Annotated in this window: 56 protein-coding genes, 1 tRNA gene and 1 pseudogene (2 of these 58 running past the window's edge); 20 read left to right on the top strand and 38 right to left on the bottom strand. The window is 70.2% G+C overall.

The genetic code is table 11. From position 1 onward, the window contains the following. Positions 1-218 carry the 3' portion of an MmcQ/YjbR family DNA-binding protein gene (locus ACYQ1L_RS07570; RefSeq protein ID WP_460003605.1) on the top strand. Its footprint begins 154 nt before the window's first position, so 218 of the gene's 372 nt are visible here — the last part of the coding sequence; the start codon falls outside the window, past its left edge; its stop codon occupies positions 216-218. Positions 219-319: 101 nt separating this feature from the next. Here the strand turns inward: ACYQ1L_RS07570 and ACYQ1L_RS07565 are convergent. Continuing rightward, positions 320-445: pseudogene (locus tag ACYQ1L_RS07565) on the bottom strand (short-chain dehydrogenase); the annotation flags it as partial. 106 nt (positions 446-551) lie between these two features. On the opposite strand from ACYQ1L_RS07565, the gene ACYQ1L_RS07560 reads away from it, so the two are divergent. Further along, on the top strand, positions 552-1397 hold the full coding sequence (locus ACYQ1L_RS07560; RefSeq protein WP_460003604.1) for a helix-turn-helix domain-containing protein: 846 nt from the start codon (positions 552-554) through the stop codon (positions 1395-1397). On the opposite strand, the gene ACYQ1L_RS07555 is transcribed toward ACYQ1L_RS07560, so the two are convergent. Further along, positions 1375-2088, bottom strand: a complete 714-nt coding sequence (locus ACYQ1L_RS07555; RefSeq protein WP_460003603.1) for a DUF4386 domain-containing protein — start codon at positions 2086-2088, stop codon at positions 1375-1377. The two genes, ACYQ1L_RS07560 and ACYQ1L_RS07555, sit on opposite strands and share 23 nt — an antisense overlap. A gap of 88 nt (positions 2089-2176) precedes the next feature. Here ACYQ1L_RS07555 and ACYQ1L_RS07550 point away from each other — a divergent pair, with 88 nt between their 5' ends. Then, a complete protein-coding gene (locus ACYQ1L_RS07550; protein ID WP_460003602.1) occupies positions 2177-2836 on the top strand; it encodes a TetR/AcrR family transcriptional regulator in 660 nt (219 codons plus the stop codon). Between the two features lie 741 nt (positions 2837-3577). Here the strand turns inward: ACYQ1L_RS07550 and ACYQ1L_RS07545 are convergent. The 9 genes from ACYQ1L_RS07545 to ACYQ1L_RS07505 form a co-directional block, all read right to left on the bottom strand. Then, the gene (locus ACYQ1L_RS07545; protein WP_460003601.1) at positions 3578-4498 is read right to left on the bottom strand and encodes a hypothetical protein; all 921 of its coding nucleotides are present in this window, start codon (positions 4496-4498) and stop codon (positions 3578-3580) included. After that, on the bottom strand, positions 4495-5331 hold the full coding sequence (locus ACYQ1L_RS07540; protein ID WP_460003600.1) for an alpha/beta hydrolase: 837 nt from the start codon (positions 5329-5331) through the stop codon (positions 4495-4497). Before ACYQ1L_RS07540 ends, ACYQ1L_RS07545 begins: the two co-directional genes overlap by 4 nt. Positions 5332-5414: 83 nt before the next feature. After that, positions 5415-6592 (bottom strand): IS3 family transposase gene (locus ACYQ1L_RS07535; protein WP_460003599.1). Its coding sequence is split into 2 segments (ribosomal slippage): positions 5415-6323 and positions 6326-6592, totalling 1176 coding nucleotides; the frame shifts between segments, so codons are not numbered across the junction. Between the two features lie 61 nt (positions 6593-6653). Continuing rightward, a complete protein-coding gene (locus ACYQ1L_RS07530; RefSeq protein WP_460003598.1) occupies positions 6654-6986 on the bottom strand; it encodes a hypothetical protein in 333 nt (110 codons plus the stop codon). A 385-nt stretch (positions 6987-7371) separates the two neighbouring features. Continuing rightward, positions 7372-7446 (bottom strand) — tRNA-Gln (locus ACYQ1L_RS07525). A 113-nt stretch (positions 7447-7559) separates the two neighbouring features. Continuing rightward, entirely contained in the window at positions 7560-9065 is a 1506-nt protein-coding gene (gene gltX / locus ACYQ1L_RS07520; RefSeq protein ID WP_460003597.1) for a glutamate--tRNA ligase, read from the bottom strand. A gap of 102 nt (positions 9066-9167) precedes the next feature. Then, entirely contained in the window at positions 9168-10718 is a 1551-nt protein-coding gene (locus ACYQ1L_RS07515; protein ID WP_460003596.1) for a S53 family peptidase, read from the bottom strand. Between the two features lie 150 nt (positions 10719-10868). After that, positions 10869-12137, bottom strand: coding sequence for an MFS transporter (locus ACYQ1L_RS07510; protein ID WP_460003595.1), 1269 nt, complete (start codon positions 12135-12137; stop codon positions 10869-10871). Next, positions 12134-12913 (bottom strand): fumarylacetoacetate hydrolase family protein, encoded by a 780-nt coding sequence (locus ACYQ1L_RS07505; RefSeq protein WP_460003594.1) that lies wholly within the window; start codon positions 12911-12913, stop codon positions 12134-12136. Before ACYQ1L_RS07505 ends, ACYQ1L_RS07510 begins: the two co-directional genes overlap by 4 nt. 60 nt (positions 12914-12973) lie before the next feature. Between ACYQ1L_RS07505 and zwf the strand changes: the two genes are divergently transcribed. Continuing rightward, positions 12974-14497: a glucose-6-phosphate dehydrogenase gene (gene zwf, locus ACYQ1L_RS07500; RefSeq protein ID WP_460003593.1), complete on the top strand. Its 1524-nt coding sequence runs from the start codon at positions 12974-12976 to the stop codon at positions 14495-14497. 66 nt (positions 14498-14563) lie between these two features. Here zwf and gnd read toward each other — a convergent pair whose 3' ends face one another. The 4 genes from gnd to ACYQ1L_RS07480 all read right to left on the bottom strand — a co-directional run bounded on the left by gnd (position 14564) and on the right by ACYQ1L_RS07480 (position 19593). Next, positions 14564-15622 (bottom strand): phosphogluconate dehydrogenase (NAD(+)-dependent, decarboxylating), encoded by a 1059-nt coding sequence (gene gnd / locus ACYQ1L_RS07495; RefSeq protein ID WP_460003592.1) that lies wholly within the window; start codon positions 15620-15622, stop codon positions 14564-14566. A gap of 85 nt (positions 15623-15707) precedes the next feature. Next, positions 15708-16820 carry a branched-chain amino acid aminotransferase gene (locus tag ACYQ1L_RS07490; protein ID WP_460003591.1) on the bottom strand — a complete coding sequence of 371 codons (1113 nt, stop codon included), beginning with the start codon at positions 16818-16820 and terminating at the stop codon, positions 15708-15710. Between the two features lie 51 nt (positions 16821-16871). After that, entirely contained in the window at positions 16872-17933 is a 1062-nt protein-coding gene (locus tag ACYQ1L_RS07485; RefSeq protein WP_460003590.1) for a 3-isopropylmalate dehydrogenase, read from the bottom strand. 121 nt (positions 17934-18054) lie between these two features. Then, complete coding sequence (locus ACYQ1L_RS07480) at positions 18055-19593, bottom strand: MFS transporter (RefSeq protein ID WP_460003589.1); 1539 nt, start codon at positions 19591-19593, stop codon at positions 18055-18057. A 58-nt stretch (positions 19594-19651) separates the two neighbouring features. On the opposite strand from ACYQ1L_RS07480, the gene ACYQ1L_RS07475 reads away from it, so the two are divergent. Further along, positions 19652-20197: a TetR/AcrR family transcriptional regulator gene (locus tag ACYQ1L_RS07475; RefSeq protein WP_460003588.1), complete on the top strand. Its 546-nt coding sequence runs from the start codon at positions 19652-19654 to the stop codon at positions 20195-20197. Between the two features lie 10 nt (positions 20198-20207). Here ACYQ1L_RS07475 and ACYQ1L_RS07470 read toward each other — a convergent pair whose 3' ends face one another. The 5 genes from ACYQ1L_RS07470 to ACYQ1L_RS07450 all read right to left on the bottom strand — a co-directional run bounded on the left by ACYQ1L_RS07470 (position 20208) and on the right by ACYQ1L_RS07450 (position 24680). Continuing rightward, entirely contained in the window at positions 20208-21491 is a 1284-nt protein-coding gene (locus ACYQ1L_RS07470; RefSeq protein ID WP_460003587.1) for an RNA polymerase sigma factor, read from the bottom strand. Positions 21492-21501: 10 nt separating this feature from the next. Then, complete coding sequence (locus tag ACYQ1L_RS07465) at positions 21502-21876, bottom strand: YciI family protein (RefSeq protein WP_460003586.1); 375 nt, start codon at positions 21874-21876, stop codon at positions 21502-21504. A gap of 208 nt (positions 21877-22084) precedes the next feature. Then, entirely contained in the window at positions 22085-23716 is a 1632-nt protein-coding gene (gene serA / locus ACYQ1L_RS07460; protein WP_460003585.1) for a phosphoglycerate dehydrogenase, read from the bottom strand. Between the two features lie 128 nt (positions 23717-23844). Continuing rightward, positions 23845-24174 (bottom strand): hypothetical protein, encoded by a 330-nt coding sequence (locus ACYQ1L_RS07455; protein ID WP_460003584.1) that lies wholly within the window; start codon positions 24172-24174, stop codon positions 23845-23847. Further along, positions 24171-24680, bottom strand: coding sequence for a hypothetical protein (locus ACYQ1L_RS07450; RefSeq protein WP_460003583.1), 510 nt, complete (start codon positions 24678-24680; stop codon positions 24171-24173). Before ACYQ1L_RS07450 ends, ACYQ1L_RS07455 begins: the two co-directional genes overlap by 4 nt. Before the next feature lie 89 nt (positions 24681-24769). Here ACYQ1L_RS07450 and ACYQ1L_RS07445 point away from each other — a divergent pair, with 89 nt between their 5' ends. Then, entirely contained in the window at positions 24770-25771 is a 1002-nt protein-coding gene (locus tag ACYQ1L_RS07445; protein ID WP_460003582.1) for a hypothetical protein, read from the top strand. Positions 25772-25869: 98 nt separating this feature from the next. Here the strand turns inward: ACYQ1L_RS07445 and ACYQ1L_RS07440 are convergent, their stop codons facing one another. From ACYQ1L_RS07440 to ACYQ1L_RS07420, 5 genes are all read right to left on the bottom strand, one after another. Beyond that, positions 25870-26628, bottom strand: coding sequence for a copper homeostasis protein CutC (locus tag ACYQ1L_RS07440; RefSeq protein ID WP_460003581.1), 759 nt, complete (start codon positions 26626-26628; stop codon positions 25870-25872). Positions 26629-26773: 145 nt separating this feature from the next. Further along, positions 26774-28105 carry an alpha-L-fucosidase gene (locus tag ACYQ1L_RS07435; protein ID WP_460003580.1) on the bottom strand — a complete coding sequence of 444 codons (1332 nt, stop codon included), beginning with the start codon at positions 28103-28105 and terminating at the stop codon, positions 26774-26776. A 38-nt stretch (positions 28106-28143) separates the two neighbouring features. Continuing rightward, the gene (locus ACYQ1L_RS07430; RefSeq protein WP_460003579.1) at positions 28144-28563 is read right to left on the bottom strand and encodes an RbsD/FucU family protein; all 420 of its coding nucleotides are present in this window, start codon (positions 28561-28563) and stop codon (positions 28144-28146) included. A gap of 36 nt (positions 28564-28599) precedes the next feature. Further along, positions 28600-29580 (bottom strand): aldo/keto reductase, encoded by a 981-nt coding sequence (locus ACYQ1L_RS07425; protein ID WP_460003578.1) that lies wholly within the window; start codon positions 29578-29580, stop codon positions 28600-28602. Next, positions 29573-30880 carry an L-fuconate dehydratase gene (locus ACYQ1L_RS07420; protein ID WP_460003577.1) on the bottom strand — a complete coding sequence of 436 codons (1308 nt, stop codon included), beginning with the start codon at positions 30878-30880 and terminating at the stop codon, positions 29573-29575. The genes ACYQ1L_RS07425 and ACYQ1L_RS07420 overlap by 8 nt, the downstream gene beginning before the upstream one ends. 166 nt (positions 30881-31046) lie before the next feature. On the opposite strand from ACYQ1L_RS07420, the gene ACYQ1L_RS07415 reads away from it, so the two are divergent. Both ACYQ1L_RS07415 and ACYQ1L_RS07410 read left to right on the top strand, forming a co-directional pair. Then, positions 31047-31907, top strand: a complete 861-nt coding sequence (locus tag ACYQ1L_RS07415; protein WP_460003576.1) for a fumarylacetoacetate hydrolase family protein — start codon at positions 31047-31049, stop codon at positions 31905-31907. Continuing rightward, positions 31904-32674, top strand: coding sequence for an SDR family NAD(P)-dependent oxidoreductase (locus tag ACYQ1L_RS07410; protein ID WP_460003575.1), 771 nt, complete (start codon positions 31904-31906; stop codon positions 32672-32674). Before ACYQ1L_RS07415 ends, ACYQ1L_RS07410 begins: the two co-directional genes overlap by 4 nt. Positions 32675-32711: 37 nt before the next feature. Here ACYQ1L_RS07410 and ACYQ1L_RS07405 read toward each other — a convergent pair whose 3' ends face one another. Beyond that, positions 32712-33389 (bottom strand): FadR/GntR family transcriptional regulator, encoded by a 678-nt coding sequence (locus tag ACYQ1L_RS07405; protein WP_159576257.1) that lies wholly within the window; start codon positions 33387-33389, stop codon positions 32712-32714. Positions 33390-33466: 77 nt separating this feature from the next. On the opposite strand from ACYQ1L_RS07405, the gene ACYQ1L_RS07400 reads away from it, so the two are divergent. The 4 genes from ACYQ1L_RS07400 (at position 33467) to ACYQ1L_RS07385 (ending at position 38285) form a co-directional block, all read left to right on the top strand. After that, positions 33467-34324 carry an amidohydrolase family protein gene (locus tag ACYQ1L_RS07400; protein WP_460003574.1) on the top strand — a complete coding sequence of 286 codons (858 nt, stop codon included), beginning with the start codon at positions 33467-33469 and terminating at the stop codon, positions 34322-34324. Between the two features lie 131 nt (positions 34325-34455). Next, positions 34456-35508 (top strand): iron ABC transporter substrate-binding protein, encoded by a 1053-nt coding sequence (locus ACYQ1L_RS07395; protein ID WP_460003573.1) that lies wholly within the window; start codon positions 34456-34458, stop codon positions 35506-35508. Between the two features lie 96 nt (positions 35509-35604). Beyond that, on the top strand, positions 35605-37164 hold the full coding sequence (locus ACYQ1L_RS07390) for an ABC transporter permease (RefSeq protein WP_460003572.1): 1560 nt from the start codon (positions 35605-35607) through the stop codon (positions 37162-37164). After that, complete coding sequence (locus ACYQ1L_RS07385) at positions 37161-38285, top strand: ABC transporter ATP-binding protein (protein ID WP_460003571.1); 1125 nt, start codon at positions 37161-37163, stop codon at positions 38283-38285. The genes ACYQ1L_RS07390 and ACYQ1L_RS07385 overlap by 4 nt, the downstream gene beginning before the upstream one ends. A 338-nt stretch (positions 38286-38623) precedes the next feature. Here the strand turns inward: ACYQ1L_RS07385 and ilvC are convergent, their stop codons facing one another. The 6 genes from ilvC to ACYQ1L_RS07355 form a co-directional block, all read right to left on the bottom strand. After that, positions 38624-39652 (bottom strand): ketol-acid reductoisomerase, encoded by a 1029-nt coding sequence (gene ilvC / locus ACYQ1L_RS07380; RefSeq protein WP_159576262.1) that lies wholly within the window; start codon positions 39650-39652, stop codon positions 38624-38626. A 126-nt stretch (positions 39653-39778) separates the two neighbouring features. Continuing rightward, on the bottom strand, positions 39779-40288 hold the full coding sequence (gene ilvN / locus ACYQ1L_RS07375; RefSeq protein ID WP_460003570.1) for an acetolactate synthase small subunit: 510 nt from the start codon (positions 40286-40288) through the stop codon (positions 39779-39781). Between the two features lie 3 nt (positions 40289-40291). Beyond that, positions 40292-42094, bottom strand: coding sequence for an acetolactate synthase large subunit (locus ACYQ1L_RS07370; protein WP_460003569.1), 1803 nt, complete (start codon positions 42092-42094; stop codon positions 40292-40294). A gap of 424 nt (positions 42095-42518) precedes the next feature. Continuing rightward, positions 42519-43307: a trehalose-phosphatase gene (gene otsB, locus ACYQ1L_RS07365; RefSeq protein ID WP_460003568.1), complete on the bottom strand. Its 789-nt coding sequence runs from the start codon at positions 43305-43307 to the stop codon at positions 42519-42521. After that, complete coding sequence (locus ACYQ1L_RS07360; protein ID WP_460003567.1) at positions 43304-44722, bottom strand: alpha,alpha-trehalose-phosphate synthase (UDP-forming); 1419 nt, start codon at positions 44720-44722, stop codon at positions 43304-43306. The genes otsB and ACYQ1L_RS07360 overlap by 4 nt, the downstream gene beginning before the upstream one ends. 69 nt (positions 44723-44791) lie before the next feature. Further along, the gene (locus ACYQ1L_RS07355; protein ID WP_460003566.1) at positions 44792-46033 is read right to left on the bottom strand and encodes an MFS transporter; all 1242 of its coding nucleotides are present in this window, start codon (positions 46031-46033) and stop codon (positions 44792-44794) included. Between the two features lie 185 nt (positions 46034-46218). Between ACYQ1L_RS07355 and ACYQ1L_RS07350 the strand changes: the two genes are divergently transcribed. Continuing rightward, positions 46219-46497 (top strand): hypothetical protein, encoded by a 279-nt coding sequence (locus ACYQ1L_RS07350; RefSeq protein WP_460003565.1) that lies wholly within the window; start codon positions 46219-46221, stop codon positions 46495-46497. Positions 46498-46533: 36 nt separating this feature from the next. On the opposite strand, the gene ACYQ1L_RS07345 is transcribed toward ACYQ1L_RS07350, so the two are convergent. Genes ACYQ1L_RS07345 through ACYQ1L_RS07330 form a run of 4 tightly spaced genes read right to left on the bottom strand, consistent with a single transcriptional unit; the run spans position 46534 to position 49680 of the window. After that, positions 46534-46980, bottom strand: coding sequence for a GNAT family N-acetyltransferase (locus ACYQ1L_RS07345; protein ID WP_460003564.1), 447 nt, complete (start codon positions 46978-46980; stop codon positions 46534-46536). 51 nt (positions 46981-47031) lie between these two features. Then, entirely contained in the window at positions 47032-48216 is a 1185-nt protein-coding gene (locus ACYQ1L_RS07340; RefSeq protein WP_460003563.1) for an acetyl-CoA C-acetyltransferase, read from the bottom strand. A 2-nt stretch (positions 48217-48218) separates the two neighbouring features. Continuing rightward, positions 48219-48863, bottom strand: coding sequence for a 3-oxoacid CoA-transferase subunit B (locus ACYQ1L_RS07335; protein ID WP_460003562.1), 645 nt, complete (start codon positions 48861-48863; stop codon positions 48219-48221). Between the two features lies 1 nt (position 48864). Then, entirely contained in the window at positions 48865-49680 is an 816-nt protein-coding gene (locus ACYQ1L_RS07330) for a CoA transferase subunit A (protein ID WP_460005777.1), read from the bottom strand. A 106-nt stretch (positions 49681-49786) separates the two neighbouring features. Between ACYQ1L_RS07330 and ACYQ1L_RS07325 the strand changes: the two genes are divergently transcribed. From ACYQ1L_RS07325 to ACYQ1L_RS07295, 7 genes are all read left to right on the top strand, one after another. Continuing rightward, the gene (locus tag ACYQ1L_RS07325) at positions 49787-50584 is read left to right on the top strand and encodes an IclR family transcriptional regulator (RefSeq protein WP_460003561.1); all 798 of its coding nucleotides are present in this window, start codon (positions 49787-49789) and stop codon (positions 50582-50584) included. Positions 50585-50648: 64 nt separating this feature from the next. Then, entirely contained in the window at positions 50649-51080 is a 432-nt protein-coding gene (locus ACYQ1L_RS07320) for a MarR family winged helix-turn-helix transcriptional regulator (protein WP_460003560.1), read from the top strand. Beyond that, a complete protein-coding gene (locus ACYQ1L_RS07315; protein ID WP_460003559.1) occupies positions 51077-52306 on the top strand; it encodes an MFS transporter in 1230 nt (409 codons plus the stop codon). Before ACYQ1L_RS07320 ends, ACYQ1L_RS07315 begins: the two co-directional genes overlap by 4 nt. 99 nt (positions 52307-52405) lie before the next feature. Then, positions 52406-52681, top strand: a complete 276-nt coding sequence (locus ACYQ1L_RS07310; RefSeq protein ID WP_460003558.1) for a hypothetical protein — start codon at positions 52406-52408, stop codon at positions 52679-52681. A 303-nt stretch (positions 52682-52984) separates the two neighbouring features. Further along, positions 52985-53581 carry a M15 family metallopeptidase gene (locus tag ACYQ1L_RS07305; RefSeq protein ID WP_460003557.1) on the top strand — a complete coding sequence of 199 codons (597 nt, stop codon included), beginning with the start codon at positions 52985-52987 and terminating at the stop codon, positions 53579-53581. 273 nt (positions 53582-53854) lie between these two features. Continuing rightward, entirely contained in the window at positions 53855-54211 is a 357-nt protein-coding gene (locus ACYQ1L_RS07300; protein ID WP_460003556.1) for a beta/alpha barrel domain-containing protein, read from the top strand. A gap of 120 nt (positions 54212-54331) precedes the next feature. Then, the gene (locus tag ACYQ1L_RS07295) at positions 54332-55138 is read left to right on the top strand and encodes a tyrosine-type recombinase/integrase (protein WP_460003555.1); all 807 of its coding nucleotides are present in this window, start codon (positions 54332-54334) and stop codon (positions 55136-55138) included. 213 nt (positions 55139-55351) lie between these two features. Here the strand turns inward: ACYQ1L_RS07295 and ACYQ1L_RS07290 are convergent, their stop codons facing one another. Both ACYQ1L_RS07290 and ACYQ1L_RS07285 read right to left on the bottom strand, forming a co-directional pair. Beyond that, positions 55352-55690 carry a hypothetical protein gene (locus tag ACYQ1L_RS07290; RefSeq protein ID WP_460003554.1) on the bottom strand — a complete coding sequence of 113 codons (339 nt, stop codon included), beginning with the start codon at positions 55688-55690 and terminating at the stop codon, positions 55352-55354. Next, positions 55690-55723, bottom strand: the 3' portion of a protein-coding gene (locus ACYQ1L_RS07285) for a hypothetical protein (protein ID WP_460003553.1). Its footprint extends 446 nt past the window's final position; only the last 34 of its 480 coding nucleotides appear in the window; the start codon falls outside the window, past its right edge; its stop codon occupies positions 55690-55692. Before ACYQ1L_RS07285 ends, ACYQ1L_RS07290 begins: the two co-directional genes overlap by 1 nt.

Genomic DNA, 55723 nt, shown 5'->3' with positions numbered 1-55723 from the left:
AGGCGGCACCGGCCGATGCAGAGGCCCTGCGCGAGACCTTCCCGGCGATCGTCCCCGGGTATCACATGAACAAGCGGCACTGGATCACCCTGGGCTCGGACGGGAGTCTGGAGCAGGACCTCGTCGAAGAGCTCGTCACCGAGGCGTACCGCCTGGTCGTGGCGAAGCTGCCGCGCACGCAGCGCCCCGTGGATCCGGAGGTCTTCGGGCGGATCTGAGCAGAAGGCGATGACGCATCGGTCAGTACTCGATGCGTCCGTCGCGGTTGTGGAACTCCCCGGTCGGCCCGTCCGGTCCGACGGTGGCGAGGCGCACGGTCGCGGACCGCGTCCCCGGAACCGGGGTCGCGCATCCCGGCGTACACGGTGTGACCCGCGTCGAGGAGTCGTCTGGCCGTCTCCAGGCCCAGGCCGCGGTTGGCTCCAGTGATGAGTGTGATCGTCATGCCTTCGACTCTGCGGCACGCCCGGCGGAACGCCCAGGCCCGGGTTGTCGGGGGGGGGACCGGCAGTACCAGGATGGCGCTGCCGAGTGACCCTACGATGGGCTTCGTGAACGAGTTCGGTGCGGTGCTGAGGTCGTGGCGCGATCGCGTCGACCCCGCCGAGGTCGGTCTGCCGGTAGGCTCCGGCCGCCGCGCGAAGGGCCTGCGCCGCGAAGAACTGGCGGCGCTCGCGGGCGTGAGCGTCGACTACATCGTGCGGCTCGAACAGGGCCGCTCCACCAGCCCCTCCCCTTCGGCCCTGGCCGCGCTCGCCCGCGCGCTCCGGCTGACCCGAGAGGAACGGGACCACCTGTTCCGCGTCGCCGGCGCGCTTCCGGCACCGGACGACCGGATGCCCCGGCATCTCACGGCCGGGGTGCAACGTATCCTGGACCGGGTCGGGGATGTGCCGCTCGCCGTGTTCACCGCCTCGTGGGACTTCCTCACCTGGAACTCCCTGTGGGCCGCGCTCTTGAAGGACCCTTCGGAGATGAAGGGCCTGGAGCGCAACATCGCGTGGCGCCACTTCATCCACGGCCACGGGACGATCGAGTACGACGACACCCTCGAGGAGGAGTTCTCGAGCGACCTCGTCGCCGACCTCCGTCAGGCCCAGGGGCGCTACCCGAACGACCCCGAACTGCGCCGCCTCATCGCCCGCCTCCGCGCGGATTCTCCGGAATTCGAACGGCTATGGGGCATCGCCCGCGTCGCCACGCACCGGTCGAGCCGGAAGACGATGACGGACACCGTCGCCGGGCCGATCACCGTGGACTGCGACGTGCTCTCCGTGCCCGACGGCGACCTCCGCATCGTCGTCTACACCGCCGTACCGGGCAGCGACGACGCGGCCAAGCTCGACCTGCTCCGCGTGACGGGAACCGAACGGTTCAGCCCGCACGCCGTTCGGTGATCCCCGCCGCGGAGGGCCGACCGCTTCTCGGGCTCCCGGCAGGAGGCTCGCCGGGCGCCCGGAGCCCACGGGCGATGAGGTGGATCGCGAGCCAGAGCTCGAAGGCGAACACCGGGAGTGCAGCCGCGCCGGCGACAGGCCCGTTGAGGGGGATGACGGACCACAGCTGGCAGAGGTTGCTGACGAGCACGAGGAGACCGCCTCCGGCACCGAGCGCCGCGAGTGGCCGGGGCACCGCGCGGGAGTCCCAGAGGAGCCAGCCGAGGACGATCGTGTTGACGCTGATCACGAGCCCCTGGCCGAGCAGGAACGACGCGGTGTGCATCGCCGTCAGCAGCTCCGCCGAAGACCCGGCGGTCGCGTGCGCCCACGTCATCGCGAGCATCGGCAGAGCACCGGCGACGATGACGGCGGCTTCCACGGCGCGAAGGATGGCGAACGTCGCCGCGCGCACCGCTCCGAACGCGCGCAGCACGTGCCACAGAAGCACGCCGGTTCCCGCGCAGCCGATCGCGAGTGCGAACTCGAGGGTGACGCCGGCGGGGACGAACCCGGCGCCGTACGCCACGACCGCGACGACGGAGGTGACGTGCGTGACGAGATAGAGAACGCCTGCGGCACGGGCATGCTGGCGTGGCGTGTGGCGCGCTGATTCGCGGATCCCGTCCGGGTATACGGCGTATGCTGTCATTCGCTCATCGTAGGTTTACGATGTATACATGTCAAGCAATGCCCCCAGATCCTCGCGCAGTCGCCTTGATCGCGATCTCATCGTCGAGATGGCGATCACCGTTGCGGATAGGCAGGGCCTGGAGGGGGCGAGCATGCGCGGAGTGGCGGAGCGCTTGAACGTCACGCCGATGGCCCTGTACAAGCACGTCGCGAATCATTCCGCACTCATCGACCTCATGCTCGACCGCGTGATCGACGGCATCCCCGCTGTCCGGTCCGGCACGGACTGGGTGGAGACGACCCGGGCGCGCATCTTCGCCGCACGGCGGGCGTTCGCGGCGCACGCATGGGCGCGCGAAGCGATCGAGACGCGCCCGCTGGCGACGCCGCGGACGCTGCACTACATGGACTCGCTCATGGCCGGGATGTTCGACGGCGGGCTCTCCGCCGACCTCGTGCACCACACCATGCATGCGCTGTCCACCCGAATGTGGGGCTTCACGCGGGATGTGCTGCCGACACCGCAGATCCCCGAGGATCCGCAGCAGCGGGCTCAGGCCATGGCCGCCTTCGCGGCTTCCTATCCCGCGATCGTGCAGATGGCTACGACATCGCCACACGCCGGGGAGGCCTGCGACGACGACGCCGAGTTCGCCTTCGCGCTCGATCTCATCCTCGCCGGCGCTCAGCGCCTCCACGAACGCGGCTGGACACGTGCGGTACCCGTTCGGAGCGAGCTCGGCGGCACTCACGCCGCCCGCGAGTGATGCTCGCGTCATCCGCTGCACTCGAGATCCGACGGCTGCCACGCACCACGCCGGAACGAGAAAACCCCCGCTCAAGCGGGGGTTTCATCTTGCTGGCGCAATCGACCTCTGTTCTAACCATTGGCGACAAGGGTTCACCCCCGACGAATTGCGCCGTCTGGCTCAGATTGGTGATCGCACCAACGGTTCGAACTTCCGCACCTCGTATCGCGCGCAACCGCTTCCGAAACGGCTCGGTCCAAAGAAGGTTGGCGACATCGTGCGTCGATATCAAGAAGGTGAGAGCGCGAGATCACTCGCGGAGAAGCATGATGTTTCGACTTCGGCGGTAGTCCGGCTGCTGCGCGAGAACAACGTGGTGGTCAAGAAGAGGAAAGTCACCGAGGGCGACGAGCGACGCATGAGGTCGGACTATGATGCCGGGTCAACTATGCGGGAGCTTGAGGCGAAATACGGGCTATCTCACGGAGCAGTGTCGCGAGCGCTGCACCGAGCGGGGGCGACACTACGCGCGAGCGCGCCACGAAAGAAGTTGGCGTGAGCATGGTGCAACCCGCGCCAGCTCCTCTCGAGTCCGCGGTGCAGCGACGGCGCACGCGGTCAGTCGTCGGCTGCTAGCTGGATTCTTACAAGCCTCAGGGCCACGCTTGCAGTGCGCTCGACCTGAAACCCTTCGTCGACTAGAAGCTCGCCGCGGGAACCTAGAACGGAATCGCGACTGGATGAGTCGCCACGCACCAATCATTGGACTCGAGCACGCCCCCTGCCTCGGAGAAGGCGGATGACCTGCTCTCGCATAAGTTTGAGGTCGAACTCGTTGTCGCTCCCAATAGTCAGCAGGCGCCTCTCGCTGAATACGCTCGACGCACCGCCCTTGAATCGCCCGCGGCGGCGCCCCGTCGTATATTCGCGCGATGCATCCTCATCGAGACTGGAGACGAGTGCTTCGTGGAATTCCGTTTCGAACGCCGAGAATTCGTTACGCAGAACGTCAAGGCGCATCGATGCCTTGATGCCCGGCCAGCTGCTGCCATCACGCCAGCTTGCCGGAGTCCTCTCTCCTTCATAGGATTCGTACGAATCAATGAACCAATACAAGTTGTACTGGTTCATTGTGATTCCCGTTGCAAGCTCTTGCGGGTAGACCGTCGCTGTCGCACGCAGCACCTGCACCTCCGCCAACGCAAGATGCCACTCGTCTTCTGATGCGAAGTGCGTTAGATGGATCCGTCCGAGCTGGGGAGCTGTCAGGCTGGACACAGCGCGCGCATACGCTCGCGTGAAGTGGTCAGGGTCAAGTAGCGATGGGCTGTAAACATTGGAGCCGTACCGGAGCCCTGGGTCAAGCCAATTGACGTACCTGTCCAGCAGAAAATGCTCATCGAGGTACGTGGTCGCTCCGCGAGGGAACAATCCAATCCGCTCGCCAAGCTGAACCCAGTCGCGCTGCTCCTTAAAAAGATTCTGGTATAACCCATGCTTGTGCAGACGGACACTCAATTCCGTTGGTTCGCCTCGCACCCTCGCGGAAAGTTCCCGCCGCCTCCGTTCGCTGCGGCGCTTCTCTTGCGGCATGTCGTGAAGGTTGTCCAAGGCCGCAAACCAGCCATCCGTGAGGGCCCAGAGGCGGAACTCCGCCGGGGTGACGTCATCGGGAGTCATTGCGGAACACCCCACCGCACCACCTGATACGGCACCGGGTAGTCGCTCGCGGGCTTGCACACGCTCGAGTGAGTGCGGCCCCTCCAGTGGCACACGGCGACATCGGTGACATAAGGGGTGTCGAAGACGATGCGATCTGGGCTGGCCCAAAGAATTGAGGCAAGGAGCGGCCCGGCAATCTGAGAAGCATGTTTCACAGTGACGTCCCGCGCATACGCTACTGGCGGCGAGCCGCGCCTTAGGTCCTTGTACGCGACAGAAGGCGCCAGCGCCATGCGGAGCAGATCTGCGAGAACTGGCATGTCCGTAAGCTCACCCTTCTCTCCGACTCGCGTGCCGCTGATGGCCGGGCTGAAGAGACGCACTGCCGCTCGCAGAACCGGATGGGAGATCGGATCCACACCTGAGGCGGGCTCGGGATTCATTTTCGTCGCGGCCGAGGCGATCGCGTAGCGGATGACGAGTCCACCCAGCGAATGCCCGACGAGAACGAGCTCTTGATATCTTGCTTCGGGATTCCTGCGCGGGCCAGATTCCTTGTGGGTCTTCCATCCCCCAGGGACAGTCGGAAAATGCTCTTCAACGGCCTGGAGTAAGTCGTCAGCGAGGCTCGAGACCGACCCTCCAAACCAGTTGTACTCGGCAAAGACCAGGTCCGACTCGCCCCACCACTCGTCTGACGGTGGATCGATCGCGAACTGACCCCAAGTCCTCCGAGCGCTGCCGAGGTACCCGTGGACGAATATGATCAGCCGCGTGGCGGGGTTGACCGCGAACTGCGCGAACTTGAACAGCCTGTGGCTGAGGGGCATCGGCCAGTGATTTCTGGACATCCGACCTCCTCACCCGACGATAGTGATAGCAGAATAGCGAACCGCCGAACGGGCGTGAAGCAGGAATCGGTGACAGATTCGGTTTAGGCCGCGAGAGATTGCGGCTCGGTTAGCTTGGCTTCGAAGTCGATCGGCGTCAACCCGCCGAGGGTGTCCTGTGCTCGTTGGCGGTGATACTTCCGCTCGATCCAGACGACGATCGCGAGGCGCAGTTCCTGCCGGGTGGCCCACCGCTGCTGGTTGAGGACGTTCGTCTGCAGCAGCGACCAGAACGACTCCATGGCGGCGTTGTCTCCGGCGGCGCCGACGCGACCCATCGATCCGACCATGTCATGACGGCGCAGCTCGCGGGCCATCGCCCTGCTGCGGAACTGGCTGCCCCGGTCAGCGTGCAGGATGCACCCGGCGACCTCACCGCGACGAGAGACGGCGTTGCGGACGGCATCGACGGCGAGCTTCGCGGTCATCCGGTCGCTGATCGAGTAGCCGACGATGCGGTTGGAGAACACATCCTTGATCGCGCAGCAGTAAAGCTTGCCTTCGCTCGTCCGATGCTCCGTGATGTCCGTGAGCCACAGCCGGTTCGGGGCATCGGCGCGGAACACCCGCTGCACGTGATCGTCGAACACCGGCGGGCCGGTCTTCTTGCCCTTCTCACGTCGCCGGCGCTGCGCGGACGAGAGGATCCCGGCCTGCGAGCACAGCTTCCACGCCGTGCGCCGGCTCATCCGCCATCCCGCCCGGCGGGCTTCGTCGGCGAGGTATCGGTATCCGAACGTCGGGTCGTCGTGATGCGCGTCATGCAGCGCGTTGATCCGATACGCGCGGAGCATGTCCGCGTCCCTGACGGGATCGTTTCGCCACCGGTAGTAGGGCTGTCTTGCGAGCTTGAGGACCCGGCACGACACCGTCACGGGAATCCCCGCGTCGGCGAGCTCAGATACGAGCGGGTACGTCATTTTGGGGAGCCACCGAGTCTCAGGTTCGCCTGCGACAGATACGCCGCCGCTCGCCGGAGGACCTCGTTCTCCTGCTCGAGGAGGCGGATCCGCTTCTTCAGTTCACGTGCCTCGGCAGCGTCCGCGGCGGTCTGACCGGGACGGTTGCCTTCCTCGACGTCGGCCTGACGGAGCCAGTTCTGCAACGTCGCCTCGCTGATACCGAAGTCGGTCGCAACCTGCTTGATGGTGACGCCGCTCTCGCGGCTGCGAGCAACCGCGACAACGTCTTCGCGGAACTCTCTGGGATAGGGACCGGGCATGATGACATCCTTCCCGCCAGCGCCTCCCGGCACTAACGATCAGTTGTCACCGATTCGTTCCTCACGCCCGAACGCCGGAAACGGCGGCACCTATGAGTACCTCGTCTGCACCGCACGGCAGCACAAACTGTGCACGACCCCCTGGCTCAGGGTGGAGCAGATCGAAGGCGAAGTCATCACGGCAGTGAGCGGCGAGCGACTCAGCACCGACGTCATTCACGAGATGCGCGACGGCGTCACCGCCGCGATCAACGATCTTCTCGCGTCCGACCGGGAAGCGAAGGCGCAACTCTCGAAGCAACTCAGCAAGCTTGAAGCACAGGAAGAGCGCCTCATCGAGCTCGCAGCGACCGGCTCCCTGCCGATCGCAAAGATCCGCGAGCGGATCGAACACACGACGCTCCAGAAGGAAGCGATCCGCGAGAAACTCGATATCACCCTAGATCGCCTCCAGTACAGCGCCGAAACGGCGATGGCCTACATCGACCTTCTAGAAGATCCGGGCAACCTCTACCAGCGTGCTTCTGACACCGTCCGACGAGATCTGCTGACGGCGTACTTCGAGCGACTCGTGCTGCGGGTCGAGGACAACCAGATGCAGCTCATCGGCGAGCGAAATGCTGCAAACCGCAGTGTTCGAGAGATCCGCGCTGCTAGGGATCTGAGCAATCCCGAGCCCGCCTCGATGCAAACAAAAACTCCCCGCTCGAGAGCGGGGAGTTCGGAGAAACGTGAACCCACAGCCAGTTCATTTGACCATGGTTCGAGTAACGTTCGTATGGCTGGGGTACCTGGACTCGAACCAAGAACAACTGAACCAGAATCAGCCGTGTTGCCAATTACACCATACCCCAAGGGCGAAACCTGGGCCTCGCACCGAGAGTCAAGCTTACCCGAGCTCAACCCGGGATCCAAACCGGGGCGGTATCCCGCGCGCGTCGCACTCCCCGCCCCGGTCCGGTGCCGATCAGCCCAGGAACTCGGCCAGCGCGCGCAGGCGGCGCAGCGTCTCGTCCTTGCCGAGCAGCTCCATCGACTCGAACAGCGGCGGGGACACGCGACGGCCGGTGAGCGCGACGCGCGGCGGGCCGTAGGCGACGCGGGGCTTGAGGCCGAGCTCGTCGACCAGCGCCGCGGAGAGCGCGTCCTGGATCGCCTCGGGCGTGAACGTCTCGAGCGGCTCGAGGGCGGCCGCGGACGCCGTCAGAACATCGGCGGCGTTCGCCGGCAGACCCTTGAGCGCGTCCTCGTCGTACGACACCTGGTCGGCGAACAGGAAGCCGAGCAGGCCGGGCACCTCGCCCAGCAGCTGCACGCGCTCCTGCACCAGCGGTGCGGCGCGGAACGCGAGCACGATCTGCTCGTGCGTGGGCTCGCCCTGGAACACGTCGGCGGCGGCGAGGTAGGGCAGCATCCGCTCCGCGAAGTCCTTGCCGTCGAGCTTGCGGATGTGGTCGCCGTTGATGGACTCGGCCTTCTTCTGATCGAAGCGGGCCGGGTTCGGGTTGACGTTCGCGATGTCGAACGCGGCGGTGAACTCCTCGAGCGAGAACACGTCGCGGTCGGGCCCGATCGACCAGCCGAGAAGGGCGAGGTAGTTCAGCAGGCCCTCGTGGATGAAGCCGCGCTCGCGGTGCAGGAACAGGTCGGCCTGCGGGTCGCGCTTGCTGAGCTTCTTGTTGCCGGTCTCCCCCAGCACGAGCGGCATATGCGCGAAGCGCGGCACGAACGTCGTGACGCCGGCGTCGATGAGCGCGCCGTAGAGCGCGAGCTGGCGTGCGGTGGAGGGCATGAGGTCCTCCCCGCGCAGCACGTGCGTGATGCCCATGAGCGCGTCGTCGACCGGGTTCACCAGCGTGTACAGCGGGGCGCCGTTCGGGCGCACGACGACGAAGTCGGGGAAGGATCCAGCCGGGAAGGTCACCTCGCCGCGGATGAGGTCGACGTAGGTGAGGTCCTCGTCGGGAACCCGCAGGCGCAGCGCGGGCTGGCGGCCCTCGGCGCGGAACGCGGCCTTCTGCTCCTCGGTGAGGTCGCGGTCGTAGTTGTCGTAGCCGAGCTGCTTGGCGCGACCGTTCGCCTCGTTGCGGGCGTCGATCTCCTCGGCCGTGGAGTAGCTCTCGTAGACGGCCCCGGACGCGATGAGCTTGTCGATGACCTCGCGGTAGATGTCCCCGCGCTCAGACTGACGGTACGGGCCGTGCGGACCGCCGACCTCGACGCCCTCGTCCCAGTCGATCTTGAGCCAGGTGAGCGCATCGACGAGCTGGCGGAAGCTCTCCTCGCTGTCGCGCGCGGCGTCGGTGTCCTCGATGCGGAACACGAGCTTGCCGCCGGTGTGCCGGGCGTACGCCCAGTTGTACAGCGCCGTGCGCACCATGCCGACGTGCGGCAGGCCGGTCGGCGAGGGGCAGAAGCGGACGCGGACGTCGGATCCTGAAGCGGTCGTGGTGCGGGGATCGGGAGTAGCCATAACCCTTCGATTCTAGTTGCGGGCGGCCCCTCTCCCGAGCAGGGGGCGGGCGCACGGGCCGGGGCCGGACGGAGCATGCTCCGCCCGGCCCCGGACCGTCACTCACTGCGCGACGAGCTGATCCACGTAGCCCGGCAGGCGCGGCGCGCCCCAGCCGGTCGTGAGGTCGTAGCCGGCCGTCGTGTCGTACCCGGGAACCGGGCCCGGGGTCAGCGACCCGTCGTCGGCGAGCGCCCACATGCGGTTGTTCGCGAGGTAGCCGCTCGGCGTCGTGCCGTACTGCAGCGGAACGATGTCGCCGAACGCCGCGGCCTTGTCGAAGGATCCGCGGTACAGCGCCTTGTTCAGGTCGCCGATCGGGCCCTTGCCCGCGGCGGCGCGCGCCTGGTTGGCGATCGCCGTGGCGGCTGCGGCCTGCGGCGAGGCCGCGGAGGTGCCGCCGAAGACGCCCCACGCTGCAGGGCCCTCGGTGCTCGGGAAGTACGTGTGGTACACGAGCACGCCGCCGTTCACGGCCGCGTTCCAGGCGAGGTCGGGCACGCCGCGCGCGTTGCCGACCACGCCCGCGACGCCGTCCTGGAAGGACGGACGCGAGTACACCGTCGACAGGCCGCCGCCGGTGCCGATCTGGAAGCCGCCCTCGTTCCACACGGCCTCGCTCTCACCGCCGGCGTTCCAGCCCCAGTACGCCGGGTTGCGCGCACCGCTGGCGAGGTACGGCACATCCTGCGTGGGGTTCCACGTCCAGCCCGACTGCACCTGGGTGCCGCCGACCGACGTCACGTAGGGCGAGACATTGGGGTAGCTCACCTCGGGCGTCGAGCCGACGGTGCCGGCCCGGTGCGACCGGACGTATCCGCTGGATCCGTCGTCACCGGAGGAGGCGAAGAAGGTGTCGCCCTTCGCGATGCCGCGCTGGAAGGTCTGGTCGAACCGGTCGAACTGCGTCTTCGCGGCGGAGGCGGATCCGAACGTCTGCTCATCGGTGCCGAACGACATCGAGAACACCGTGCCGGAAGGGTACTTCTGGATCGCCCAGTCGATGGCCTTCATCAGGTTCGGCACGCCCTGCACGCCCTGCGTCTCGGCAGGAGGTGTCGACAGGAGCACGATGTGCGCCTTGGGCGCGATCGCGTAGGCCCACTGCACGTCGAGGTTGGCCTCGCCGGCCCAGCCCGCGGCCGAGTTCGGGCCGGACTGGCCGACGCCCTTGCCGGTCGGGTTCTTGTAGTCCGGGGTGCCCAGAGGCGAGACCGCCTCGAAGTCGGGGGCCGGTCCCCCGAACGTCTGCGCGAAGACGTTCAGGTCGTCGGCCGCCGTCGGGCTGCCGTACGCGTCGACGAGCACGATCGTCTGGCCGGCGCCGTCGTTGCTGCCGGCGAGGGGGCCGAGACCGTAGTGCGCGCGCATCTGGTCGGGCGTGTAGCAGTGGATCGTCGTGGAGACGCGGTTGTCGGGCGCGGGTCGCTGGCAGGCGACCGCACCGCTCGCGTCGGCCTGAGACGTGAACGCGCTGTCGGGTGCCTGCGCCGCGAAGGGCACGACGCTCGCCGCGGCCGGCGGGGGCGAGGAGACCGGAGACAGCGCGAGCGCCGTGGCTCCCGCCATCGCCGAGACGCCGAGAACGGCGAAGAGGGTCCTGGTTCGTGACATGCCAACCTCCCTGTTGACGGATCCCCGGGCCGCCGGGTCAGCGACGCCGGGCCGAGCACGACGCTACACCCGCATCAGCCCACTGCTATCGGATCCTCAGCCGTCTCATAAGGTCGGCGCAGGACGCCGACGCGACGCGCTCGGATGCCGTCATCTGCGGCCGAGCGGCGAGAGCACGACGATCGCCGCGACCACCACGAGCGCCGCGATCGCCAGCCCTGCATAGGAGAACGACTGCAGGATCACCCCGGCGAGGACCGCGCCGCCGGCCGCGCTCAGGCTCATCAGCGAGTCGCTGCGACCCTGGCGGCGCGTGCGCAGCGCGGGCGCCGACGCCTCGGTGAGCAGTGCCGCCCCGGCCACCGTCGCGGCGCTCCAGCCCAGCCCCAGCAGGATCAGCGCGACCATGACGCCCCACGGGGTCTCCCCCGCGAACATCGCGAAGCACAGGGACCCCACGAGCAGCGCCTGTCCGAGCAGCACCGTGCGCAGCCGGCCCCAGCGGTCGGCGAGGATGCCGAACACGGGCGAGAGGCCGTACATCCCGGCCACGTGCAGCGCGATGGTCACCCCGACCAGGACCGTCACGTCCACCTCGGACATGCCGCCGTGTCCCATGGATCCGTGATCCATGCCCGCCATCGCCATGTTCACCAGGTGCACGGGGGTCATCGCCATCACCGACGCCATCGTGACGTGCGAACCGGCGATCGCGAAGATCGCGTAACGCGCGGCGACGGGACGATCCACGCGCTCCACGGACCCGGCGACAGATCCGGTCTCGGGAAGATCCCGCGCGATGAGCAGCGGATCCGGTCGCAGCGCGACGAGGTACAGCGTGAACGCGGCGATCTGCGCGACCAGGGAGAACAGGTACGAACCCGTATGCACGGGCATGCCGATCGCACGCCCGGCCTGCTCCCCCGCGCCCAGCAGCAGCGGTCCCGCGACCCCGCCGATGGTGGTCGCCCACACGACGATGGAAAGGTCGCGGCCTCGGTGCGCGGGATCCGCGAGATCGGTCGCGGCGAACCGGGACTGCAGGTTCCCGGCGTTGCCCATGCCGATGAGCACGATCCCGGTCAGCAGCAGCGGGAACACGCGCACCGCCGCGGCGGAGATGACGATCGCGATGCCGACGAGCGCGAGCAGGTTGCCCGCGGTGAGGGCGAACCGCCGCCCCCGGACGCTCGCCAGGCGCGCCAGCGGGATCGCGGCGAGCGCGGCGCCCAGGGTGACCGAGGCGGTGGCGAGGCCCGACAGCGCATCGCTGCCGGAGATGTCCTTCGCGAGGAGCGCGCCCAGCGACACGGTCGCGCCGAAGGCGACTCCGCCGAGCACCTGCCCGAGCGACAGGATGCCGACCGTGCGGCGCTGGATCCGGCTCCGCTCCTCGACCGTCAGGAGGACGCCGCTCACGAGGCGGGGAGCGCGTCGCGCACGCTGTTGCGCAGCGTTCCGATGCCGGTGATCTCCACCTCGACCGCATCGCCCGCGACGAAGGGGCCCACACCGGCGGGCGTGCCCGTCATGATCACGTCTCCCGGCAGCAGCGTGAACACCGCCGAGGCGTAGGCGATGATGTCCGCGACCGAGTGGATCATGTCGGTCAGCGGCGCGTGCTGGCGCACCTCGCCGTTCACGCGCGTGGTCAGCTCGGCGGCGCCGAGGTCGAACTCGGTCTCGATCCACGGGCCCAGCGGGCAGAACGTGTCGAAGCCCTTGGCGCGCGACCACTGCCCGTCCTTGCGCTGCAGATCCCGCGCGGTGACGTCGTTCCCGACGGTGTAGCCGAAGACGTACTGCAGCGCGTTCTCCGCGGACACGTTCTTGGCTATGCGGCCGATCACGACGACGAGCTCGCCCTCGTGCTCGGTCCGCTCCGACAGGGCGGCGGGGCGCACGATCGTGTCGCCGGGGCCGATCACCGAGGTGTTGGGCTTGAGGAACAGCAGCGGCTCCGCGGGGGCCTCCCCGCCCATCTCCGCCGCGTGGTCGTGGTAGTTCTTCCCCACGCAGACCACCTTCGACCGCGGGATCACCGGCGCGAGCAGGGCGACGTCGGCGAGCGGGACGCGCTCCCCCGTCGTCTCGTAGCCCGCGAACATCGGATCGCCGGTCAGCACGACCAGCTCGCCCTCGTCGAGGATCCCGTACTTGATGCCGTCGTTGTGGCTGAACCGCGCGATCTTCACACGCTCAGCCTAGCCAGACCGCCCTTGTCGTGGCGGCCGGGGCGGGCCACGATAGGCGGCATGCCGCCTGCACAGGAGTCCCCGGTTCCGAACCGCGTCCCGCAGTCCATCGCCTACCCCAGCCCCGGCGCCACCGGACGACGGAAGGATCCGGCCGCCGCCGATGCCCACGTCGTGGTGCTCTTCGGCGCGACCGGCGACCTCGCCCGTCGCAAGCTGCTGTGCGGGCTGGGCTTCCTCGCCGTCTCCGGCTTCACCCGCGGGATCCGGGTCGTCGGCACCTCGCTGGAGGATCTCGACGACGAGGGCTTCCGCGCCTTCGCGCGCGAGGCGATCGAGAGCGTCGGCACCCGCAAGCTCACCGACGAGCAGTGGGAGCAGTTCGCCCCGCTGCTCTCCTACGTGCCGATCTCGGCGGGCCCGGAGGCGCTCGCCGAACGGGTCGCGGCCGCCGGTGCGGAGCTCGGCGACAAGCCGCGTCTGCTGCACTACCTGAGTGTGCCGCCGAAGGCCGCGCTGACGGTGATCGAGACGATCCGCACCGCAGGACTCGTGCCCCGCTCGCGCGTGATCATGGAGAAGCCGTTCGGGGAGGATCTCGCCTCGGCGAAGGCGCTGAACGCGGAGATCCATCGCACCTTCCAGGAGAAGCAGATCTTCCGGATCGATCACTTCCTCGGCAAGGAGGCCGCGCAGAACATCCTCGCCTTCCGCTTCGCCAACGGCCTGTTCGAGCCGATCTGGAACCGCAACTTCATCGACCACGTGCAGATCGACGTGCCCGAGTCGCTCGGCCTGGACGCCCGGGCGGCCTTCTACGAGCCCACCGGCGCCTACAAGGACATGGTGGTCACCCACTTGTTCCAGATCCTCGCCTTCGTGGCCATGGAGCCGCCGACGGCACTCGAGCCGCGAGCGATCTCCGAGGAGAAGGACAAGGTGTTCCGCTCGCTCGAGCCGATCCTCCCCGAGGACACCGTCCGCGGGCAGTACACGGGCTACCGCAGTGAGCCGGGTGTGAACCCCGACTCCGACACCGAGACGTTCATCGCGCTGCGCGCCCGCATCGACAACTGGCGGTGGGCGGGGGTCCCGTTCTACCTGCGCACCGGCAAGCGCATGGCCGAGGGCATGCGCATCATCTCCATCGCCTTCCGCGAGGCGCCCAAATCCATGTTCCCGGCCGGCTCCGGCCTGGGCGAGCAGGGTCCGGACCACCTCACCTTCGACCTCGCCGACGAGTCCAAGGTGTCGCTGTCCTTCTACGGCAAGCGCCCCGGCCCCGGCATGCGCTTGGAGAAGCTGTCGATGCAGTTCTCCACCAACGACACCGAGCGCGCGAACGACGTCCTCGAAGCCTACGAGCGGCTGATCCTGGACGCCATGCGCGGCGATCACACCCTGTTCAACACCGCCGAGGGCATCGAGTCGCTCTGGGAGCGGTCCGCCCCGCTGCTGGAGAACCCGCCCGCGGTCAAGCAGTACGCGCCGGGCACCTGGGGTCCGAACGCGATCCACCAGCTGATCGCGCCGCACGCCTGGCGGCTGCCGTTCGAGCGGGAGTGGCGGCACGAGCGCACCTGAGACCCTCGCGCAGACGCGAAAGGGATCCGGGCTCGCGCGATGCGGGCCCGGATCCCTCCCCGCGCGTCAGCTCGTGGCTTCGGCCTTGTTGCCGCCGGCCTCGAGGACGTCACCCGCGGGGAGCTCCTTGTGCCCGCCGAACTGCAGGCGCATCGCGGAGAGCACCTTGTTCGCGTACAGGTCCTCGTCGCGCGAGGCGAAGCGCTCGAACAGCGACGCGGCGAGCACCGGCACCGGCACGCCCACGTCGACGGCGGCCTTGACGGTCCAGCGGCCCTCACCGGAGTCCGAGACCCGACCGGCGAGACCATCGAGCGTGGGGTTTCCCTGCAGCGCCGCAGCGGTGAGGTCGAGCAGCCAGGACGAGATGACGGATCCGCGTCGCCACAGCTCGGCGACCTTCGGGGTGTCGATGTCGAACTGGTAGTACTCCGGCTCCTCCAGCGGCGCCACCTCGGCCGAGTGCTCGGCCTCGCGGATGCCGGCATCGGCGTTCTCGAGCAGGTTCAGACCCTCGGCGAGGGCGGCCATGACGCCGTACTCGATGCCGTTGTGCACCATCTTCACGAAGTGGCCGGCGCCGGAGGGACCGCAGTGCAGGAAGCCGAGCTCCTCGTTCGAGAGCTCGCCGGTGCGACCGGGGGTGCGCTCGATCTCGCCCGCCCCGGGGGCGATCGTCTCGAGGATCGGCGTGATGGTGGCGAACGCCTCGTCCGGCCCGCCCACCATGAGGCAGTAGCCCCGTTCGAGCCCGAAGACGCCGCCGCTGGTGCCGACATCGACGTAGTGCAGGCCCTTCTCCCGCAGCGCCTTGGCACGGCGCACGTCGTCGCGGTAGTTGGAGTTGCCGCCGTCGATGAGGATGTCGCCGGGCTGGAGCACCTCGCTGATCTCCTCGACGACGCGTCCTGTGAGGCCGGCGGGGATCATCAGCCACACCACGCGGGGGCCGTCGAGCTTGGCTGCGAGGTCGGCGTAGTCGGTCGCGCCGATCGCCCCCTCGGCGACCAGGGCCGCGACCGCGTCCGGGTTGACGTCGTAGACGACGCACTCGTGCCCGCCGCGCATGAGGCGGCGCACGATGTTCGCCCCCATCCGTCCGAGTCCGACCATGGCCAGCTTCATAGCAGGGTCCTCTCCTGTCAGGGGATGGTTGTCGTGCGCCGCCGCAGCGACGTCGGTGTGCCGGGATGCGCTCCCGGCGGCGTGATCAGGCGTCCAGCCGGACGAGCCAGCCGTGCGCGTCCTCGCGGCGACCGTACTGGATGTCGGTGAGCTCCTCGCGCAGGGACATGGCCAGCTCGGTGGATTCGGGTCCGGAATGCACGATCTCGAAGTCGTCGGCCATCAGCTTGCCGATCGGCACCACGACGGCGGCGGTGCCGCAGGCGAACGCGCCGACGATCTCCCCCGAAGCCGCGCCGTCGCGCCACTCCTGGATGGAGAGCTTGCGCTGCTCGACCTCCAGGCCGCGGTCCTGCGCGAGCTGCAGGATCGACGCGAGCGTGATGCCCTCGAGGATCGAGTCGGATGCGGGGGTGAGCAGCTTGCCGTCGCGCGTCACGAGCACGAGGTTCATGCCGCCGAGCTCCTCGATGTAGTCCCCGTCGAGGAACAGCACCTGCTGGCAGCCCTTCTTGTACGCCTCCTCCTGCGGAAGCAGGCTCGAGGCGTAGTTGCCGCCCGTCTTCGCCGCGCCCGTGCCGCCATGGCCGGCGCGCGCGTAGTCGCGGGAGAGCCAGATGTTCACCGGCTGGACGCCGCCCGGGAAGTACGCTCCGGCCGGGCTCGCGATGAGGTAGTAGGCGACCTTCTTCGCAGCGCGCACGCCGAGGAACGCCTCCTTGGCGAACATGAACGGCCGCAGATACAGGCTCTCCTCCGGGTTCGAGGGCACCCAGGCGCCGTCGACCGCGATGAGCTGCTTGAGCGACTCGATGAACAGCTCGGTCGGCAGCTCGGGCAGCGCGAGGCGCCGCGCCGAGCGCTGCAGACGGGCCGCGTTGCGGTCGGGGCGGAAGGTCCAGATGGATCCGTCGGCGTGACGATAGGCCTTGAGTCCCTCGAAGATCTCCTGCGAGTAGTGCAGCACGGCCGCGGCGGGGTCGAGCTCGATGGGGCCGTACGGCGAGACCCGCGGACGGTGCCAGCCGCCCTTCTCCGACCAGCACAGGTCAACCATGTGGTCGGTGAAGTGCTGCCCGAAGCCGGGGTTCTCGAGGATGGCCTCGCGCTCGGCGTCGGAGCGCGCCTCCTCGTTGCGGGTGACCCGCCACATGAGGCCGGCGGGGGACGGAGCCTGGAGAGGGAGTTCGATGGTCATGAGTGTGTCCTGACAGGTCGAAGGGGACGGCGTCGTGCGCGTGACTTCAGGTTACGCCTGGAGCCGCGCGATGATCGCCGCGCCGGTCTGTTCGGTGGTGCGGGTGCCTTCCCGCGACGCGATGTCCTCCTCGACCGCGCGCTGGATGCGGGCGGCCTCGTCGCTCAGCCCCAGGTGGTCCAGGAGAAGCGCGACGGAGAGGATCGCGGCGGTGGGGTCGGCCTTCTGCTGACCCGCGATGTCGGGTGCCGAGCCGTGCACCGGCTCGAACATCGACGGGAACGCGCCGTCGGGGTTGATGTTGCCCGAGGCGGCGAGGCCGATGCCACCGGTGACGGCGCCGGCCAGATCCGTGAGGATGTCCCCGAAGAGGTTGTCGGTGACGATCACGTCGAAGCGCGAAGGGTGGGTGACCAGGAAGATCGTGGCCGCATCGACGTGCAGGTAGTCTACGGCCACATCGGGGTGCTCCCGCGCCACGGCGTCGACGATCCGCTTCCAGATCGCGCCGGCGTGCACCAGCACGTTGGTCTTGTGCACGAGCGTGAGCTTCTTGCGGCGCTTCTCGGCGAGCTCGAACGCGTACCGGACGACGCGCTCCACGCCGAACGCCGTGTTGACGCTGGTCTCGTTCGCGACCTCCTGCGGCGTGCCCTTGCGGATCGCCCCGCCGTTGCCGACGTACGGGCCCTCGGTGCCCTCGCGCACCACCACGAAGTCGATGTCGCCCGGATCCGCCAGCGGCCCGGCGGCTCCCGGGTACAGCTTGGACGGACGCAGGTTCACGTAGTGGTCGAGCTCGAAGCGGAGCTTGAGCAGCAGCCCGCGCTCGATGTTCGCGTCTTTGAGGCGCGGATCCCCCGGCTGACCGCCGACCGCGCCGAGCAGGATCGCGTCGTGAGCGCGGATCGCGTCGAGGTCCTCGTCGGTGAGCGTGTCCCCGGTCTCCAGGTACCGCGCGGCGCCCAGCGAGAAGCGCGTCTTCTCGAAGGTCACGTCACTGCCGGCGGTGACCGCGTCGAGCACCTTCTCCGCCTCGGCGACGACCTCGGGGCCGATGCCGTCCCCGGGGATGACGGCGAGCTTCACGACACGGGACGAGGCTTCGGACACGGGCGCTCCTTGATCGTTGCGGGTGGAGGATCCCAGGCTATCGGGAGCAGGGGATCCTCCACGCCGCGATGTCGGGATCCGGGCATCCCGGGATCCCGACGAGGTTGCTCGGGCCCTCGCCTCAGTTCCCGAGCCGGCGGCCGAGCGTGAGCGCCGCGATCGCGGCGGCGCCGATCACGAGGATCCCGCCGATGAGCGAGGTCACCATGACGCCGGCGCCGAACGCTTCGGCCGCCGCGTGGCGCAGCGCCGCCCCGAGCGTCTCCGGCAGCTGATGGGCCGCGGAGAGCGCACCCGCGAGCGTCTCCCGCGCCCGGTCCGCGAGCGCTCCCGGCACCCCCTCCGGGATGACGAGGGCGTTGCGGTAGAACGCGGTGATGATGCCGCCGAGGATCGTGGTGCCGAGCACCGCGCCGAGTTCGTACGCCGTCTCGGACACGGCGCTGGCCGCACCGGCCTTCTCCGGGGGCGCCGCCGCGAGGATGAGCTCGTTGGAGACCGTCTCCGCCGCGCCGATGCCGATGCCGAGCAGCCCGAACGCGACGATCAGCGGGGCGACGCCGTGCGCGTGCGTGGTGAACGCGGCCACCAGGTAGCCCGCGAGCGAGAACACGAGCGCGGCCGGCACGAGTGCCTGCGGGCGCACCCGGCGCGCTATCGGCACCACGACGAGGCCCGCGACGATCATCAGCGCCATGCCCGGGATGAGCGCGAGGCCCGCCTGCACGGGCGCGAGCCCGAGCACGAGCTGCAGATGCTGCGACACGTAGTACAGGAAGCCGACGAGGGCGATCACGCTGAGCAGGTTGACGAGGATGGCCCCGCTGAACATGCCGCGGCGGAACAGCGCCATGTCGAGCATCGGGGTCTCCGCGCCCAGCTGGCGGCGCACGAACAGCACGCCCACCCCCACGCCGAGCACGACGAGCAGGACGACGAGCGGCGTGACGCCGTGGACGGCGAACTCCTTGATCGCGTAGACGACGGGCACCATCGTCGCCATCGACATCACGATGCTGATCGGATCGATCCTGCCCGGATTCGGATCCCTGCTCTCCGGCACGAGGATCGGAGCGAGGATCAGCAGCGGGATCAACACCGGCACCGCGACGAGGAACACGGATCCCCAGGCGAAGTGCTCCAGCAGCACTCCCCCGACGATCGGACCAAGGGCGGATCCGGCGGAGAAGCCCGCCGCCCAGATCGCGATCGCGAGGCGGCGCTGCTCGCGGTTGCGGAAGACGGAGCGCAGCAGCGAGAGGGTCGACGGCATGAGCATCGCCCCGAAGAAGCCCAGCACGGCGCGCGCCGCGATGAGCAGGCCCGCCGTGGGCGCGAACGCCGCCAGTGCGGAGATCAGCGCGAACCCGGTGGCGCCGATGAGCAGGAGCCGTCGCCGGCCGAACCGGTCGCCGAGCGTGCCCATGGTCACGAGCAGGCCCGCGAGCACGAGCGGGTACGCGTCGATGATCCACAGCTGCTCGATGCCGCTGGGGCGCAGGGCCGTGGAGATCTCGGGCAGCGCGAACGACAGCACGGTGTTGTCGACGGAGACGAGCAGCACGGGCAGCATGAGCACGACCAGCGCCGCCCAGCCGCGCGCACCGACGCGGGGGCCGTCCTCGGTCCCCGGCAGGGAGATCGACGCTGTGGCGGACATGATGCACCTCTCGTTTCGCGGCGGATAACTTAACCGTCCAGCTGGTATAGTAACAGACATGGCCAGACCCCCGCATGCCCGCGAACGCGTGATCGACGCCTACGAGGCCCTGCTCATCTCCGAGGGAGAGCGCGCCGCGACCCTCGATGCCGTCGCCCGCTCCGCCGGGGTCTCCAAGGGCGGCTTGCTCTACCACTTCTCGTCCAAGGAGGAGCTCGCGACGGCGATGCTCGCCCGGCTCGCCCGGCTCGTCGATGAGGACGTCGCCGAGATGCACGTGGCGGCGACCGGCCCCGTGGAGTACTACCTGCGCACCTCGGTCATGATGGACGACGCTCTCGACCGCGCGATCATCGCGGTCTCCCGCCTGGCCCAGGGCGGAAGCCAGCCGGCGGCGGAGGCCCTGCACCGCATGCGGGAGCGCTCGGCGGCGGAGATCCGCCCGCACGTGCGGGATCAGGCGGCGCTCGATCTCGTGCTGCTGCTCAGCGACGGCCTGTTCTTCAACAACGCCGTCGACGCCGACGGATCCGACGGTGTCGTCCCCTCGGGCACCGCGCTGGACGAGCTGGTCGCGCTCGTGCTGCAGGCGACCCGGCGCTGACTCCGGGCTCTCAGCCCTCCGCCGGACCGCCCGCCGGGTCGCCGTCCACTGAGGCGCCCGCGGCGCCCAGTCGCCGTTCGAGGTGGCGACGGATCGCGCTGTCCGCGGTGCGGTCGATCGCGGCGCGGAGATCGGCCTCAGCCCCGGACGCGTCGCCGGCGCGGATGCCCAGCTCGGCGCGCACGGCGAACGCCTGAGCGGCGAGCGGGCCGGCGAAGAGCTCCTCGTCGGCGTCGAGCTCCAGACGCACGCCCGCCGCGTCATGCCCGTCGGCGTAACCGCGGGCCACCAGCCGGGCGAGCCGGGCGGACGGCGACGGCCACTGCGCGACCAGCCCGTCGTAGAGCAGCGCGATCGCCGCCCAGTCGGTCGCGTCCCAGCCGGGGGCGATGGCATGGAGGCCGGCGATCCCCGCCTGCAGCGCGAAGCGACCGGGCGTCTCGTGAACGTCCCCGCCGCGCAGCGCGCGGGTCGCGAGCGCCTCCCCCTCGGCGATCAGCGCGCGGTCCCACAGGCTCCGGTCCGCCTCGGCGAGCGCTACGAGCTCCCCGGCCGGATCCACGCGGGACGGATGCCGCGCCTCGGTGAGCAGCAGCAGCGCGAGCAGGCCGCACGCCTCGGTGTGCTCGTCACCCGCGACGCGCAGGGCGTCGCGCGCGAGAGCGACGGCGTCCGCACAGAGCCGGCGGCTGTCGGCGCCGGTGGGCGCCGCATACCCGGTCGTGTACAGCAGGGCGATGACGGAGAGCGCATCGCCGAGCCGCGCGGCCACCTGCTGCTCGTCGGTCATCTGGAACCGGATGTCGGAGTCGTGCAGTCGCTTCTTCGCCCGGGTGAGACGCGCGGCCATCGTGCTCTCCGTCACGAGCAGCATCGCGGCGACGTCGGCCGTCGGGATGCCGCACACGAAGCGCAGCGCGAGAGCGAGCCGGGTCTCCTGGGCGAGCTCCGGATGGCACACCGTGAGGATCAGCTCGAGCCGCTCGTCGCCGGTGAACGCGAAGTCCGGGAACAGGTCGGCGGGAGCGATGACCATCTCGAACACGAGCACCGGCAGCGCCTTCGCCGCGGTCCGCGCACGGCGGATGCCGTCCACGGCGATCCGCCGCGCCGCCGTGGTGATCCATGCGGCGGGGTTCGCCGGCGCGCGTCCTTCCCTTTCCTGGGCGATCGCACGCAGGAACGCCTCCTGCACGGCGTCCTCCGCGAGCTGCAGATCGCCGGTGTACGCCGTCACCGCGCCGAGGATGCGCCCCGCGTCGGCGCGGAACGCATCCTCGATCCGGCTGGCCATGGTCGGCCGCTCAGCCCATCGCCGGGGCGCCGCCGGACATGTCGAGGACGGGGTGCACGTCGAGCCAGCCGCCGGTGGGCACGAGCGCCGCGAGCTCGCGCGCCTGCTCCGGCGAGTCCGCGGTGAACACGTAGAAGCCGGTGACGACCTCGCGCGTCTCCCCGAAGGGACCGTCCGTGAAGACAGGACCGTCGGCGGTGGGACGGATCCGAAACGCCTCGGCCTGCGGGCGCAGCGGGACGCCGGCGGTGATCCGGTGGCCCGCGGCCTGGACGGCGGCCTGGAAGGCCTTGTGGCCCTCGAGATCGGCCTCGATCTGCGCCGCGGGGAGCTTGGCGGGGTCCCACTCGGGCTCGTGGATGATGATCATGTACTCGTCGGACATGGTGTCTCCTTCGTCGTGCGGGCGGAGTGCCCGTGAGGTGTCGAACACCGATACGACGTGGAGAGCCCGCCGAAATCGACAACCCGGCCAGATTCTCCCAGAGAAAGTCCGCCGGGGTGCGGGGCACGCACGCGCGCAGACGACGAACCGCCGCCCGGATGGTCCCGGGCGGCGGTCCTTCGCGAGTCTCAGCGACCGCTGTGCCGGATCAGGCCTCGACGAGCTCGATCTGGCGGAACAGGTCGGCGTCGATCGCGTCGCGCACCTCCTCGAGGAGCGTCTCCGGGATCGGCGAGTCGAGGGTCAGCACGCTGAGCGCCTGGCCGCCGGCGGTCTCACGGGCGATCTGCATGCCGGCGATGTTGATGCCGGCGTCGCCGAAGCGCTGGCCGTAGACCGCGACGATGCCGGGGCGGTCGGTGTAGAGCATGACGACGTGGTGCTTCTCGATCGGCAGCTCGACGGCGTGGCCGTTGATCGCGACGAGCTTCTCGATCTGCTTCGGGCCGGTCAGGGTGCCCGACACCGAGACCTGGCTGCCGTCGGCGAGGGCGCCGCGCAGGGTGATGACGTTGCGGTACTCCTCGCTCACGTCGTCCTGGACGAGGCGGACCGCGACCCCGCGCTGCTCGGCGAGCAGCGGCGCGTTCACGTACGACACGGTCTCGCTGACGATGGGCGTGAAGACGCCCTTGAGCGCGGCGAGGCGCAGCACGCCCACGTCGTAGCCGTTGAGCTCGCCGTGCACCTCGACGTCGAGGCTGGTCAGCGGCGACTGTGCGAGGGCGGAGAGGATCTGGCCGAGCTTCTCGGTGAGCGGGATGCCGGGGCGCACGTAGGGGTCGATGACCCCGCCGGCCACGTTCACCGCATCCGGGACGAGGTCGCCGCCGAGCGCGAGGCGCACGGAGCGCGCGACCGAGACGCCGGCCTTCTCCTGCGCCTCGTCGGTCGACGCGCCCAGATGCGGGGTGACGACGACGTTCGGCAGGGCCGTGAGGGCACGGGCGGTGCTGCCCTCGGCCGGGGGCTCGGTGGTGAAGACGTCGAGGCCGGCGCCGGCGATCTCGCCGTTCTGCAGCGCGACCAGCAGCGCCTCCTCGTCGATGAGGCCGCCGCGCGCGACGTTGACGACGTACGCGGTCGGCTTCATCGCGCGGAACTGCTCTGCGCCGATCATGCCGGTGGTCTCCGGCGTCTTCGGCATGTGGATCGTGAGGAAGTCGCTCTCCGCGACGAGCTCCTCCAGGCTCAGCAGCTGCACGCCGAGCTGCTGGGCGCGGGCGCTCGTGACGTAGGGGTCGTAGGCGACGACGCGCATGTCGAAGGCGGCGAGGCGGGCGGCGACGAGGGCGCCGATGCGGCCGAGGCCGACGATGCCGACGGTCTTCTCGAAGAGCTCGGTGCCCGTGAAGGAGCTGCGCTTCCACTCCCCCGCCGACAGCGACGCGTGCGCGGCCGGCACGCGACGGGCGAGGCTGAGGATGTGCCCGACGGTGAGCTCGGCGGCCGAGACGATGTTCGAGGTGGGGGCGTTCACCACCATGACGCCCGCGGCGGTGGCCGCCTTGATGTCGACGTTGTCGAGACCCACGCCGGCACGGGCGACGACCTTCAGCACGGGCGCGTGCGAGAGCGCCTCGGCGTCGATCCTCGTGGCCGAGCGGATGAGGACCGCGTCGGCGTCGGCGAGGGCGGCGAACAGCGCCTCACGGTCGGTGCCGTCCACGGAGCGGATGTCGAAGTCGGGGCCGAGCGCATCCACCGTGGCGGGCGAGAGCGTCTCTGCGAGGAGGACGACGGGCTTGCGGGCGGACGAGTTCACGGCGTTCTCGGGCACAGAGAGATCCTTCGGGGCTGGGAAGGGGGATCCGGACGCGCCGCACCGTCGGGGCGCGATAGTGCGAACAGCCTACCCGAGAGCGGTGAGCCTCCCGGACCGTGTGACGCCCCGGGTCGCCCCGCCGCTCAGTGCGCGCCGGACAGGGTGTACCCCACGACGTCCAGCCAGAACACCGCCACCACGCCGAGACCGCCGAACAACACGAGCGCCACGACGCCCAGGCCGCGGCGCCGGGTGAGTGCGATCGCCAGGGCGTACACGATCACGGGCATCACGATCGCGAGGATCAGCGCCACCCACGTCGTCGCGTCGACGGCGAGGCCCACGAGCGGGATCATGTACGCGATCGCGTTCCAGACGGCATAGGCGTACAGCAGCCCGAACACACCGAGCAGGGTGTAGAAGATCCACCGCGGCCGGCGCGGATCCGTCGTCTTCAGGGCTTCCGCACTCATGCTCCCACCGTCCCGAACATCACGAAGGGCCACGGCACGAGCAGCGCCGCGCCGGCGATCAGCGCCACGATGCGGATCCACGACGCGCGACCTCGGGTGAGCGCCCAGGTCGCCGCGAACCACAGCACGGGGGCGAGGGCCGCGAGCCACATCCACGGGAAGTACGTCCAGTCCCCCAGCAGGAGTGACGCACGCGGCCGCAGCCGGAATCCGCCGACGATCCACCCCGCTGCGAAGAGCAGGTACACGCCGCCGATGATCCCGTAGAACACGAGGGCCGCGTTGCCGGCCCCCGCGGGCTCCTCCTCGTCCGCGGAGCGGGCGGCGGCCGCCGTGCCCGTGGCCGCGTCCTCCGCCGGCGCCGCGGGCGGCACGTCGTCGCGCACGGCCTCACCGGAGGCCGAGGCCGGCGGCGCAGCAGCAGGGGGTGTCTTCGCCGCGGGAGCGGTCGGCGCTTCGGGGTCGTCACCCTCCCAGCGCAGCGCGTCGTCCGGATCGGTCGTCATGCGTCCAGCGTAGCGAGCGATATCCCACGTGCGCGGCCCCGACGCCACTAGGCTCGGCTGCATCAGCAGGGGGAAGGGAAAGGACCACCGTGCCTGAAAACAGCAGCAAGAGACCCGCCCGCACCGCCGCGGGCAGGAACGCCTCCGCCGCGGCGAACGCCGCGGCTCCCACGGACGGCCCGGCGGATCCGCCCGCCGGCTGGACGCCCACACCCGAGGCCAAGGCGACCGCGACCCGCTTCCGCTGGATCGCCGCCGTGCTCTGGGTCATCGCGATCGCCGCAGAAGCCGTCGGCATTTTCTGGCTGCTGCGGCAGCGCCAGGTCACCGGCGGCGACGGCAAGCTCGTCCGCAACCCCGACACCGGCCTGCTCGAGCAGCAGGGCGCGACGGCGACGTTCCCGCAGTGGGCGTTCATCACGCTCCTCGTGCTGTTCGTCGTGATCGCGGCGCTGTCGATCACCGGATCCTTCCTGTGGAAGAAGGCCAACCACCTCGATCCGGCCCGCCGCTCGGATACGGTGCGGTTCTTCGTGCAGAACCAGCTCGGGGCGATCATCGCGATCGTCGCGTTCGTGCCGCTCATCATCATGGTGTTCCTGAACAAGAACATGGACAAGGGGCAGAAGACGATCGCCGGCATCGTCGGCATCGCCCTGGCCGCGCTCGCGGTCGTGCTGGGCATCGACTTCAAGCCGGCGTCCGTCGAGCAGTACACCGCGGACCAGTCGACGGTGATCCAGCTGCTCGGCAAGGACCAGGTGACGTGGGTCTCCGGCGGCGCGGTCTACCACGTGTGCGACAAGGTGTCGGACATCCAGACCGGCAGCCAGATCCAGACCGGCACCACCGCCCAGGCCGTCGCGGCCGGGAAGGAGCGCCTGACCCTGAAGTTCGCCTCGGAGCTCGAGAAGTGCGGCCTGCCGGTCCCGCAGAACGCCACCGCGATCGCCGACGCGCTGCGCCAGATCCAAGGCGGTCAGACCGTCAGCCTCCCCGCCCCGGTGTGGGCGAACGGCACCCAGGCGCCGATCACCGTGCCGGACGCCCCGTCCTCGGGCTCGGCGCCCGCTCCGACCAGCACCCCGTGACCGGCGCGGTCTGAGCCGACGAAGAGCGCGGCGCTCCCGAGGGGGCGCCGCGCTCTTCTCGTGTGCGGCGCCCTTCGTCTCGTCGCTGCGCACCTCGCTCAGGAACCGGCGAACCCGGGCTCCTGGGTGAGCGCGCCACGAAGCGCCGCCGCGGCCCGGCGCACGATGGCGCCGTCGGTGACGTCGAAGCCCGGATCCCCACCGCCCGGTCCGCTCGATGCCGTGTCCCCCGAGGGCTGCCGCGCGGAGAGGTGGATCGCGTCCACGCCGCACGCCAGGAGCGCGGGAACGTCCTCGACGCGCACGCCTCCGCCAGCCATGACCTCGAGCCGCCCTGCCGCCGTGGACACCAGGGCGCTCAGCGTCTCGCGACCGTCGACGCTGCGGGCCGCCCCGCCACTGCTCAGCACGCGCCGCACCCCGCACGCCACCAGGTCGTCGACGATCGCCGCCGGCTCGGGGAGCACGTCGATCGCGCGGTGGAACACGAGGTCCGCGTCGCCGGCGGCACGCCGCCACTCGTCGAGCGCGGCCCGGTCGGGCTCACCGGCGGCGGTCAGCGCACCGACCACCACGGCGCCGACGCCGCGCCGCACCACGTCCGCGATGTCGGCGGCGACGAGCGCGACCTCCTCCGGCGCGTACACGAACCCCCCGCCGCGCGGCCGCACGAGCACGGCGACGCGCTCCGGGGCGCCGGCCGCGGCGAGCACCGCATCGATGGTCGCCGCGGAGGGCGTCAGTCCGCCGGTCGCGGCGAGCGCCTGGCAGAGCTCGACCCGGTCCGCGCCGCCGTCGAACGCGATGCGCGTGCCGGCGGGGCCGTCGACGGCGATCTCGAGCGCGGGAGCCGTCACGGCGCGACCGTGCCGACATTGATGAGCAGGTTGCCGTTCCTGGGGACCACGTCGACGAGCATACGGATCGGAAGCACGCACCGGCACGGCGAGTCGCCTCGTGGAGCTCGGCGATGAAGTCGCGGCGCGGTCCGCGGGAGCACGGCTACGAGGTCGAGACGACGGCGGACGTGCTCCCGCGCGTCCGCGACAGCGACCCCATCGCGACCACGCTCGCGGGCGCGAGCGTGAGCTCGATCACGGGGATCAGCACGTCCGGACGCCGCACGGGAAGGTGCACGGTGAGCGTGCCCTCGGCCTCGCCCGCGGGCGTCATCAGGGTCGCCTGCTGCTCGGGATCGGTCACCGACGTCCTGAGCCACGATCCGTCGTTCAGCAGCCGCGCGTAGGTGACCCGCCCGGCGAGCCCCTCGAGGTGCACGTAGCCGAGCGGCCACGAGAAGAGGTGCAGATAGAGGCGGTCGCCGCGGCGGGTGTAAACGCCCTCGCGCGGCGCGGCGAAAGGAGCATACCCGGCGCCGACGATCGCGTCACGATGCAGCCGCATCCATTCTGCGAGCTCCGCGAGCACCGCCTCGTCGCGCGGCGCGATGCTCCCCCGCCCGTCGGGGCCGACGTTGAGCAGCATGTTGCCGTCCATCGACACGGAGTCCGCGAGCATCTGGGCGAGCAGCAGCGCGGACTTCTGGTCGTGGTTGTCGCGATGGTAGCCCCAGGATCCGTTGATCGTCTGGCATGCCTCCCACACCTGCGGGACGCCGTCCACGACGATCGGGGCGGTCGGCTGGTACTGCTCGGGTGTGACGAAGTCCCCGGGGATGCCGAGCCGGTCGTTCACGAGCATCTGCGGCTGCAGCTCGCGGCACAGCGCCAGCAGTCCCTGCGCGTCCCAGTCCTCGGGGCCCTTGCCGTCCCAGCCGTCCGCCGGATCCGGATAGGTGAAGTCGAAGAACAGGTAGTCGATGTCGCCGTACTGCGTGAGCAGCTCGCGCACCTGCCCGTGCAGGTAGGCGCGGTAGCGGCCCATGTCGCGCTCGGCGTTGCGCTCGTGCTCGATCGCATCGCCGCGTCGGGGGTGGTTCCCGTCCACCGTGAAGTCCGGGTGGCGCCAGTCGATCAGCGAGTGGTAGAGCCCGACGCGCAGTCCCTCGGCGCGCAGCGCGTCGACGTACTCGCGGACGAGATCCCTCCCGCACGCGGCGACCGAGGTGTAGTCGGTCAAGGCCGAATCCCACAGGCAGAACCCGTCGTGGTGCTTCGTGGTGAGCACGACGTATCCCATCCCGGTCGCCTTGGCTCGGCGCGCGAGCGCCGCCGCATCGAACAGGTCGGGGTCGAAGTGGTCGAAGTAGACCCGGTACTCCTCCGCTGTGAGGCGCTCGTAGTTCTGCACCCACTCGTGCCGGGCGGCGCCGCTGTACAGGCCGAAGTGCACGAACATCCCGAACCGCGCCTCGTCGAACCACTGCTGTCGCATCTGTGCTCGTCCTCCCTGGACGTCGAAACGGTGCCCGCTCAGGCGGACGGGTGACCGACGACGCCCTTGCGCAGCAGGGCGTTGCCGTACTTCCGGGTCTCCCCGGTGCGCACCATCAGGTACGCGCTCCTCGCGACGTCGTAGTACGCGAAGCGCTCCACGAAGCGCGTGCTCTGCACGTCGGTTCCCGCGGCGGCCATGAGCTCGCGCTGCACGTCGAGCACCTCGCCGTCGGCCGAGGCCATGACGTCCATGCCCGGCGCGTCGTCGAGCGGCAGCACGGTGCGGATCGCGGCCACCAGGTCCGGGGTGGACGTGCCGGGCAGATCGACGACGCGCGCACCCAGCGCCCACGCGGGGAAATGCGCGTCGGCCACGACGACCGCGTCGGAGTGCCCCATCCGGTCGAGGTGCAGCAGCAGCTCCCCGGTGAGCAGGGGGTGGATTCCTTCGAGCATGAGCTCCCCTTCGTTCGTGTTCGGCCGGTCCGCGACTCAGGCCGGGATGAGTCCCTCGTGCGCGAGCTCCCGCCAGAGGTCGGCGGGGATCGCGAGTGCCGCGAGCTCCCCGTTCTGGCGCAGCTGCTCCGGGCGGCTGCCGCCGACCACGACCGACTCCACGACCGGCGACTGCAGCGGATACTGGATCGCCGCGGCGGGCAGAGGCACGCCGTGGGCACGGCACACGTCGGCGATCCGCGTGAGCCGCTGCCAGAGCTCCTCCGGCAGGGCGCCGTACTCGTAGCGCCCGTCGCGGCGTGGCTCGCTCTGTGCGAGCAGCCCGGAGTTGAACACCGATGCGGCGACGATCCGCGTACCGCGCTCGGCGCACGCGGGGATCACGTCGGCGGCGGCCGGCTGCTCGAGCAGGGTGTACCGCCCGGCGACCATGATCGTGTCGAGGTCGGCTGAGCGGACCGCTGCGGCGAGCGCCTCGGGGGTCATGGATCCGATGCCGATGCGGGCTATCTGTCCATCGGCGCGCAGCGCCTCGAGCGCCGGGAACGCTTCGGCGAGGGCCAGATCCAGGTCGTGCCGCTCCGGATCGTGCAGGTACAGGATGTCGATGCGCTCGATGCCGAGGCGCTCGCGAGACTCCTCCAGGCTGGCGCGGATCCCTGCGGCGGAGAAGTCCCACACGCGACGGAGGTCGTCGGGCACGAAGAAGTCGTTGGCCGTGTCCAACCCGCCCGCGACATGGTCCGGGTTCGGCCGCAGCAGCCGCCCCGCCTTGGTCGAGAGCACGTACTCGTCACGCGGCTTCGTCTGCAGGAAGGCCCCGAGACGGCGCTCGGACAGCCCGAGTCCGTAGTGCGGTGCAGTGTCGTAGTGCCGGATCCCGCTCTCCCAGGCTGCGTCGAGCACCGCCCATGCCTCGTCGTCCGTGAGCGGGCGGAAAAGGTTGCCGACGTTGGCGGCCCCGTACCCCAGCGACGGGATATCAGACCGGTGCACGCCGTCCGTGAGCTCAGACATGCGCGCCGGCTCCCCGGTGCTCCCCGGTCCAGGCGAATTCGGCGCGGCTGGCGGCCTTCATCTCCATGCCGTTGCCCGGCGCGGTGGGAGCCGTATACGCGCCATCCCGGATCTCCGTCGGCGTGACGAAGTGCTCGTGCAGGTGGTCCACGTACTCGATCATGCGCCCCTCGCGGGTGCCCGAGATCGCGATGAAGTCGAACATGGACAGGTGCTGCACCGCCTCGCAGAGGCCCACGCCGCCCGCATGCGGGCAGACCGGCACGCCGAACTTCGCGGCGAGCAGCAGGTTCGCGATGTTCTCGTTCACGCCGGCGACCCGCACGGCGTCGATCTGCATGACCTGGATCGCGTCGGCCTGCAGCAGCTGCTTGAAGATCATCCGGTTCTGCGCGTGCTCGCCGGTGGCGACGCGGATCGGTGCGACACCGCGGGCGATCTCTGCGTGCCCGAGCACGTCGTCGGGGCTGGTGGGCTCCTCGATCCAGGCGGGGTGGAACTCCGCCAGAGCGTTCACCCAGGCGATCGCCTCGGAGACCTCCCACCGCTGGTTGGCGTCGATCGCGATCGGGAAGTCGGGTCCGCACACCTCGCGAGCCTTTCGGAAGCGGCGGGTGTCGTCGTCGAGATCGGCGCCCACCTTGAGCTTGATCTGCCCGAAGCCCTGCGCCATGGCCTCGCGGGCGAGCCGCTCCAGCTTCTCGTCCGAGTAGCCGAGCCATCCGGGGCTGGTCGTATAGCCGGGGTAGCCGGTGGCGAGCAGCTGCGCCTCGCGCTCGCTGCGGCCTGCCTCGCCGGCGCGGAGGATGTCGAGCGCGTCCTCGCGGGTGAGGGCGTTGCTGAGATAGCGGAAATCGACGAGGTCGACGATCTCCTCGGGGCTCATCCGGGACAGCAGCTGCCACAGCGGCAGTCCCGCGCGCTTGGCCTTGAGGTCCCAGAGCGCGTTGATCACGGCGCCGATGGCCATGTGCATCACGCCCTTCTCGGGGCCGAGCCAGCGCAGCTGCGAATCGCCGATGAGTTCGCGGAAGGTGGCGCCCATGTCGTCCAGCAGCGGTTCGAGCTCGCGGCCCACGAGGTGACCGGCGAGGGCATCGATCCCCGCGACCTGCACGTCGTTGCCGCGCCCGATCGTGAACACGAAGGCGTGCCCCTCGATGCCGTCGGCGGCGTCCGTGCGCACGATCACGTAGGCGGCGGAGTAGTCCGGGTCGGGGTTCATCGCGTCGGAGCCGTCGAGGCTGAGCGACGTGGGGAAGCGGATGTCGCTGGTCTCCAGCGCGACGATGCGGCTCACGGTTCTCCTGTTCTGGGCCTGCGTCGAGGAGCAACCGGCTCGGATGACCGTGCTCCTGACACTTGGGAGTGTAAACATCGGATGTCTATACTGTCAACGCAGGGATCCTTCGCGCACTCTCGGTCGCCTCGGCTCCCGCCCGTCCCCCTGAGAAGGCAGGAGAACCATGAAGTTCGCGCGTCTGGGCGACGTCGGATCCGAGATCCCCGTCGTCATCGTCGATGACCGCCACTACGACCTGAGGCCCGTGACCTCCGATGTGAACGGCGACTTCCTCGCCGATGACCCGGTCGGACGCACCCGTGCCGCGCTCGAGTCGGGCTCCCTGCCGGAGCTCGTCGACGCGTCGGAGCGCCGGATCGGATCCCCGATCGCGCGACCCAGTGCCGTGATCTGCGTCGGACAGAACTACGCGGCGCACGCCCGGGAGTCCGGGGCGGAGCCGCCGGCGGTGCCGATCCTGTTCCTGAAGACGCCGAACACGGTCGTCGGCCCCGATGACGCCGTGACGATCCCGCGCGGGAGCGAGAAAACGGACTGGGAGGTGGAGCTCGGCGTCGTGATCGGCGCCCGGACCGCCTATCTCGACTCCCCCGACGAGGCCGCGGCGCACATCGCCGGCTACGTCGTGTGCAACGACGTGTCCGAGCGGGCCTTCCAGATGGAGGTGTCCGGCGGGCAGTGGTCGAAGGGCAAGGCGGCGTTCGGCTTCAACCCCACCGGCCCGTGGCTGGTCACGCCGGACGCGGTCGACGTGCAGAACCTGCGCCTGCGCAGCTTCGTGAACGGCGAGGCCCGACAGGACTCGTCGACGAGCGACATGATCTTCTCCGTGGCAGAGATCGTGCACCACATCTCGCAGTACATGACGCTCGAGCCCGGGGACCTCATCCTCACCGGCACCCCGCAGGGCGTGGCGTTCGGCGGGAAGTTCCCGTACCTCCGCCCGGGTGACGTGGTGGAGATCGACATCGAAGGGCTGGGAAGCCAGCGTCAGGAGTTCACCGCATGGGAGGCGCAGGCATGACCGTTCAGCAGGCTCAGGGACCGCAGGTGGAGGGGCTCGTCGCGATCGTCACGGGCGGCGCATCCGGGATCGGTGCGGCCATCGCCGCGCAGCTGCACGAGCAGGGCGCACAGGTCGCGGTGCTGGACCGCGATATCGCGCACGCGGATCCGCGGTTCGCGGCGTTCACCGCCGACGTGTCGGACCGCGCGAGCGTGAACGCCGCCGTCACGGCGATCGCCGAGCGCTTCGGCCGCATCGACATCGTGGTGAACAACGCCGGGATCGGCGCGCAGGGTGACATCGCGGCGAACGACGACGACGAGTGGGCGCGCGTGCTGTCCATCAACGTGACCGGGATCGCCCGGGTGACCAGCGCGGCCCTCCCCTGGCTGCGGAAGTCGCCGGCAGCCGCGATCTGCAACACGGCCTCCATCGCCTCGACCACGGGGCTCCCGCAGCGCGCGCTGTACTCGGCGTCGAAGGGCGCTGTCTCGGCGCTCACCCGCGCGATGGCCGCCGACCACCTCCGCGAGGGGATCCGGGTGAACGCCGTGAATCCGGGCACGGCGGACACCCCGTGGGTGGGCCGGCTGCTCGATGCCGCCGCCGACCCCGAGGCCGAGCGCGCCGCGCTGAACGCCCGCCAGCCGCACGGCCGCCTGGTCTCGCCGGACGAGGTCGCCGGCGCGGTGCTGTACCTGGTCAGCCCCGCGTCCGGATCCACGACCGGCACCTTCATCGAGGTCGACGGCGGCATGGCGCAGCTGCGCCTGCGCCCGGAGTGACGCGCTCGTGCTGAGCCGCCCAGGCCCTGACCGGTGCTCAGGCCTGGGCGGCCTGACGGAGCCAGCGCTCGACGCCTGCGATGTGCGCCGTCGCGAGCGAGGTCGCGAGCGCCGGGTCGTGCTGCGCGATGGCGTCGGCGATCGCCCGGTGCTCCGACAGGGTGCGCTCCACGGCGCCCTGCTCGGTGAGTCCGCGCCAGACCCGCGCCCGGATCGTCTGGCTGGACAGGCTGTCGATGAGGCTGGCGAGGTAGCCGTTGCCGGTCATCTGCACGATCTCCCGGTGGAAGCGGATGTCGTGCGCGACCAAGTCGTCGATGGACACGCCGGAGTCGACGCCCGCGATCTCCGCCTGCAGCGCGGCGATGGCCTCATCGCTGCCGTGGGTGGCGGCCAGGCCCGTGGCCTGCGACTCCAGCATTCGGCGCACCGCGAACAGCTCGAGCAGGGAATCGTCGTCGTGCATGTCGACGACGAAGCTGATCGCCTCGAGAAGCAGGTGCGGCTCGAGGCTGGTCACGTAGGTGCCGTCGCCGCGGCGCACGTCGAGCACCCGGATGACCTCGAGCGCCTTCACGGCTTCCCGCATCGAGTTGCGGGACAGCCCGAGCCGCTCGGCGAGCTCCTTCTCCGGAGGAAGCCGGTCCCCCGGGCCGAGCTCGCCCGACACGATCATCGCCTTGATCTTCTCGATCGCCTCGTCGGTCACTGCCATGGCGTCATCATAGGGGTTCGGCGTATTCATCGGATGTCTACGCCGCGCCGGATCCCGACCTGCGAAAGGATATGAGCATGCGCGTGCTCGACGCCCACCTCCACCTGTGGGATCCGTCCCGGCTCGACTACGAATGGCTCGAGGGGCCGCTGTCGCACCGCTTCGCCGCCGCGGAGCTGGCGCAGGCGCCGATCGGCGACGAACGCGCCGCGGTGTTCGTCCAGGCGGAGTGCGTGGAACCGCAGTTCCTCGACGAGGTGCGCTGGGTGGCCGAGACCGCGCAGGGCGCCGGCGTGATCGGGATCGTGGCCGGGGCGCGGCTGAACCGCGGCGAGGACACGGCCGCGCACCTCGCGCGCCTTGCGGAGATCCCCCTCGTCGTGGGGGTGCGCCATCTGCTGCAGAGCGAGCCCGACGGCACGGCGACCGCCCCAGCCTTCCTCGCCGGGGCCGCGGCCGTCGCGGAGCACGGGCTCCGCTTCGACGCGTGCGTGCGCGCGCAGCAACTCCCGGACGTGGTAGCCCTCGCCTCAGCCGTGCCCGAGCTCGCGATCGCGCTCGACCACCTGGGCAAGCCCGCCGTCGGCACCGCCGCGGATCCGCGAAGGCCCGACGCCGCCTGGCTGCGGGACATCCGCGACCTCGCCGCGCACCCGCAGGTCTCCGTCAAGCTGTCCGGACTGCCCGCCGAGGCCGGCGGGCAGTGGGACGCCGCCCAGGTGGCGCCGTTCCTCGACGCCGTGGCGGAGGAGTTCGGCGCGGAGCGGCTGCTCTGGGGCAGCGACTGGCCGGTGTCCTCGGTCGCCGGCGACGACTATCGCGCCGGTGCGCGCGGCGCGTGGGCCCGGGCCGTCGCGGACTGGGCGGAGCGGCGCGGGGTCGACCTCGACGCCGTGTTCTGGGCCAATGCGGCACGGTTCTACGGGCTGCACTGAACGATAGGGCGGCCGCTCGGAGCGTGCCATGCGCCGGCGCGTGACAGCACAGAGCGAGCCCGAGTTGGTGGTTTAGGCTTGCCTTACCTATATTGGAGTCGCGACCCGCCCCCTCCTCGAAGGATCTTCCTGTGAACCGTTCGCTCCGCTTCCTCTCCGCCGCCGCGGCCGCCTCGGCCGTCGCCCTCGCGCTCACCGCGTGCAGCGGCTCCTCCACCCCCGCCGCGAGCTCCTCCGCCGGAGACGACCTCGCCGGCCAGACCATCACGGTCTACAACGCCCAGCACGAGGAGCTCACAAAGTCCTGGATCGACGCGTTCACGAAGTCGACCGGCATCAAGGTGCAGGTCCGCAACGGCGACGACACCGAGATGTCGCAGCAGCTCATCCAGGAGGGGGACCGCTCCCCCGCCGACGTCTTCCTCACGGAGAACTCGCCGGCGATGTCGGCCGTCGAGAAGGCCGGTCTGTTCACCTCGCCCGGTGACGAGGCGCTGAAGAACGTCCCCGCGGAGTACCGGCCCTCCTCGGCCAAGTGGGTGGGCATCGCGGCGCGCTCCACGGTCTTCGCCTACAACACCTCCAAGCTCACCGAGGCGCAGCTGCCGAAGTCCCTCATGGACCTCGCCGATCCCTCCTGGAAGGGCCGCTGGGCGGCCTCCCCGTCGGGCGCCGACTTCCAGGCCATCGTCTCCGCGCTCGTGCAGCTCAAGGGCGCCGACGCTGCCGAGACGTGGCTGCAGGCGATGAAGACGAACTCGGTCGCCTACAAGGGCAACTCCACCGCCATGAAGGCTGTGAACGCCGGCGAGATCGACGGGGCCGTCATCTACCACTACTACTGGTTCGGCGACCAGGCCTCCACCGGCGAGAACTCGAAGAACGTGCAGCTGCACTACTTCAAGAACCAGGATCCGGGTGCCTTCGTGTCCGTGTCCGGGGGCGGTGTGCTGAAGTCCAGCAAGCACGAGGCCGCGGCGCAGAAGTTCCTCGCCTTCGTCACGGGCGCCGAAGGTCAGAAGATCCTGCAGACCGGCACGTCCTTCGAGTACCCGGTCGGATCCGGTGTCGCCGCCAACCCGAAGCTCGTCCCGCTGAAGGAGCTGCAGGCGCCCACGATCGATCCGGCTACCCTGAACTCCAAGCAGGTCACCGACCTGATGACCAAGGCCGGCCTCCTCTAAGGGACGGACATCACCACCACGACATCGCAGCGGGCGGGCGGAGCGGATCGGCTCCGCCCGCCCCGCGTCGTCCCCGGGGGCCTGGCCGGCGCGGCCGTGGTCGCCGCCGGCATCGTCGTCGCGCTGCTGTCGCTGCTGCCGCTGGCGTTCGTGGTGGGCACCGCGGCGCAGATCGGCTGGGCGCAATCCGCGGCGCTCGTCTTCCGTCCGCGCGTGGGCGAACTGCTCGCCAACACCGTGCTGCTCGTCGCGATCACGGTGCCGCTGTGCGCGGTGATCGGCGTCGGGGGCGCCTGGCTCGTTGAGCGCACTTCCCTGGCCGGTGCGGGCGCGTGGGGCGCGGTGCTCGCGATGCCCCTCGCGATCCCTGCGTTCGTGAACTCCTACGCCTGGGTGTCGGCGATCCCCTCGCTCGCCGGGCTCGGATCCGGTGTGCTCCTGGCGACGCTGTCCTATTTCCCGCTCGTGTACCTTCCGGTGCGCGCCGCCCTCGCCCGGCTCGACCCTGCGCTCGAGCAGGCGGCGGCCAGCCTGGGCCGCGGACCGGTGCGCGTGTTCTTCGGCACCGTGCTGCCCCAGCTGCGGCTCGCGCTGCTCGGCGGTGCGCTGCTCGTCGGCCTGCACCTGCTCAGCGAGTACGGCGCGTTCGCCCTGATCCGGTTCGACACGTTCACGACCGCGATCATGGATCAGTACCGGTCGACCTTCAACGGATCCGCGGGAAGCATGCTCTCGGGCGTGCTGATGCTGCTCTGCTTCGCCCTGCTCCTGCTGGAGAGCCGGGCGCGCGGCCGCGCACGCTACGCGCGGATCGGATCCGGCACCGCATCTCCTCCGCGCCCGATCCGGCTGGGCATCGCGCAGCTCCCCGTGCAGCTGACGCTGCTCGCCCTCGGCCTGGCCGCACTCGGCGTGCCCGCCGTGGTGATCGGAGGCTGGCTCGTCCACGGCGGAGCGGCCGTCTGGCAGACTCCGGATCTCGTGCCCACCCTGCTGCAGACCCTCGCTCTCGCGCTCGGCGGAGGGGTCGTCACGGTCGCCGCCGCCTTCCCGCTGTCGTGGCTCGCCGTGCGGCGGCCCGGTGCGTTCAGCCGGCTGCTGGAGCGGACGAACTACATCACGAGCTCGATGCCCGGCATCGTGCTGGCGCTGTCGCTCGTCACCGTCTCCCTGTTCTTCGCTCCAGCGCTGTATCAGACCACCGCACTGCTGCTGCTGGCTTACGCGCTGCTGTTCCTCCCCCGCGCGCTGGTGCCGCTGCAGGCGGGTATCGCGCAGGCGCCGCGCAGCCTCGAGGAAGCCGCCCAGGCACTGGGACGACGTCCCCTGCGCGCGTTCCTCGGCGTGACGCTGCGCCTGGTCGCACCGGCGACCGCCGCCGCCCTCGCGATGGTGTTCCTCGCCGTCGCGGGCGAGCTCACCGCGACGCTGCTGCTGTCGCCGATCGGCGTGCAGACGCTGGCCACCCGGTTCTGGAGCCTGTCGAGCGAGATCGACTTCGCCGGGGCCGCGCCCTATGCGACACTGCTGATCGTGCTGTCCGCGCCCATGACGTACCTGCTGTTCCGGCAGTCCGCCGCGCTCTCCACCGCGGGGCGCGGCGCCGCCGGCGCCGAGTCGGAACAGCCCGCATCCACGAAGGCGGAGGCCGCATGACCGCGCGCAACCTCGGATCCCTCGGCACCGTGCCCTCTCCGGGGACCGGACCGCTCCCCACCGCGCACCTGCAGATCGCCGGCGTCACCGCGTCGTACGGCGGGCGCCGGGTGCTGCACGGGGTCGACCTGGCCGTGCAGCACGGCGGCATCACCGCGGTGGTCGGCGCCTCCGGTTCGGGCAAGACGACGCTGCTGCGGATCATCGCCGGCTTCGAACGCCCCGACAGCGGCGAGGTCGTGCTCGGGTCCACCACCGTCACGGGGCCCGGATCCTGGGTCCCGGTGCATCGCCGCGACATCGGCTACGTCACGCAGGACGGCGGCCTGTTCCCGCACCTCTCGGTCGCGCGCAACATCTCGTTCGGCCTGGACGAGCTGAGCCGCACGGAGCGCCGTCAGCGGGTCGCAGAGCTCCTGGACCTCGTCTCGCTGCCGCAGGACGTCGCCGAGCGCCGCCCCGATCAGCTCTCCGGGGGCCAGCAGCAGCGCGTCGCCATCGCCCGCGCACTCGCCCGCGAGCCGGAGCTGATGCTGCTCGATGAGCCGTTCTCCGCCCTCGACACCGGGCTGCGCGCCGCGACCCGCGAGGCGGTCGCCCGGATCCTCACCGACGCCGGGACGACCACGATCCTCGTCACGCACGACCAGTCCGAGGCGCTCAGCTTCGCCGACCAGGTGGCGGTGATGCGCGACGGCCGGCTGGTGCAGACCGGTCACCCGTTCGTGGTGTACACCCGCCCGGCGGACCGCGGGGTGGCCGAGTTCCTCGGCGAGGCGATCGTGCTGGACGCCTGGCTGGACGGCTCCCTCGCCTTCTGCGCGCTCGGCTACGTGCCGGTGCGCAACCCGCCGGCGCAGGGGCACGTGCAGCTCATGCTGCGTCCGGAGCAGGTGCAGCTCGTCGCCGACTCGCCGATCCGCGCGACGGTTGAAGAGGGCGTGTACTTCGGATCCGAGACCTCGTCGCGCATCCGGCTGGAGCCCCGGGCGGACGCGGATCCCCGCCTCGACCCGGTGCCGCCGGTGATCACGATCCGGCACGCGAACCCCGCACTCGCCCGCCCCGGCCAGCGGGTCGCGCTGCGCGTGGTCGGCGAGGGCGTCGCGTTCCCGGTCTAGAGCTCTCACGGGAATGCGGAACGGGCGCCCCCGAAGGGACGCCCGCTCTCACATGGACAGCTGGGTCAGCGCGCAGCGCTGCCCTCGACACCAGGCCCGAAGGGCCGGCGGCCGCTCTGCGGCCCACCAGCACAGCCCTCGGGACTACGGCGGGGGTCAGCGCCCAGCGCTGCCCTCGACACCATGCCCGAAGGGCCGGCGGCCGCTCTGCGGCCCACCAGCACAGCCCTCGGGACTACGGCGGGGGTCAGCGCGCAGCGCTGCCCTCGACACCAGGCCCGAAGGGCCGGCGGCCGCTCTGCGGCCCACCAGCACAGCCCTCGGGACTACGGCGGGGGTCAGCGCGCAGCGCTGCCCTCGACGTAGTCCTCGTCCTGGGACTTCCAGGCGAACAGCGCACGCAGCTCCTTGCCGGTGGCCTCGATCGGGTGCCCCTGCTCCTTCTCACGGAGGGCGAGGAACTCGACCGCGCCGTTGTCCTGGTCCTCGATGAAGCGCTTCGCGAAGGCGCCGGACTGGATGTCCGCGAGGACCTCCTTCATCCGCTCCTTGACACCGGCGTCGATGACGCGCGGGCCCGACACGTAGTCGCCGAACTCGGCGGTGTCGGAGATCGACCAGCGCTGCTTGGCGATGCCGCCCTCCCACATCAGGTCGACGATGAGCTTGAGCTCGTGCAGCACCTCGAAGTAGGCGATCTGCGGCTGGTAGCCCGCCTCGGTGAGCGTCTCGAAGCCCGCCTGCACGAGGTGGCTCATGCCACCGCACAGCACGGCCTGCTCGCCGAACAGGTCGGTCTCGGTCTCCTCGGTGAACGTCGTCTTGATGACGCCGGCGCGGGTGCCGCCGATGGCCTTCGCGTACGAGAGCGCGGTGGCCCAGGCGTTGCCGGACGCGTCGCGCTCGACGGCGATGATGTCCGGGATGCCACGGCCGGCGACGAACTCGCGGCGCACGGTGTGGCCCGGGGCCTTCGGGGCGATCAGGATCACGTCGACGCCCTCGGGCGCGTCGATGTAGCCGAAGCGGATGTTGAACCCGTGCGCGAACGCGAGGGTCTTGCCCGCGGTCAGGTTCGGCGCGATGGACTCGCTGTAGATGCCGCGCTGGTGCTGGTCCGGGGCGAGGATCATGATGAGGTCGGCCCACTGGGTGGCCTCGGCGACGGACTTGACCGGGAAGCCGGCCTCCTCCGCCTTGGCGATCGACTTGGAGCCCTCCTTGAGGGCGATCGCGACCTCGACGCCGCTGTCGCGCAGGTTCATCGCGTGCGCGTGACCCTGCGAGCCGTAGCCGACGATGGCGACCTTCTTGTTCTGGATGATCGACAGGTCCGCGTCGGCGTCGTAGAAGATCTCGGTGCTCACTGTGTGTTTCTCCTTGTTGTACTTCGTCTCGCTTCGCTCGCTCAGCAACCGGGCGAAGCAGGGTGGTTTCGGGCCGGGCCCTTCGACAGGCTCAGGGACCGGCAGGGTTTCGGAAATCTGAAGGGGTCAGCTGCGCAGCACGCGCTCGGTGATGCTCTTGCCGCCGCGGCCGATCGCGAGCAGGCCCGACTGCGCGAGCTCCTTGATGCCGAACGGCTCGAGCGCGCGCAGCAGGGCGTCGACCTTGCCCTTGTCGCCGGTGACCTCGACCACCAGCGCCTCCGGCGCATAGTCCACGACGGACGCACGGAAGAGACTCACGACCTCGAGCACGTTCGAGCGGTTGTTGTTGTCCGTGCGCACCTTGATGAGCATGTGCTCACGCTGCACGGACGCGCTCTGCTCGAGCTCGACGATCTTGATGACGTTGATGAGCTTGTTGAGCTGCTTGGTCACCTGCTCGAGCGGGAACTCATCGACGTCGACGACGACCGTGATCCGGGAGATCCCGGGCACCTCGGTCACGCCCACGGCGAGCGATTCGATGTTGAAGCCGCGGCGCGCGAACAGACCGGCGACGCGGGTGAGCAGACCCGGGGTGTCCTCCACCAGGAGGCTCAGCACATGCGTGGACATGGATCAGTCCTCCTCGTCGAAGGCGGGCGCGTGGTCGCGCGCGTACTGGATGTAGCTGTTGCTCACGCCCTGCGGCACCATCGGCCACACCATGGCGTCGGCGCTGACGACGAAGTCGATCACGACGGGGCGATCGTTCGTCTCGAGCGCGAGCTTGATGGCGGCGTCGATCTCCTCCTCCTTCTCCACCCGGATCGCGAGGCAGCCGTAGGCCTCGGCGAGCTTGACGAAGTCGGGGATCCGGATCGTGCCGTGCCCGGTGTTCAGGTCGGTGTTCGAGTGCCGGCCCTCGTAGAACAGGGTCTGCCACTGACGGACCATGCCCAGGGAGGAGTTGTTGATGATCGCGACCTTGATCGGGATGTCGTTGATGACGCAGGTGGCGAGCTCCTGGTTGGTCATCTGGAAGCAGCCGTCGCCGTCGATCGCCCACACCACGCGCTCCGGCTCGGCGACCTTCGCGCCCATCGCAGCCGGCACGGCATAGCCCATGGTCCCGGCGCCACCCGAGTTCAGCCAGGAGTTCGGGCGCTCGTACTTGATGAACTGCGCGGCCCACATCTGGTGCTGGCCGACGCCGGCGACGTACACCGCCTCGGGGCCGGTGAGCTCGCCGATCCGCTGGATCACGTGCTGCGGCGACATCAGGCCGTCCTCCGGCGGCGTGTAGCCGAGCGGGAACTCGGCACGCAGGCCGTCGAGGTAGGCCCACCACTCCTCGATGTCGCCCTTGGCTCCCCCGGTCAGGCCGCGGAACGCCGCCTCCAGGTCGGTGATGACCTCGCGCACGCCGCCCACGATCGGGACGTCGGCGGTGCGGATCTTGGAGATCTCGGCCGGGTCGATGTCGACGTGCACGACCTTGGCGTTCGGCGCGAACAGCTCCGCCTTGCCCGTGACGCGGTCGTCGAAGCGCGTGCCGAGGGCGACCAGCAGGTCGGCCTCCTGCAGCGCCAGCACGGCCGGCACGGTGCCGTGCATGCCCGGCATGCCGACGTGCTGCGGGTGCGAGTCGGGGAACGCGCCGCGCGCCATCAGCGTGGTGACGACCGGGGCGCCGGTGAGCTCGGCGAGCGCGAGCAGCTCCTCGGAGGCGCGGCCGCGGATGATGCCGCCGCCGACGTACAGCACCGGCTTCTTGGCCTCCGCGAGCAGCGTGGCCGCGGCCTGGATCTGCTTGCCGTGCGCCTTGGTCACGGGGCGGTACCCCGGCAGGTCGTACTTCGGGGGCCACATGAACGGAGCGGTGGCCTGCTGCGCGTCCTTGGTGATGTCCACGAGCACGGGACCGGGGCGGCCCGTCGCCGCGATCTCGAACGCCGCGGCGATGGCGCCGGGGATGTCCTCCGGCCGCTTGACGAGGATCGAGTGCTTCGTGATCGGCATGGTGATGCCGACGATGTCGGCCTCCTGGAACGCATCCGTGCCCATCAGCCGGGAGAAGACCTGACCGGTGATCGCGACGATCGGGATGGAGTCCATGTAGGCGTCGGCGATCGCCGTGACGAGGTTCGTGGCACCGGGACCGGAGGTGGCGATGGTCACGCCGACCTTGCCGGAGGCGGTGGCGTAGCCCTCGGCCGCGTGCCCGCCGCCCTGCTCGTGGCGCACGAGGATGTGGCGCAGCTCGGTCGACGCCATCAGGGGGTCGTAGACCTCCATGATCGCGCCGCCGGGGATGCCGAACACATCGGTGACGCCGAGGAGCTCGAGGGAGCGGACGACGGCCTGCGCGCCGGTGAGAACGGGTGCCGCCGCCGGGCGGGCGGGCGGACGAGGGACGGCTGGAGCGGTATCAGCGGTCATCTGGGTTCCTTGCGGTGGTGGACGATCGACGGAAGCGGCGGGTCAGAACCCCGCCGCGGACGGCTCTCCGACCCGATCCGCCGGGGGCGGACCGCAGGGGTCGGGAAGACAGGGCTGGAACGCCTCGGGTGCAGCGCGGAGAAGTCGGCTCGACGTCGCGACGAACGCCGTCGCGGTAGGAGCCCGGCTCAGGCGTCCCGGCGAGTGGGCCGAGAGCGCGAGCCGCGATATCGACCCGAATCAGATCACCATCGCGCCCGACGGCCCGCAGGACCGCCGGAGCTCTGCGTCCGATCCGGGATCCGGTTGTGCCGATCACGCATCGAACGTGCATCAAGCCTAACGCATGATCGCGGCGGGTCCTGACGCTCGCGCGCGCGACGACCGGACGACCGGATCCGTGCTCAGCGCGCATGGAAGCAGTCTATTGCGCGGCCGCCCGGGCGTCGGCCAGCGCATCGAGCAGCACCGCGAAGGCGGCCGGATCCGGCACTCGCAGCGTCGCCGCGGTCTCCCCTGCGCCGATGCGCACGCCGAGGTCGTCCCCGGTGAGCGTGCGCATGCCGTCCTCATCGGTGACGTCGTCGCCTGCGAACAGCACCGCGGTGGCGTGCACATGCGATCGCAGCCGCGACAGCGCGGCGTCCTTCCCCTCCTCCCGCCAGGAGTACTCCCGCAGGTGGTGGCCGGTGCGGCGCCGCCAGGTCGGGATCCGCTGCGGCGCCCACTTCTCGACCCGCACGAAGGCGAGCTCCTCCTGGCCCGGCGCCGCCGTGCGCGTGTGCACGCCGAACCCGAAGGTCTTCGGCTCGTAGACCACGCCGTCCAGATCCGCGATCAGCGACCGCAGCTCCTCGATGACCTCGGCCTTGTCGGCGGGCTCCGTGGACAGGTCGGTCTCCTCCCCCGTGTCGGGGAACCAGAACTGCGCGCCGTGCGAGCCCGCGAGCAGGATCCGCGAGGAGTCGTCGTGCTCGGTGACCTCGCGCAGGTCGTGCAGGCTCCGTCCGGACGCGTACGCCACGAATGTCTCGGGCAGCGCGGTGAGGCGGTTCACCGCGGCGACCGCCTCGGGAAGCGCCCGTGCCGTCATGGGGTCCGCGACGTGCGGCGACAGCGTGCCGTCGAAGTCGAGCGCGACCAGCAGGCGCGGCGTGCGGGCGAGCGCGGAGAGGGCGGGGTCGACGGTGCCGGGCGTCCAGTCGCGGGTCATCGGGTGCTCCGTACGTTCTCCAGGGCGGTGAGGAACTCTCGCGACCAGGCGTTCACGTCGTTCTCCAGCACCCGCTTCCGGAGGGCCCGCATGCGCCGGGCCTGCTCGCGCGGGGGCATGTCGACAGCCCGCATGATGGCGTCCTTGAGCCCCTCGATGTCGTGGGGGTTCACCAGCACGGCCTGGCGCAGCTCATCTGCGGCGCCGGTGAACTCGCTCAGCACGAGCACCCCGCGGTGGTCGCCGCGGGCGGCGACATACTCCTTGGCCACCAGGTTCATGCCGTCGCGGAGCGCGGTCACGAGCATCACGTCGGCGGCGAGATACAGCGCGACCATCTCCTCGCGCGGGAAGCCCTGATGCAGGTAGCGGATCGCGGTGTGGTCGATCGTGTCGTGGTCGCCGTTGATCCGGGCCACGGCGAGCTCGATCTCGTCGCGCAGCTGCACGTAGGCGTCCACACGCTCCCGGCTCGGGCTCGCGACCTGGACGAGCGTGACGTCCTCGACGGACACCGTGCCCTGATCCAGCAGCTCCCCGAACGCCTTGATCCGGTGCCGGATGCCCTTGGTGTAGTCCAGCCGGTCGACGCCCAGCAGGATCTTCTTCGGGCTGCCGAGCCCCTCGCGGATCTCCGCGGCGCGGGCTCGCACGTCCGGGCGCGCGGCGAGCTCGGTGTACGGCGTGGTGTCGATGGAGATGGGGAACGCGCGGGCGACGGTCGTGCGCGGGCCGCCGTAGGGCACCGACACGGTCGCGCCCTTCACGTCCAGGCGCAGCCGGCGGCGCACCGCGGCGAGGAAGTTCGTGGCGTCCTGCGCGCGCTGGAAGCCCACCACGTCGGCGCCCAGCAGTCCCTGCAGCACCTGATCGCGCCACGGCAGCTGCGCGTACAGGCCGTGCGCGGGGAACGGGATGTGGTGGAAGTAGCCGATCGTGAGATCGGGGCGGCGTTCGCGCAGCATCGCCGGCACGAGCTGCAGCTGGTAGTCGTGCACCCACACCGTGCCGCCCTCGGCCACCGCTTGGGCGGCCCGCTCGGCGAAGCGCCGGTTCACGCGGACATAGGCGTCCCACCATTCCCGGTGGAACTGCGGCGGCGCGATCACGTCGTGGTAGAGCGGCCAGATCGTGTCGTTGGAGAAGCCCTCGTAGTACTCCTCCACATCCTGCGCCGACAGCGTGACCGGCAGCAGGCGGATCCCGTCCTCGGTGAACGGCTTCAGCTCGAGATCGGGCTGCCCGGCCCAGCCCACCCAGGCGCCGTCGACGGACTGCATGACGGGCTCGAGCGCGGCGACCAGTCCGCCGGGCGAACGCCGCCAGACCTCGGCTCCGTCTGGGCCCGGCACACGGTCGACGGGAAGGCGGTTGGCGACGATCACGAACGGCGCGGTGTGTGTGGACGAAGGCATGGAACGCTCCTCACGGCAGCGGTGGTTGCCTCTCCAGGCTATCCACACCGGCCGCCGGAGTCGCGCGGATCAGCCAGCGGCGCGGCGGGAGCGAGCCGGCACGGCGTTCACCAGGCCCGCCGCCAGCACCAGGCCCGCGGCGATGACCGGCAGCAGGAGGGCCGACGATGCGCCCGCGGTGTCGGCGACCTGCCCGGTCGCCACCGCGCCGATCGCCTGGCCCACGATCAGCGCGGATCCGAGCATGGTCATGACCGTGGCCGTGCGGTCGGCGGGCCCGAATGCCGCGCCAAGGCTGAACTGCGTGACGAGCGTCGGCCCGATGCCGCATCCCATGACGGCCAGCGCGATCAGCATCGCCGTGACATCGCGCACCCACAGCAGCATCAGGCTTCCGCCGAACAGCACCCCGGCGAACAGCAGCCAGCGTGCGGGCAGCGGGAACCGCGCCGGCAGGAACGCGACGCCGAGAGCGAGGATCGCGGATCCGACGCCCATCGCGCCGTACAGCAGGCCGGCCTCCTCGGCGCGCCCGTGCTCGGTCATGAAGGCCGTGAGCGAGGTGAGCATGGCGCCGAAGAACAGGCCGACGCCGAGCATGCCCACGAGGACGATCAGCAGCCGCGGCCGGAACAGCTCGGACGCCGGGGAGGTGGCCCGTCCGTCGGCATCGCGCAGGGCGGATACGTGCGCGGCGGTGGGATGAAGGGCGAACGCGCCGATGAACACGAGGATGAGCGCGGCGGCGACCGCCAGGGGCATCCATGGGGCGATCGCCGTCGCGAGCACGCCCACGAGGAACGGACCGAACACGAACACGGTCTCGTCGGCGGCGGACTCGTACGACATGGTCGACGACGTGGTGCGGGCCCGGCGCTCCGCGGGGACCCGCTCGGCGATGATCGTGACCAGCCGGGATCGCGACATCGGCGAGACCTGCGGCGCGGTGGCGCCGATCGCGAAGGCGCTGAGCAGCACCAGCGGCTCGGGAGCCGGCGAGTAGACGACGACGGTGAACCCGATCAGCGCTGCGGCGTTGGCGAACGCCAGCAGGCCGAGCACGATCCGCTGCCCGCGGCGGTCGGCGGCGGCTCCGAGCAGCGGACCGAAGCAGGCGGTTCCGATGCCCACGGCCGCCGAGATGAGTCCGCCGAGCGCCACCGACCCGCGGGCGGCCACCACGACGGTCAGCACGCCGACCACCATCATCGCGAACGGCAGGCGCGCGACGAAGGCGATGAGGAAGTACGGCAGTCCGACGCGGCGGAACAGGCTCGGGGCGGCAGCGGGCGAGGCGTGCGACGAGGTCATGGCGGTGGAGGTCTCTGGCGCCGCTTCGGGAGGACCCGGATCAGACGCGGATCAGGTGCCGCCGCTGTCCGCCGGAAGAGCCGACGGCCGGTGATGCACTTCGGTGATCCCGGCAGTCTACCGGCGCGCGGAGGCACGCGGCGGGATCCGCGACCGCGACCCGCGCCCTGATTAGACTCGAAGGCATGCGCAACTACCTCTTCGCAAGCGGTCTGTTCGGCGCGGTCACCAGCGGGATCGCGATGCTGCGGGGCACGCGCGACGCGCCGATCACCTGGCGCGCCGTGCTGGCGTGGCTCAGCTGGGGCATCACGGTCGCGCTCGCGATCGGGGCGATCGTCGACTTCCGTCGCGACCAGCGGGGAGAGCAGGTCGCCTACGACTCCCCCGTCGCTCCGCTGCAGTTCAAGCGTGCGAAGAAGGAGCTCAAGGCCGCGGAGAAGGCGCGCAAGTCCGGTCGCTGACCGCCTCGCGCCGAACCCGGCGACCGCCCGCGGGACTCAGCCCAGGTCGATCTGGTAGTGGATGAAGCCGCTGCGGTCGGCGACGCGGTCGTAGAGCGCCCGGGCCGTCGCATTGGTCTCGGCGGTGAGCCAGTAGAGCTTGTCGCTGCCGGCCGCCCGGGCCGCGTCGGCGACATGCGCGATCAGCGCGCGCCCGACGCCTCCGCCGCGGGCGGACGGGTCCACATACAGGTCCTCGAGGTAGGTGTAGCCCGTCTTCGACCACGTGGCCGGGTGCGCGAACCAGTGCACGATGCCTACCGCCCGGCCGTCGTCGTCGCGGGCGATCGCTCCCTGGATGGCGCCGTCCGGATCCGTGATCCGCGCGAAGGTGGATGCGGTGACGTCGTCGGCGAGCGACGACTCGTAGAACGTCAGGTACGCCTGCCACAGCGGCAGCCAGTCGTCGCGGTCGGCCTCGGTGAGCGCCTGGATCGTGGTCACGCGCCGATCCTACGGGGCGCCGTGGTGCACGCGACCCAGGGCTCGCTGCCGTCAGCGGGTGAGGATCAGCGCCTCGCCCTGGCCGCCGCCGCCGCACAGCGCCACGACAGCCGTTCCCGATCCGCGGCGCACCAGCTCGTGCGCCATGTGCACGACGAGCCGGTTGCCGCTGGCGCCGATGGGGTGGCCGATCGCGATGCCGCCGCCGTGGATGTTGACGATGTCCGGATCCAGGCCGAGGGCGGCCTCACTGCGCGCCACCACGGCCCCGAACGCCTCGTTGATCTCGACGAGGTCCACATCCTCGACCGTGATCCCCTGCTTCTCGAGCGCTCGCTGGATCGCGTTCGCCGGCTGCTCGTGCAGCGAGTTGTCAGGCCCTGCGGTCTGTCCGCTCGCGCCGATCGTCGCGAAGACGGGCCAGCCCTGGCTCTCGGCGTGGCCCCGGGTCGTGACGATCACGGCGGATGCCCCGTCCGAGATCTGCGAGGAGTTGCCGGCCGTGATCGAGCCGCCCTCGGCGAACGCCGGACGCAGCCCGGCGAGCGACTCGACCGTGGTGTCCGGGCGCACGCCCTCATCGGCGGTCAGCTGCAGTGCCGGCCCCTTCCGCTGCGGCACGGACACGGTGACGATCTCGCCCTCGAACACGCCGGCCTCGCGCGCGGCGGCGGCGCGCTGGTGCGAACGTGCCGCGACCTCGTCCTGGGCGGCGCGGGTCATGCCGAAGCGCTCGTTGTGCCGCTCCGTCGACGCCCCCATGCTCTCCGCGTCGCAGGCGTCGGTGAGACCGTCGTACGCCATGTGGTCGAGCACCTCGACAGAACCGTAGGTCCAGCCGTCACGCGATCCCATCAGCAGATGCGGCGCGCGCGTCATCGACTCCATGCCCGCCGCCACCACGGTGAGCGCGTCGCCCGTGCGGATCATGCGCGCGGCATCGATGACGGCGGTGAGGCCCGACAGGCACACCTTGTTCACGGAGTGCGCCGGCACGTCCCAGCCGATGCCCGCGCCGATCGCGGCCTGCCGGGCGGCGTTCTGCCCCGATCCGGCGGCGAGCACCTGTCCGACGATGACGGCATCGATCACGGCCGGGTCGATGCCGCTCTGATCCAGCGCGCCGCGGATCGCGAGCGCGCCGAGCTGCGGAGCCGTGAAGGACGCCAGCTGCCCCTTGAGCCGTCCCTGCGGCGTGCGGGCCGCGGCGACGATGACGATGTCCTCTGCACTCATGATCACTCCAGTCCCTCGACGACGAGCAGCGGCGGCTCCGTCGCATCCTTCACATCCTGCACGGTCACGCCGGGCGCGAGCTCCACGAGCCGGAGCCCCTCGGGCGTGACGTCGATCACGGCCAGGTCGGTGATGATCCGGTGCACGACACCGCGGCCGGTCAGCGGCAGCGAGCACTCGTCCACGATCTTGGCGGATCCGTCGCGCGCGACGTGCTCCATCAGCACGATCACGCGCCCGGCGCCGTGCACGAGATCCATCGCGCCGCCCGGTCCCTTGACCATCTTCCCCGGGATCATCCAGTTCGCCAGGTCCCCCGTCGCGCTCACCTGCATCGCTCCGAGGATGGCGGCGTCGATCTTGCCGCCGCGGATCATGCCGAAGCTCAGACCGGAGTCGAAGAACGCCGCGCCCGGCAGCGTCGTCACGGTCTCCTTGCCCGCGTTGATGAGGTCGGGGTCGACCGCGTCCTCGGCGGGGTACGGCCCGACGCCCAGGATGCCGTTCTCCGACTGCAGCACCACCGTGACGCCGTCCGGCACGTGGTTGGGCACGAGCGTCGGCAGCCCGATGCCGAGGTTCACGTACGAACCGTCGGCCAGCTCCTGCGCGGCGCGCGCCGCCGTCTCATCGCGTGTGAGCGCCATGTCAGGCCTCCCCGGTTCCCGCAGCGGCGGCCGCACGCACCGTGCGGCGCTCGATGCGCTTCTCGATGTCCGGACCCACCTCGACGATCCGGTGCACGTACACGCCCGGCAGGTGCACGCGATCGGGATCCAGCTCTCCCGGCTCGACCAGCCTCTCGACCTGGACGATGCAGACGCGGCCGGCCATCGCCGCGAGCGGGTTGAAGTTGCGGGCCGCCTTGTTGAAGATCAGGTTGCCGTGCCGGTCGCCCACGGCCGCATGCACGAGTGCGAAGTCGGTGCTGATCGCCTCCTCGAGCACGAACTCGCGCGGCACCCCGTTCACCTCGAAGGTGCGCACCTCCTTCGCCGGCGACGCGATCGCCACGGATCCGTCGCTCGCGTAGCGTCGCGGCAGACCGCCCTCGGCGACCTGCGTGCCGACGCCGGTCTGGGTGTAGAACGCCGCGATGCCGGATCCGCCGGCGCGCAGCTTCTCGGCGAGCGTTCCCTGCGGCGTGAGCTCGACCTCCAGCTCTCCGGAGAGGAACTGGCGTTCGAACTCCTTGTTCTCACCCACGTAGGAGGAGGTCATCTTGCGGATGCGCTGGGCGCCGAGCAGCAGGCCCAGCCCCCAGTCGTCCACGCCGCAGTTGTTGCTGACCACGCTGAGGCCGGAGGTCCCCTGATCCAGCAGCGCCTGGATGAGCGCGCTCGGATTGCCGGAGAGCCCGAATCCGCCGACCGCGAGCGAGGCGCCGTCCGGGATGTCGGCCACGGCCTCGGCCGCGGAGGGCCATTGCTTGTCAATGCCGCGATGGCTGGAGGGCTTGTCGATCACGCGTCACTCCTTCGTGGGATCTCCCCTCCACTCTGCGCCGGGGCGCGGGGGCGCTCAAGCCCGCGCTTGCGATGTGGGCGCCGCCGTCGGTAGCGTCCACATCATGGAACAGCCTGCCTCGCCCAAGCGCACCGTGCCCGGCGCCCAGGCGATCGCCCGCGCCGCCGAGCTGCTGCGCCTGGTCACCGCGTCCCCGGAGGGTGCGGCGCTGCAGCGCCTCGCCGCGACGTCCGGCCTCAGCCGCTCCACGGCGCACCGGCTGCTGTCCGCGCTGCGCGCCGAAGGCCTGGTCAACCAGGACCCGCACACCGCCCTGTGGATGCCCGGCCCGGAGCTCTATCTCATGGGAACAGTGGCCGCGGCACGCTACGACATCACCGAGATCGCGCGCGACATCGTGCGCTCCCTCGCGGTGAAGACCGAGGAGAGCGCGTTCCTCTCCGTGCGCCGGGCGGACGAGACCGTGTGCCTGCTGCGCGAGGAGGGCGCCTTTCCGATCCGCTCCTTCGTGCTCAGCGAGGGCGTGCGGTTCCCGCTCGGCGTCGCCAGCGCAGGACTGGCGATCCTCTCCTTCCTACCCGACCACGATGTGGATGCGTACCTGGCCCGGCACGCCGAGCTCGGCGAGCGCTGGGGGCGCACTCACGCCGAGAAGCCGCTGCGACGGCGCCTGGAGGAGACCAAGGCACGCGGGTATGCCGTGAATCCCGGCCTCATCGTCGAGGGCAGCTGGGGCATGGGTGCGGCGGTGTTCGACCGCGACGGGCGCCCGGAGTGGGCGCTGAGCCTGACCGGGGTCGAGTTCCGGTTCGGTCCGGACCGGCTGCCCGCACTCGGCCGCACGCTGCTCGCGCACGCCCACCAGCTCTCCGCGCGGATCGCCGGCCGCACCGCCCACTGAGCGTCACGTGCGTCGACGTCGCCTGCTCTTGCCGATTACATACCATTAGGTATATACTTCAGTTATGAATCACGGCGAGATCCTGCAATCGATCGTGTTCTCGACGCACGCGCTGACCCGCATCGCGGCCCAGGAGGCCGGCAACGACGCTCCTGCGGCGCAGTGGCGGGCGCTGAGCCTGCTCGACGGCCGCGACGGACAGCGCGTGGGAGAGCTGGCGAAGGCCAGCCGCACCACGCAGCCCGGCATGACCCGCATGCTCGGGCAGCTCGAGCATGAGGGACTGGTTCTCCGCTCCCCCGACCCCGAGGACTCCCGGGCGACGGTGGTCACTATCACCGACGCCGGCCGGAATGCCCTCCACGCCTGGCGCGACGAGATCCAGCGGATCCTCGCCCCGAGATTCAGCGACCTCGACGACACGGACTGGCACCACCTGGCCCGCGCCGCGGAGATCCTGCGCACGCATTCGCTTCTGGAAAGGACAGCACGTTGAGTTCCACCGATTCGTCGGTATCGATCTGGAGACAGCCCGCTCAGGTATGGGCCGTCGCCTTCGCCTGCGTCGTGGCGTTCATGGGCATCGGATTGGTCGACCCGATCCTGCCCGCGATCGCCGAGTCGCTGAAGGCGACCCCGGTGCAGACCGAGCTGCTGTTCACCAGCTACCTGCTCGTCACCGGCGTGGCGATGCTGTTCACCAGCTGGATCTCCAGCCGGATCGGCGCCAAGGCGACCCTGCTCGTCGGGCTCGCGTTCATCGTCGTCTTCGCGCTGTTCTGCGCGCTGAGCGGCAGCGTCGACGCCATCATCGGGTTCCGCGCCGGATGGGGGCTCGGCAACGCGCTGTTCATCTCCACCGCGCTCGCCACGATCGTCGGGGCGGCCAGCGGCGGATCCAGTGCCGCGATCATCCTTTACGAGGCCGCTCTCGGCCTGGGCATCGCGATCGGCCCGCTCCTCGGCGGGCTCCTCGGCGAGGTCGCCTGGCAGGGCCCGTTCTTCGGCGTCGTCGCCCTCATGGCGATCGGCTTCATCGCGGTCCTCACCCTGCTCCGCGGCCCGTTCGAGAAGCGCGAGCCCGTGCCGTTCTCGGCGCCGTTCAAGGCCCTCGGACGCCCCGCGCTGGGCGTGCTCGCCGTCGCCGCCCTCTTCTACAACATCGGGTTCTTCGTGCTGCTGGCGTTCTCGCCGTTCCCGCTCGGCTTCGGCGCGATCGGGATCGGGCTGACCTTCTTCGGCTGGGGCGTGGCCCTGGCGGTGACGAGCGTCTGGGTGGCGCCGATCCTGCTGCGCCGCATGCCGATCACGCGGATCATCCTGTTCGTGCTGCCGCTGCTCGCGGTGGACCTGGTCGTGGCGGGGATCCTGGTGGCGATCCCGGCGGCGCTGGTCGTCTGCATCATCGTGGGCGGTCTGCTGCTGGGCATCATGAACACGGTGCTCACCGAGGCGGTCATGGAGGCGACCGATCTGCCCCGCTCGGTGGCGTCGTCGGCGTACTCCGCGGTGCGCTTCATCGGCGGCGCCGTCGCCCCGCCGCTCGCCGCACTGCTCTCGCACCTGTGGGGCGACACCGTGCCGTACCTCTTCGCGGGAGTGTCGGTGCTCGTCGCCGCCGCCGTGGTGCTGTTCGGCCGCCGGGCCCTCGCCCACATCGACCGCGGCTCGCACGACGCCGCAGAAGACGCCGAGGCGATCCTCATCGGCGACGCCGCCTGAGGATCCGCGCCTACCCGAGGCGCCGCGATCAGCCCGTCCCGCGCATTGCTGCCCGGGGCGGGCTTCGTCGTCGGGGGCGGTGGCGAATACGCTGGAAGCATGCTCATCGGCCTCATCCGTCCCGTCGAATCGAAGACCCACACCGTGCAGGCCGAGGAACTGGACGAGATCCAGGATCTCCTCGCCGCCGAGACGCCGGAGGGCTGGCAGCTCGCGTCCGCTCCGGTCGCCATGGCGAAGAAGGACACGATCCTCACCGCTGAGGGCACGATCGTCCGCCGCGACGGGCTGCGCGAGATCGAGGCCGACGACATGACGGCGCTCGAGGCGAAGGTTCCGGTGGGTTATCAGCTGCTCTCGGTGCGCGCCGTCTGACCTCCGCGCGAGTCGCGTTAGCCTCTTTACGCGACGGCCACTCAGCCGCCCGTTACTCCTACGACCCCCTGCCAGCACCCACGCGCCAGTCATGCGCGTCAGGCACCGTGATATTTCGATATGCCGCTCCCGCCTCGCTCGAAGCAAGTCCCGCCCGCAGCCTCTGCGATATCCCGGCGTGCCCTTCTCGCGGGAGTCGGGCTCGCCGCGGGGTCTTCCATCGTCGGGCTGGAGCCTTCATCACCCGCGGCCGCGACGGACGGGTGGGGCGGATATTCGAACGGTCAGATCCCGCTGAGCGCGATGACGCAGGTCGCCGGATTCTTCTTCCGCACTGATGCCGGCGCGGCGCTGGCCGCGATGCGGGAGGCGTACGCCTCCTCAGTCGGTCGCACCCTGATCATCAATGACGGTTATCGCGACCTGGCCGGCCAGTGGGCAGCCTGGAACGACTATCTCCACGGCGGAGCACTCGCCGCCTATCCCGGCACCTCCAACCACGGCTGGGGCATCGCCGTCGACTTCGGCGGCGAAGTCTTCACCAGCTCGACGAGCGCCGGGCACCGGTGGCTCCAGTCCAACGCGGCGCGCTTCAACTGGTGGTGGGCGGGCCGAGATTTCAGCCAAGTCGAGAACTGGCATTGGGAGTACAAGGGCGTCTACTCCCCGCAAGACCCGCCCCCGACCGATGAGGAAGAAGACATGTCCGTCCAGCTCTGGTTGTACACCCCGACCAACTCCCTCCTGCTCGTCGACCACCTCAATATGACGTATCGCAATCTCGGCAACGCCAACACGCTCGAGCGCTCCATCTTCGACGGCAAGCCGTATCGGGTCATCGGCGAGCCCGCATGGACGCAGAACTTCGGCCGCTTCAAGGGCATCTCAAGTCCGGCGTGAGCGGAGTCGCGGAACGGGCGCACCCGGCTGTCACTCGCTGCGCGTGCGCGGACGACGGGACCGAACACCTTCCCGCCTTCCGCGGGGCGCAGCGGCACTGAGCAGCGCACGCATGCAGAAGGCCCGGCCGGAATTTCCTTCCGACCGGGCCTTCTAAGTGGTGCACCCCCAGGGACTTGAACCCTGAACCCACTGGATAACGGCCAACCGGAAGCCTGCGAGGCCGCGGAACCGCGCCGACCGGTCCAAGGGGCCGAAGGGACGGGCTGTCTGATGTCCCGCTACGCGCCTCCGATCGCCGTCCCCGCGGAAGCATCCGACCTCGTCGACCGGATCGTATCGGGCGAGGATGCCTTCTGGACGGGACTCCGGGCATTCAACCGGTCCGACCACAAGACCGGTGCTCAGATCGACGCGCTCATGCGGTCCAGCGACCAGCGTGACGAGTGGATCGAAGAGCTGCGTCGGCGGTTCTTCCCCCGCGCCCACAGGCTCATCGTGGATCGACGGGGCGTCTACACCGTGTCGCCGACTGCCCGCAGTGTCCGTATGGTCTGGTCGATTCCGAAGCCGGCCGAGCCGTGGTACCTCGAGGAGCCGATACACCCGGACGACGACGCGGACGAGTGAACGACGCGCACCAGATCCCCACCGTTTCTCTGAGCGCGTCGGTCGTCGCGAGCGTTCACATCAGGCTCATAGCTTCAGGATCTGGGGAACGAAATACCACTGGGACCGGAGGGAACCACAATGCACGGCACATGGATTGACGCGATCAGCGAGTACACGCTCGCGCTCCGCACTGGCGACTACCCCGTGAGCACGATCAAGCTGCGCGCCTACCACCTACGCCGACTCGCCCAGTCGGTCGGCGTAGGTGTCTCAGAGGTAACGACGGACCACGTGCAGGCGTTCCTCGACCAGCCCGGCTGGGCGCCGTCCTACCGCCGCACCTACAGGGTCACGTTCCGGCACTTCTTCCGCTGGGCGCGGTCCGCCGGCGTGACCCACGCGAAGCCGATGAAGGGCATCATGTCGAGCTCCGCGCCGCTCGGTAAGCCGCGTCCGGCTCCAGAGTCCGCGGTGCTCGAGGGCCAGAGGTACCACGACACCCGTGTGCGGACCATGGTCCGACTCGGCGCGCACGTCGGCCTCCGCTGCTGCGAGATCTGCCGCGTCCACCGGAACGACGTGATCGAGACCGCGCACGGGTACAAGCTGCGCGTGCTCGGCAAGGGCCGCAAGGTCAGGGTGCTGCCACTCCCCCGCGCGCTCGCGCACGAGATCCTCGCCGCCGACGGATGGCTGTTCCCCGGCCAGATCGACGGGCACCTCTCCGCCGCATACGTGTCCAAGCTCGTCTCCCGGGCGCTCCCCGACGGGTGGACCGCCCACCCGCTCCGGCACCGCTTCGCGTCCCGCGCCTACGTCGGCACCGGCAAGGACATCCGCGCTGTGCAGGAGCTCCTCGGGCACGCGTCGGTCGCGACTACCCAGATCTACACCGAGGTCGAGGACGACGCGCTGCGCGCCGGCGTTGAATTCGCAGCCGCCTGACAATCCTGTGCCGACGTTCCCCGTAGACTTGGGTCCCCCCGCCTGTTCCGAGGATTCAGTTCTTCCGGTTCGGGCGGGCCGCTATTCTGGGCCCGATCATCGCCGACGACGACGTCGCCTCACCGGAGGATTACACCATGCACGCCCACTGAGCACGACGAAATTGCCCCCGCCTCTCCGAAGAGAAGCGGGGGCGGTTCGTGTTGGTGCAGGTCAGCGGAGGTCGCGACGCAGGGTGTCAGGGCCAATCGGGCCGGCATTCAGGGTGCGCTCGACCACCGCGGCGGTATTTCGAGTGAGCATGGCGTACGACGCCTGGGCGACGACGATCGCGAGCAGCACGAGCACCGGCCACGCCGGGATCACGTCACCGGTGTAGGCGTAGTAGAACACGAGCACGACGGCGGTGAGCACCAGGGCGAGCACGACTGCGAGGACGCGCTTCAGCCACGGGCGCCACGCGGGGCGCTGGATGATCGCCTGCAGATACGGCGCGACGAGGGCGAGCAGCACGAGCACGCCCGCGGGGATGGTGGGTAGGGTGATGTCCATCAGGACTCCTTCGATGTGATGATGTCGGTCAGC

It is taken from the genome of Microbacterium xylanilyticum (assembly GCF_054654695.1).
Note: the sequence above shows the minus strand (reverse complement) of the source record. Positions and strands in the feature narration are given on the sequence as shown.

Excerpts from the sequence above, each read along its gene's own strand:
- ACYQ1L_RS07555 (WP_460003603.1), bottom strand. The coding sequence starts at position 2,088 with ATGACAGCATACGCCGTATACCCGGACGGGATCCGCGAATCAGCGCGC.
- ACYQ1L_RS07550 (WP_460003602.1), top strand. The coding sequence starts at position 2,177 with ATGGCGATCACCGTTGCGGATAGGCAGGGCCTGGAGGGGGCGAGCATG.
- ACYQ1L_RS07545 (WP_460003601.1), bottom strand. The coding sequence starts at position 4,498 with ATGACTCCCGATGACGTCACCCCGGCGGAGTTCCGCCTCTGGGCCCTC.
- ACYQ1L_RS07540 (WP_460003600.1), bottom strand. The coding sequence starts at position 5,331 with ATGTCCAGAAATCACTGGCCGATGCCCCTCAGCCACAGGCTGTTCAAG.
- gltX (WP_460003597.1), bottom strand. The coding sequence starts at position 9,065 with ATGGCTACTCCCGATCCCCGCACCACGACCGCTTCAGGATCCGACGTC.
- ACYQ1L_RS07515 (WP_460003596.1), bottom strand. The coding sequence starts at position 10,718 with ATGTCACGAACCAGGACCCTCTTCGCCGTTCTCGGCGTCTCGGCGATG.
- zwf (WP_460003593.1), top strand. The coding sequence starts at position 12,974 with ATGCCGCCTGCACAGGAGTCCCCGGTTCCGAACCGCGTCCCGCAGTCC.
- gnd (WP_460003592.1), bottom strand. The coding sequence starts at position 15,622 with ATGAAGCTGGCCATGGTCGGACTCGGACGGATGGGGGCGAACATCGTG.
- ACYQ1L_RS07490 (WP_460003591.1), bottom strand. The coding sequence starts at position 16,820 with ATGACCATCGAACTCCCTCTCCAGGCTCCGTCCCCCGCCGGCCTCATG.
- ACYQ1L_RS07480 (WP_460003589.1), bottom strand. The coding sequence starts at position 19,593 with ATGTCCGCCACAGCGTCGATCTCCCTGCCGGGGACCGAGGACGGCCCC.
- ACYQ1L_RS07475 (WP_460003588.1), top strand. The coding sequence starts at position 19,652 with ATGGCCAGACCCCCGCATGCCCGCGAACGCGTGATCGACGCCTACGAG.
- ACYQ1L_RS07470 (WP_460003587.1), bottom strand. The coding sequence starts at position 21,491 with ATGGCCAGCCGGATCGAGGATGCGTTCCGCGCCGACGCGGGGCGCATC.
- ACYQ1L_RS07465 (WP_460003586.1), bottom strand. The coding sequence starts at position 21,876 with ATGTCCGACGAGTACATGATCATCATCCACGAGCCCGAGTGGGACCCC.
- ACYQ1L_RS07455 (WP_460003584.1), bottom strand. The coding sequence starts at position 24,174 with ATGAGTGCGGAAGCCCTGAAGACGACGGATCCGCGCCGGCCGCGGTGG.
- ACYQ1L_RS07450 (WP_460003583.1), bottom strand. The coding sequence starts at position 24,680 with ATGACGACCGATCCGGACGACGCGCTGCGCTGGGAGGGTGACGACCCC.
- ACYQ1L_RS07435 (WP_460003580.1), bottom strand. The coding sequence starts at position 28,105 with ATGCGACAGCAGTGGTTCGACGAGGCGCGGTTCGGGATGTTCGTGCAC.
- ACYQ1L_RS07430 (WP_460003579.1), bottom strand. The coding sequence starts at position 28,563 with ATGCTCGAAGGAATCCACCCCCTGCTCACCGGGGAGCTGCTGCTGCAC.
- ACYQ1L_RS07425 (WP_460003578.1), bottom strand. The coding sequence starts at position 29,580 with ATGTCTGAGCTCACGGACGGCGTGCACCGGTCTGATATCCCGTCGCTG.
- ACYQ1L_RS07415 (WP_460003576.1), top strand. The coding sequence starts at position 31,047 with ATGAAGTTCGCGCGTCTGGGCGACGTCGGATCCGAGATCCCCGTCGTC.
- ACYQ1L_RS07410 (WP_460003575.1), top strand. The coding sequence starts at position 31,904 with ATGACCGTTCAGCAGGCTCAGGGACCGCAGGTGGAGGGGCTCGTCGCG.
- ACYQ1L_RS07405 (WP_159576257.1), bottom strand. The coding sequence starts at position 33,389 with ATGGCAGTGACCGACGAGGCGATCGAGAAGATCAAGGCGATGATCGTG.
- ACYQ1L_RS07400 (WP_460003574.1), top strand. The coding sequence starts at position 33,467 with ATGCGCGTGCTCGACGCCCACCTCCACCTGTGGGATCCGTCCCGGCTC.
- ACYQ1L_RS07385 (WP_460003571.1), top strand. The coding sequence starts at position 37,161 with ATGACCGCGCGCAACCTCGGATCCCTCGGCACCGTGCCCTCTCCGGGG.
- ilvN (WP_460003570.1), bottom strand. The coding sequence starts at position 40,288 with ATGTCCACGCATGTGCTGAGCCTCCTGGTGGAGGACACCCCGGGTCTG.
- ACYQ1L_RS07370 (WP_460003569.1), bottom strand. The coding sequence starts at position 42,094 with ATGACCGCTGATACCGCTCCAGCCGTCCCTCGTCCGCCCGCCCGCCCG.
- otsB (WP_460003568.1), bottom strand. The coding sequence starts at position 43,307 with ATGACCCGCGACTGGACGCCCGGCACCGTCGACCCCGCCCTCTCCGCG.
- ACYQ1L_RS07360 (WP_460003567.1), bottom strand. The coding sequence starts at position 44,722 with ATGCCTTCGTCCACACACACCGCGCCGTTCGTGATCGTCGCCAACCGC.
- ACYQ1L_RS07355 (WP_460003566.1), bottom strand. The coding sequence starts at position 46,033 with ATGACCTCGTCGCACGCCTCGCCCGCTGCCGCCCCGAGCCTGTTCCGC.
- ACYQ1L_RS07350 (WP_460003565.1), top strand. The coding sequence starts at position 46,219 with ATGCGCAACTACCTCTTCGCAAGCGGTCTGTTCGGCGCGGTCACCAGC.
- ACYQ1L_RS07340 (WP_460003563.1), bottom strand. The coding sequence starts at position 48,216 with ATGAGTGCAGAGGACATCGTCATCGTCGCCGCGGCCCGCACGCCGCAG.
- ACYQ1L_RS07335 (WP_460003562.1), bottom strand. The coding sequence starts at position 48,863 with ATGGCGCTCACACGCGATGAGACGGCGGCGCGCGCCGCGCAGGAGCTG.
- ACYQ1L_RS07325 (WP_460003561.1), top strand. The coding sequence starts at position 49,787 with ATGGAACAGCCTGCCTCGCCCAAGCGCACCGTGCCCGGCGCCCAGGCG.
- ACYQ1L_RS07320 (WP_460003560.1), top strand. The coding sequence starts at position 50,649 with ATGAATCACGGCGAGATCCTGCAATCGATCGTGTTCTCGACGCACGCG.
- ACYQ1L_RS07310 (WP_460003558.1), top strand. The coding sequence starts at position 52,406 with ATGCTCATCGGCCTCATCCGTCCCGTCGAATCGAAGACCCACACCGTG.
- ACYQ1L_RS07305 (WP_460003557.1), top strand. The coding sequence starts at position 52,985 with ATGACGCAGGTCGCCGGATTCTTCTTCCGCACTGATGCCGGCGCGGCG.
- ACYQ1L_RS07300 (WP_460003556.1), top strand. The coding sequence starts at position 53,855 with ATGTCCCGCTACGCGCCTCCGATCGCCGTCCCCGCGGAAGCATCCGAC.
- ACYQ1L_RS07295 (WP_460003555.1), top strand. The coding sequence starts at position 54,332 with ATGCACGGCACATGGATTGACGCGATCAGCGAGTACACGCTCGCGCTC.
- ACYQ1L_RS07290 (WP_460003554.1), bottom strand. The coding sequence starts at position 55,690 with ATGGACATCACCCTACCCACCATCCCCGCGGGCGTGCTCGTGCTGCTC.